Here is a 57671-nt window from a genome sequence, read left to right as displayed (position 1 = left end):
CGCCGTGCTGCGGCCCGGCGGGCATCTGCTGGTCGAAGTCACGGACCCCGACTGCGCGTTCGGCACGCTGCTCGGCAAGTGGTGGCTGCCGTACGGCCAGCCACGGCATCTGCACCTCGTGCCGCTGAGCAATCTGCTCGGCGAGCTCGACGCGCTCGGCTGCACGGTCGTCTGCGTCGACCGGTGCTCGCCGCATGTCCCGTACGACCTCACCGGAGCGGTTTCGCTGCGCCTGGCCGGCCGGTGTGCTCCTGTGCTGGCCGCTCCGTTCGCCCTGGACCATGCGCTGGCCCCGCTGCTGCGCCGCACCCGGTTCTCCAACTCGTACCGGGTGATTGTGCGGCGCTGAGTCGTGGACAGCTCCGCGGCCCCCCTCACCCCCGCAGCGGCACCGCCTGCCCCGCCACCACCAGCAACACGTGCTCGCACTCCGCCGCGAACCCCGCGTTCAACCGGCCCAGCTCATCCCGGTAACGGCGCCCGGAAGGCGTGGCGGGGACGATGCCGGAGCCCACCTCGTTGGACACGGCGACGACGGTGCGGCGGGTCTCGCGGACAGCGGCCGTCAGCTCCTCCACCCGCGCCCGCAGGGCACGTTCGCCGCCGCCCGCCCACTCGTCGTCGTCCCAGGCGGCGACGGAGTCCATCGCGTCCGTCAGCCACAGCGACAGACAGTCGATGAGCAGCGGCGGCCCGTCCTCCTTCAGAAGCGGTACGAGATCGCAGGTCTCGGCGGTACGCCAGGAACCGGGGCGCCGCTCACGATGGGCGCTCAGCCGGGCCGCCCACTCGCTGTCCCCGTCGCGGGCGCCACCGGTCGCCACGTACAGCACATCCGGGAAGGACTCCAGCCGCCGTTCCGCCTCCACCGACTTCCCGGACCGCGCCCCGCCCAGGACCAGCGTCCGGCGCGGTACGTCAGGAACGTCCTCGTACACCCCCACGGTCAGTGTCGTCCCGTCCGGCACCGCCCGCGCCCCCGCCGCCGCCAGCCGCCGCCGCAGCTCCGGACCCGGCGGCACATCGTGGTCGACATGCACCGCGATCACGTCGGTCGCGGGTCCGGCGGCCCCGGCCGCGCGCAACCGGGCCAGCGCGTCCGGCCGCCCGAGGACATCGGCGACCACCATGTCGTACGACTCGTCCGCCGCCTCGTCCCCCACTCTCGGCTTCTCCCCCGCTCTCGGCTTCGCTCGAGCGGGGGGACCCCCATGACCGGGGGGACCCCCATGACCGGGGGGAGCCCCATCGTCGAGCCCCGCGGGTGCGGCGCCCGGCGGCAGATACAGCAGCCGCTGCCCGTCGGGCCCCGTCACCGCGTACCCCGTGCCGGGTGCGTCCAGTGCCACCGCCCGCACCCGGTGCCCGGTGAGCAGCGCCAGCTCCCGCCCGTCCGGCACCCGTCCGGGCTGCGGCAGTCCCGCGGGCACCTCGACCGGGGGCCCGTCATGCGGATGCGACAACAGCACCTGCCGCACACCGGCCAGCGACCGTCCCACCCGGGCAGCCGCGAACGCCGCCCCGGGAGTGAGGTCGAGCAACAACGTGCCGTCGACGAGAACAGCGGTGGCAGCCCGCGCATCCCGCCCGAGCGCAGCCGCGCAGGCCGCACACGGGCAACCGGGGTGGGGCAGACCATCGGGAGCACCGGTCCCGAGCAGAGTGATGTCCACGGGGTTGATTTTTCCGCCTCGGTGCACCGCTTGCGCGACAGGGGCCCCTTTAGAGGCGTGTTGGAGCCGCGAACCCCGCACTTCCAGCGGAACGCCTAGTCTGGGCCGTAACCCGATCTTGCTCGGTACTTGTTCGGTACTGGTTCGGTACTTGGGAGGCGACATGGCGGCATGGACGTGGCGGTTCGAGAAGGCCGACGGGGCGGAGGTCCAGCCCGCGGTACAGCCCGAGGAGTTCACCACGCAGGGCGACGCCGAGTCCTGGATCGGTGAGCACTGGAAGGCGCTGGCCGACGGGGGAGTGGACCAGGTGCGGCTGTTCGAGGACGCCACGGAGATCTACGGCCCGATGAGCCTGCACGCCGAGGCCTCGTAGACGTACCGCAAGAGACACAGCGGTGGCCGCGACCGTACGAACGGTCGCGGCCACCACTGCTTTCCGGGGGCTCTCAGCCCCGCACCCCGCACAGGTGCAGCAACGCCGCCACGCCCCGGTACGGATCCGTTCGCCCGGCCCGCTCCTCGGCGGCCAGCAGCGCCTCCACGTCATCCGGAACGGGTGCGTCGTCCGCGGCCAGATCCGTGAAGACCCGCACCCCGTACCAGGCGTGCAACGGCGCCCCGATCCCGGCGAGTGTGCCGGTGAGTGCGTCGAGCCGGTCCGCGCGTACGTCGAGGCCGAGCCGATTCGTGTACGCGCCTGTGTCGAACGAGGCCAGGGCACCGGCCCAGTCGCCCGCGAGGCCCGGCCGCATGGCGAGGGCGTCGCCGTTCCGTACGAGCAACGAGAGCAGTCCGCCGGGGGCCAGCATCCGGGCCAGGCCCGCGACCAGGGCGTCTGGCTCCTCGACGTACATGAGCACGCCGTGGCACAGCACCACATCGAAACTGCCCGGCAGGAAGTGGACGCCGGTTTCCCGCCCGTCCCCCTCGAAGAGCCGCACCCGGCTGCGGATCCCCTCCGGCTCGGCGGCGAGCGCCTCGCGGGCCGTGGCGACCATCGTCGGGTCCTGCTCGAGCCCGGTGACCTTGTGTCCGGCCCGCGCCAGGCGGAGCGCCTGGGTGCCCTGGCCCATGCCCACGTCCAGCACCCGCAGCCGCTGCCCCACCGGGAACCGCCCGGCTATCTGCTCGTCGAGCTGCCGGGCCACCAGTTCCTGCCGTACGACGTCACGCAGTCCGCCCAGCTTGTTCAGCCAGGCATCCGCCGCACCACCCGTGAAAGCTGCGGCGCTCAGGGCCGCTCTCCGCGCTTGACCTGCGGCTTCGGCAGCCGGAGGCGACGCATCTGGAGGCTGCGCATCAGCGCGTAGGCGACGGCGCCGCGCTTGGACTCGTCCGGGAGGCGCTCGTTGAGCTGCTTCTTCAGGCGGATCGCGATGCCGATCGAGTCGACCACGATCATCACGATGACGAAGAGCCACAGCAGCAGAGCGATGTTCTGCAGCTGCGGGATCTGGACCATGCTCAGTACGAGGATGACCACGGCCATCGGCAGGAAGAACTCGGCGACGCAGAAACGCGAGTCGACGAAGTTGCGCGCGTACTTCCGCACCGGGCCCTTGTCACGGGCGGGCAGATAGCGCTCGTCGCCGCTGGCCAGCGCCTCGCGCTGTTTCGCCAGCGCACGGCGGCGGTCCTCGCGCTGTTGCTTGGCCGCCTCCTTGCGGTTCGTCGGCGTACTGGCGACGCTGCGGCGCTGGGACTGGGCCTCACTGCGCTTGGGCGTGGGGCGACCCTTGGGGGCCTGCGGGTCGCGGGGCTGCTTGGAGTCGGTCACCTGCGCCTTGTCGGCGGGGGCCTTCTCTTCCTTGGCACGGCTACGGAACACAAAACCCAAGGGTACGGGGTTTCCAGGCATGGACCACAGTCCAGAGGGGAACGATCCGGCAACACCCGTCGTCTGTAGGAGCACAGGGGGGACACAGAGAGGGCGTTGCCGACGGTTCGCCCCCAGCGCGCCTGAGGTAATCCCGAACGTGTCCCGTACCTAACCCAGGGAGGCACCTACTCCCTACGCGGGAGCGGTACCGACCACAGTCGTCCTTGGGGAGGAGCGCATCCGTCCCCGAACAGTGCGGTAATGGATGCAGAGCCCGTACCGTGGGTTCTGTTGCAGTCGCTGGAGCTGGAGTCCGTCAGAAGGGGGCGCGCGAAGCCCATGAGCGGTGTCATGAAGCGTATGGGGATGATCTTCCGCGCGAAGGCGAACAAGGCCCTTGACCGGGCCGAGGACCCTCGCGAAACCCTCGACTACTCGTACCAGAAGCAGCTGGAGCTGCTGCAGAAGGTGCGCCGCGGAGTCGCCGACGTGGCGACCTCCCGCAAGCGCCTGGAGTTGCAGCTCAACCAGCTCCAGAGCCAGTCCTCGAAGCTGGAGGACCAGGGCCGCAAGGCCCTCGCCCTCGGCCGGGAGGACCTGGCGCGTGAGGCGCTGTCGCGCCGTGCCGCGCTCCAGCAGCAGGTCACCGACCTGGAGACGCAGCACCAGACCCTCCAGGGAGAGGAGGAGAAGCTCACGCTCGCCGCCCAGCGTCTGCAGGCCAAGGTCGACGCCTTCCGTACGAAGAAGGAGACGATCAAGGCCACGTACACCGCCGCCCAGGCGCAGACCCGGATCGGCGAGGCCTTCTCCGGGATCTCCGAGGAGATGGGCGACGTCGGCCTGGCCATACAGCGCGCCGAGGACAAGACGGCGCAGCTCCAGGCCCGCGCAGGCGCCATCGACGAACTGCTCGCCTCCGGTGCCCTCGACGACCCGTCCGGCATGGCCAAGGACGACATCCAGGCCGAGCTGGACCGGCTCTCCGGCGGCACCGACGTGGAGCTGGAACTCCAGCGCATGAAGGCGGAGCTGGCCGGCCCCTCGTCGCCCCAGCAGGCGATCGAGGGCGGTACGGGTCAGACTCAGTCCCAGGACCAGTCCCAGTCAGGGGCACAGGACCAGCCGCGGGACACTCCGCGCTTCGACAAGCAGTGAGTCCCACGCCGTAGAAGTCCCACGCCTTGAGGAGGGCGTCGTGATCGTACGGATCATGGGGGAGGGACAGGTGAAGCTGGACAACGCCCACTTCACCGAACTGAACAAGCTGGACGACGAACTCCTGTCAGAAATGGAGTCCGGCGACGAGGAGGGCTTCCGCCGCACGCTGGGAGCACTCCTCGCAGCAGTGCGCAGCCTGGGCACCCCACTCCCCGACGACGCCCTGGAACCCTCGGAACTCATCCTCCCGTCCCCGGACGCAACCCTGGAGGACGTCAGGGAGATGCTGAGCGAGGACGGCCTGATTCCCGGCAAGCCGCTCTAGCTCCGGTGCAGGGGAGCGCCCATAGGGGCGCGGGGCTGTGACATATGCGGCTCCGCCGCGGGGCGCGCGAGCAACCACAGGGAAGCCGCACTCGCCAGTGATCGGAACCCACCACCCCCATAGGCGCCCCAGTTCCGCCGAACGCAGTGGCCCCGTACGGTGAACGCGTGAGCACAATCAAGCGCACCGCAACCTGGCTGCGGGCCCACCCGCTGGCAGTGGACGGTGCGCTGGCGGCAGCCGTCCTGGCATGCATGATCGTCGCCTCCTTCGCCGCCCCGGACGAGTACGACCACGGCAAGACCTGGGGCACGCAGGCACCCGACGCGCTGGGCCTCACCCTGATGACGCTGGCCGCCATCACCCTGGTCTTCCGCCGCCGCGGCCCCCTGCCGGTACTCGCCGTGACGGGCGCCCTCTCCCTCCTGGAGCTGGTCAGCGGCGACCCGCGGACCCCGGTCGTCATGTCCGCCGTGGTGGCCCTCTACACGGTGGCGTCGGCGACCGACCGGCCCACCACCTGGCGGGTCGGCCTGCTCACCATGACCGTCCTGACGGGCGTCGCGATGCTCGCCGGCTCCATGCCCTGGTACGAGCAGGAGAACCTCGGCATCTTCGCCTGGACAGGCATGGCCGCCGCCGCGGGCGACGCGGTGCGCAGCCGCCGCGCCTTCGTGCACGCCATAAAAGAGCGCGCAGAACGGGCCGAACGCACGCGTGAGGAAGAAGCCCGCCGCCGCGTCGCCGAGGAACGGCTGCGGATCGCCCGCGATCTGCACGACGTCGTCGCCCACCACATCGCGCTCGTCAACGTCCAGGCCGGAGTGGCCGCCCACGTCATGGACAAGCGCCCCGACCAGGCCAAGGAAGCCCTCGCGCACGTACGCGAGGCCAGCCGCTCCGCGCTCAACGAACTCCGCGCCACCGTCGGCCTGTTGAGGCAGTCCGGCGACCCAGAGGCGCCCACCGAACCGGCCCCGGGCCTGGACCGGCTCGACGAGCTCGTCGGCACCTTCCGCAGCGCGGGCCTGCACGTCGAGGTGGCCCGCGCCGACCATGGAACCACCCTGCCCGCGGCCGTCGACCTGGCCGCGTACCGCGTCATCCAGGAAGCCCTCACCAATGTGCGGAAGCACGCGGGTACGGAGGCGAAGGCCGAGGTCAGCGTCGTACGCGTGGGACCGAACGTGGAGATCACCGTGCTGGACAACGGACCCGGCGACGACGCGGAGGCCCGGCAGGACGAGAACGGCGGGCACGGGCTGCTCGGCATGCGCGAGCGGGTCGGAGCGCTCGGCGGCAGTTGCACCGCCGGACCCCGCTACGGAGGCGGCTTCCGCGTCCATGCGATCCTGCCGGTCAAGAGCCGCACCGGGGACACGGTCGGGGGCACTGCCTCGGCGAACGTGCCGTCGAGGCCTGCGGCAGCCAGGAGAACGGCACCCACGGGGGATCCCGCATGACCATCCGCGTCCTGCTCGCCGACGACCAGGCCCTGCTGCGGAGCGCGTTCCGTGTGCTGGTCGACTCCGAGCCCGACATGGAGATCGTCGGCGAGGCCTCGGACGGCGCCGAGGCGGTGCGGCTCGCGCGCGAGGAGCGGGCCGACGTCGTCCTGATGGACATCCGCATGCCCGGCACGGACGGTCTCGCCGCGACCCGGCTGATCAGCGCGGACCCGGGCCTCACGCACGTACGCGTGGTCATGCTGACGACCTTCGAGGTCGACGAGTACGTGGTGCAGTCCCTGCGGGCCGGCGCCTCCGGCTTCCTCGGCAAGGGGGCCGAGCCGGACGAGCTTCTCAACGCCATCCGGGTCGCGGCGAGCGGTGAGGCCTTGCTGTCGCCGGTGGCCACCAAGGGGCTGATCGCCAAGTTCCTCGCGCAGGGCGACGGGGACGACGGCCGGGACCCGGCCCGCGCCGAGCGCCTCGACGCGCTGACCGGCCGTGAACGCGAGGTTCTCGTCCAGGTCGCGGGCGGCCACTCGAACGACGAGATCGCCGAACGCCTCGAGGTCAGCCCGCTCACCGTGAAGACCCACGTCAACCGAGCCATGTCCAAGCTGGGCGCCCGCGACCGTGCCCAACTGGTCGTCATCGCCTACGAGTCGGGGCTGGTACGTCCAAGGGTGGAGTGAGCTTCGGCGGCCCGTGTTGCGCCCGCAGTATGGGCCCGCAAGGAGCGCGGGCGAAGAAGCGGGCGGCTCCGCCGTCCCAGCCGGCGGAGTCCGGGGAGCCGGAGTCGACGGGCGTCTGATGGGTTGGTGGTGCTCCGTACGTTCACGTACGGGCACCGCTCACCCCGAGCAGAAGCCCGCCTCGGGGTGAGCGGGGTCGGTCACCGGGTTACGGCAGCGCCAGCATCCGCTCCAGCGCCAGCTTCGCGAACTGCTCGGTCTCCCGGTCGACCTCGATGCGGTTCACGAGGTTGCCCTCGGCCAGGGACTCCAGCGCCCACACCAGGTGGGGGAGATCGATGCGGTTCATCGTCGAGCAGAAGCAGACCGTCTTGTCGAGGAAGACGATCTCCTTGCCCTCGGATGCGAAACGGTTCGCCAGGCGGCGGACCAGGTTCAGCTCCGTGCCGATGGCCCACTTGGAGCCCGCCGGAGCCGCCTCCAGGGTCTTGATGATGTGCTCGGTCGAACCTACGTAGTCCGCCGCGGCGACCACCTCGTGCTTGCACTCGGGGTGGACGAGGACGTTCACGCCGGGGATCCGGGCCCGTACGTCCTCGACCGACTCGAGGCTGAAGCGGCCGTGCACCGAGCAGTGGCCGCGCCACAGGATCATCTTCGCGGCCCGCAGCTGGTCGGTGGTCAGCCCGCCGTTCGGCTTGTGCGGGTTGTAGACGACGCAGTCCTCCAGAGACATGCCCATGTCCCGCACCGCGGTGTTCCGGCCCAGGTGCTGGTCGGGCAGGAAGAGTACCTTCTCGCCCTGCTCGAAGGCCCACTCCAGGGCCCGCTTGGCATTGGACGACGTACAGATCGTGCCGCCGTGCTTGCCCGTGAACGCCTTGATGTCCGCGGACGAGTTCATGTACGAGACGGGGACGACCTGCTCGGATATCCCGGCCTCGGTCAGCACGTCCCAGCACTCGGCGACCTGCTCGGCCGTCGCCATGTCGGCCATGGAGCAGCCGGCGGCGAGGTCGGGGAGGACGACTTTCTGGTCGTCGGACGTCAGGATGTCCGCGGACTCCGCCATGAAGTGCACGCCGCAGAACACGATGTACTCGGCCTCCGGGCGCGCGGCCGCGTCCCGGGCCAGCTTGAAGGAGTCCCCGGTGACATCCGCGAACTGGATGACCTCGTCGCGCTGGTAGTGGTGGCCGAGCACGAAGACCTTGTCCCCGAGCCTCTCCTTGGCCGCGCGGGCGCGCTCGACCAGGTCCGGGTCGGACGGCGAGGGCAGGTCACCGGGACACTCGACGCCGCGCTCGCTCCTCGGGTCGGCCTCGCGGCCGAGCAGCAGCAGGGCGAGGGGCGTCGGCTGTACGTCGAGCTCCTGGGTCTGGGCGGTGGTCACGAAACACGCACCCTTTCTGTTCTGCGGCTCGCTTGAATCACCTGGAACGATCAAGCGGGACAAGCCTTTTCGTCGAATTGACGTTATCTATCATAACCGCTTCACGTCAGTTTGACGATGCCCATATTGTCGATGTGACGTGAATCCCGCCGCTTTCCAGTGGGTTCCCAGCCGGTTCCGAGCCGGTGAGAGGCGGCGGAAGGACAGGTTGCGAGAAGGCGTACAGAAGGGCGTTCACCCGGCACGGCAGGGCGTAAGCGCGGGGGTGTACCGGGCTTGTCCACAGGCCTCGGGCTCGGCTCCTGGCTTGTCCACAGGACATTTTCCGCTGCCGACCGCATGTGCGAGCATGAAGGAGCAAGCGAAAGACACGCGCTCGGCCCGGAATGAATCCGCGGCCCCGCCGGTTGCAACCGTCGGCAAGCAGTCTCCGTACAACCCGGGAGAGAAGCAGATGTCCGTATCGGACGAGACCACCACCGTGAGCGACGGCATCCTCCTGTCGGACGCCGCCGCGGCCAAGGTCAAGGGCCTGCTCGAGCAGGAGGGCCGCGACGATCTGGCGCTGCGCGTCGCCGTTCAGCCCGGCGGCTGCTCCGGCCTGCGGTACCAGCTCTTCTTCGACGAGCGCTCCCTCGACGGCGATGTCGTCAAGGAGTTCGGCGGTGTGAAGGTCGTCACCGACCGTATGAGCGCTCCGTACCTGGGCGGTGCCTCCATCGACTTCGTGGACACGATCGAGAAGCAGGGCTTCACGATCGACAACCCGAACGCGACGGGTTCCTGCGCCTGCGGCGACTCCTTCAGCTGACCCGGAGCCCGGCCTCGTACGTTCCAGTGCAGAAGGCCGTGTGACGCAGAAAGGCGGCGCCCCCTCCAACGGGGCGCCGCCTTCGCGGGTTCAGGCCCTGCTCGGCAGGCCTACATCGTCTACTTCGTCAGCTTCGGCAGGTCCTTCTCCAGCGGCAGCGCCTTGCCGTCCGTGCCCACGACCTTGCGGTCGCCGAGCGGCTCCTTCAGGTCCACCGTCTTGTGGAAGGTCTTCGCGATCATGATGCAGACCTTGTCCTTCCACGGTGTCTCGGTCACCTTGACCGTCACGGTCCTGCCCGTCTCCTCGGCCGACGCCGAGTAGTCACTGCACACACCGCCCGTGAAGCGCACGGTCAGCTTTGTGTCGTCCGCGCTGTAGCCCTCGACCCTGACGTTCCGCTGGGACGGCGCGGCGCTCGGATCGTCACCGGGTTCTCCGGGCTTCGCGGTCGGAGGGGCCGGAGTGTTCCCCGGCTGGTCCGGAGAGGTCAGATACCTCGGCTCGACCGCCGGATGCGTCACCGTGTAGCTCTCCTCGGCCCCCTCGGTCCGTACCTCGAAGAGCCAGGACGGCACCAGCGCCTGCTGTCCGTCCACGAAGTGCGACGCCAGACCGAAGGTGGCGCCCTCGACTACCGCAGAGGGTGTGAACTTCAAGGTCGACGGCCCGCACGTGACATCGTCCGCCCCCTTCTCCCCGTCCTCCAGGGGTGCGGGTGTGGCGCACCCGCCGATACCCACCCGCCCGTCGCCCGCGGACCGGTTCAGCAGGTCGAGTGTCTGCTCGGCACCGAGCACCGGGTACGTGTCGCCCTTCACCGGTGCCTTCAACTGGCCGCTGCCGCCCACGACCTGACCGTCCGCGCCGATCTGGACACCGGTCGTCCAGCCGTACGTCGGCAGCCCGCCGACCTCCGGCTCGGCGTTCACCACGCGCTTCGTGCCCATGAGCTGGCTCGCGTCCAGTTTCGCGTCGTCCTGGCCGATCGCCTTCAGGACGGGCGCGGCGGCCTTCTTCGCGGCGTCCACGCTCACCGGGTCGGCCTTGGCGTCCGGGGAGGTCGCGTCGCTCTCGCACACCGTGGTGCTCTCGCAGGGGACGGTGCCGGGGACAGAGCGGCTGTACGTCCAGATGCCGGGCGCCTTCTTGTTCACCTGAAGACCCGGTCCCGAACCGTCCTTGGCGGCCCCGACCTTCCAGGCCTCGCCCTCCGCTGTCGGCTTGCCCTGCACGCCGAGGGCCTTCGCAAGGCGGGCCACCTCGGCCGCCGTGACCTCGCCCTTCGTGCGGTACACGGGCGCGGAGCCGGGGCCCTCCGGGACCTCGCCCTCGAAGCGGTACTTCGTGCCGTTCGGGTCGGGCTCGCCGGGCGCGATGCCGTTCGGGTCGCCAGTACCGCTCTCGGTGTAGCCGTCCAGGGCGAGCGGCGGCGGATCGCCGTCGCCTCCCGCCGTGCCGGATCCACCCCGGTCATCCGAGCCACCGCCACCAGACGCGCTCGTGGCGAAGTACGCCCCGCCGCCCCCGAAGACCAGCACCGCGGCTGCGACCGATGCGGCGACGACCACGGAACGCCTCCGGCGCGGCGGGCCGGGTTCGTCGCGGCCGGCTTCGTCCCGGACGACCTCGTCCTGACGGGCCTCGCCTCGGGCGGCCTCGGCCCGGACGGTTTCGTCTCGGGCGGCCTCGGCCCCGACGGTTTCGTCCCGCGCTGCCTCGTCCCCGACGTGTTCCTCCCGCGCAGCCTCGTCCTCGATGGTTTCGTCCGGGGCGGCTTTTTCCAGGGCGGTTTCGTCTCGGTCGGCCTCGGCCCGGACGGGTTCGTGCCGTGCCGCCTTGTCTCCGATGGTTTCGTCCGGGGCGGCTTTTTCCAGGACGGTTTCGTCTCGGGCGACCTCGGCCCCGACGGGTTCGTGCTGGGCAGCCTCCTCCGGGACCGTTCCATCCTGGGCGGCCTCTGCCCCGACCGCTCCGTCCTGGGCGGCCTCTGCCCCGACCGCTCCGTCCTGGGCGGCCTCTGCCCCGACCGTTTCGTCCGGGGCGTCGTCCTCCCGGACGGCATCGTCATCGGGTCGCTCGGTGTTCACCGCATCGCTCCTTCTACCGCACCGCGGTCCCATGAGACCCAGCCCTGACAGGGCAGGGCGCAGCAGGGTCGTATCCCGTCTCCCCTTTACGGGGGACAGCGATGGGACGCGGCGGGGGAGCTCATGGTTCCCTCCGGGTTCCTTCCTGAGCAGGCCTGCCGAAGTCCGGTGCGGTATCGCGCCCTTTCAGGGGCGGGGCTGTGTCAATGTGGGGACTCCACCCCGTGGGCGTGACAAGCCACAACGAACCCGCAGCTTGGAACCGCGCAACCCAGCGGAGCGTTCAGTCCCCGTAGTCCGACATCGCGTCCAGCAGTCGCGCGGACGTCGGCGGAACCGTTACCCCATGGATGAGTGACGGGGACACCGGGAGGGGAGCGATCCGGGCGGGTGCGGCCCAGTGCGGAACCATCCGGGCGCAGTCGCCGCGCAGCTCCGCGAGGCCGCCCTCGAGGTCAAGAGACCCCTCGAGGCCGAGCGGAGCGGAGCCGTGGATCTTGAGGTTCGTCATATTGGAACCGTAAGCACCGCAAGGCCTACGGCAAAAGCCCTACTATCGGGTAGTTCTGCCCGCTTCGAAGTAGCGGAGCCGACCCGATAGCGTGAACTGTCAATCTCCCTCCTCGCAGGAGTGTGTCCTAGCCGTGCGTATCGCAGTCACCGGCTCCATCGCCAACGACCACCTCATGACCTTCCCGGGGCGCTTCGCCGACCAGTTGGTCGGGGACCAGCTGCACACGGTCTCGCTCTCGTTCCTGGTCGACTCCCTCGAAGTACGCCGGGGAGGTGTGGGCGCCAACATCGCCTTCGGCATGGGCCAGCTCGGATCCTCGCCGATCCTGGTCGGAGCCGCGGGCGCCGACTTCGACGAGTACCGGGCCTGGCTGGACCGGCACGGCGTCGACACCGCGTCCGTACGCATCTCCGAGGTGCTGCACACCGCGCGCTTCGTCTGCACCACGGACGCCGACCACAACCAGATCGGCTCGTTCTACACCGGCGCCATGAGCGAGGCCCGGCTCATCGAGCTCAAGTCGGTCGCCGACCGCGTCGGCGGGCTCGACCTCGTCCTCATCGGCGCGGACGACCCCGAGGCGATGCTCCGGCACACCGAGGAGTGCCGTACTCGGGCGATCCCCTTCGCGGCCGACTTCTCCCAGCAGATCGCGCGCATGGACGGCGAGGAGATCCGCATACTGCTGGACGGCGCGACGTACCTCTTCTCGAACGAGTACGAGAAGGGGCTCATCGAGTCCAAGACCGGCTGGACGGACGCCGAGATCCTCTCCAAGGTCGGTCACCGTGTGACGACGCTCGGCGCGCGCGGCGTCCGCATCGAGGCCGTCGGCGAGGAGACCATCGAGATCGGCACCGCCGAGGAGACGGCGAAGGTCGACCCGACGGGCGTCGGCGACGCGTTCCGCGCGGGCTTCCTCTCGGGCCTGGCCTGGGGCGTGTCGCACGAGCGCGCCGCCCAGGTCGGCTGCATGCTCGCCACGCTGGTCATCGAGACCACCGGCACCCAGGAGTACGAGCTGCGCCGTACGCACTTCATGGACCGCTTCACCAAGGCGTACGGCCATGACGCGGCGGCGGAGGTCCAGGCCCACCTGGCCTGACACCCGGCCCGGCAGTCGCCCGGCTACGACGTACGGCGGACCACGTAAGCCGAACCGTGGTCCGCCGGCTCCTCCCCGACGTACTCCTGGCCCCGCATCGCGCACCACGCCGGGATGTCCAGGCGGGCCGCCTCGTCGTCCGAGAGGACGCGGATCGTGCCGCCCAGGGGTACGTCGTCGATGACCTTCGCGAGTTCGATCACCGGGATGGGACAGCGCCTCCCGAGGGCGTCCACGGTGAGGGCTTCCTCGGCTGCCGGCGCCCTCGGCGCGTGGACCGGAGCGCCCAGCTTCTCGCGGACCGTCGAGACCGCGCCCGGCAGCACTTCCAGGAAGCGGTCCGCGTCTTCCTCGGACGTACCCAGGGGCAACGACACCCGGACGTTGCCCTCCGTCAGCACCCCCATCGCCTTCAGCACATGGCTCGGCGTCAGCGTGCTGCTCGTGCAGGACGACCCGGACGACACCGAGAAGCCCTCGCGGTCGAGCTCGTGCAGCAATGTCTCTCCGTCGACATAGAGACAGGAGAAGGTGAGCAGGTGGGGGAGCCGGCGTACCGGGTCGCCCACCACCTCCACATCCGGCACCAGTTCCGGCACCCGCGCCCGGATCCGGTCCGTCAACTCCCGCAGCCGGGCCGACTCGGCGGCGGCCTCCGCGCGCACCGCACGCAGCGAGGCCGCCGCGGCGACGATGCCGGGGATGTTCTCGAAGCCGGGAGCGCGCCCCGACTCCCGCTCGTCGACGGGGCCTTGAGGCGCGTACCGCACCCCCTTGCGCACGACGAGAAGCCCGACACCCGACGGTCCGCCCCACTTGTGGGCGCTGCCCGTCAGCAACGACCAGTCACCCTCGACCGGCCCCCACACCAACGACTGCGCCGCGTCCACCAACAGCGGTACGCCCGCCGCACGACACGCGGCGGCAACCGCGGCGACCGGCTGCTCCGTACCCACCTCGTGGTTGGCCGACTGCAGACAGGCAAGCGCGGTGTCGGGCCGGAGCGCGTCGGCGTACGCCTCGGGGGAGACGGCCCCCGTACGCAGTACGGGCACTTCGGTCACCGACCCGCCCTCGCCCCGGTGAACCTCCGCCGCATGCAGCACCGAAGAGTGTTCGACAGCAGACACGATCAGGTGGCGCCCGGCACGGCGACGTCCCGCCAGCGCTCCCGCGACCCCGGAATGCACGGCCGACGTACCGGATGAGGTGAACACCAGCTCGTCCGCCCGACACCCAACGGCCTCGGCCATGGCTTCCCGCGCCGCATCGAGCAACAGCCGGGCCCGCCGCCCTTCGCGGTAGAGGCGAGCGGGATCAGCCCACCCCTCGTCGAGGGCAGCAACGAGGGCCTGCCGAGCAACGGGGTGCAGGGGGGCAGAAGAAGCGGCATCAAAATAGGGCACAGGCCAACGCTAAGCGCCCCAAAGGGGCGCGGGGAACTGCGCGAGAAACCAAAGGCAACCCGCACTCGCCTCACAAAGTCGCACGGCCGAGCTATTAGGCGCCCCAAACCCGCCGGTTAAAAGCGATCCCAAGGGCGTCCAACCCGTCGGCGTGACCCGCGGAGCGACTCGCGGCACGGAGGGGCCCCCTCCCCGCGAACCCCCGGAGGGCGTCGGCTAGGGTTTGGTCCGCATAAACATCCAAACCCCTGCCCGACGCAGGGCGGCGACCGACCACCGAGAAGGCCGCAGCCAAACACGCGCGGGCGAGACTCTCGGGAAGGCGCTACGTGAGTCCCAACGGCTCCGACCTCCCCCACGCCCCGGGGGGCGCGGGCGGTACCCCCACGCCGCGGCGCCCGCTCCGGCGGAAGCTGCTGCAGGCACTGACTGCGGGCCTGGTTCTGGCGACAGCCTCTGGTTGCTCGTACAACTGGGAAGACTTCCCCCGCCTCGGTATGCCGACCCCGACCACGGAAGAGGCTCCGCGGATCCTCTCCCTGTGGCAGGGCTCCTGGGCTGCCGCGCTCGCCACCGGCGTGCTGGTGTGGGGACTGATCCTGTGGAGCACCATCTTCCACCGGCGCAGCCGCACCAAGGTCGAGGTTCCCCCGCAGACCCGGTACAACATGCCCATCGAGGCGCTGTACACGGTTGTCCCGCTCATCATCGTCTCGGTGCTCTTCTACTTCACCGCCCGCGACGAGTCGGAGCTCCTCGACACCTCCAAGAAGCCCGACGTGACGATCAACGTCGTGGGCTACCAGTGGAGCTGGGGCTTCAACTACGTCGAGGACGTCGAAGGTTCGGACGGCGACGCGAAGACCGACGAGAACCTGGACGCGATTCCGACCCGGTTCAAGGACGACTTCCCGGCGAACGCCGGCGGCGTCTACGACGTCGGCACGCCCGGCTCGGAGAACCCGCAGACGGGCAACCCGGGCCCGACCCTCTGGCTCCCCAAGGGCAAGACGGTCCGATTCGTCCTCACCTCGCGTGACGTCATCCACTCCTTCTGGGTGGTGCCGTTCCTGATGAAGCAGGACGTCATCCCGGGCCACACCAACGCCTTCCAGGTGACCCCCAACAAGGAGGGCACCTTCCTCGGCAAGTGCGCCGAACTGTGCGGCGTCGATCACTCCCGGATGCTCTTCAACGTGAAGGTCGTCTCTCCCGAGCGTTACGAGGCCCACCTCAGGGAGCTCGCGGAGAAGGGCCAGACCGGTTACGTCCCGGCCGGTATCGAGCAGACGGACCACGAGAAGAACCGGGAGACGAACCAACTGTGAGCATCCTCAACGAACCTCAGGGTGCCGCGCCGGAAGACACGTACCAGAACGAGGTCCCGGTACGGCGGAAGCAGCCCGGCAACGTCGTCGTCAAGTGGCTCACCACCACGGACCACAAGACGATCGGCACGCTGTATCTGGTCACGTCGTTCGCGTTCTTCGTCATCGGCGGCGTGATGGCGCTGCTGATGCGCGCCGAGCTGGCCCGCCCCGGCAACCAGCTCATGTCGAACGAGCAGTTCAACCAGGCGTTCACGATGCACGGCACGATCATGCTGCTGATGTTCGCGACGCCGCTGTTCGCCGGCTTCACGAACTGGATCATGCCGCTGCAGATCGGTGCCCCCGATGTGGCGTTCCCGCGGCTGAACATGTTCGCCTACTGGCTGTACCTGTTCGGCTCGCTGATCGCGGTGGGCGGCTTCCTCACCCCGCAGGGCGCGGCCGACTTCGGCTGGTTTGCGTACTCGCCGCTGTCCGACGCGGTCCGCTCGCCGGGCATCGGCGCCGACATGTGGATCATGGGCCTGGCGTTCTCCGGCTTCGGCACCATCCTCGGCGCGGTCAACTTCATCACCACCATCATCTGCATGCGCGCACCGGGCATGACCATGTTCCGCATGCCGATCTTCGTGTGGAACGTGCTGCTCACCGCGGTGCTGGTGCTGCTCGCCTTCCCGGTGCTGGCCGCCGCGCTGTTGGCGCTGGAGGCGGACCGCAAGTTCGGCGCCCATATCTTCGACGCGGCCAACGGCGGCGCATTGCTGTGGCAACACCTCTTCTGGTTCTTCGGCCATCCAGAGGTGTACATCATCGCGCTGCCGTTCTTCGGCATCATCTCCGAGGTCATCCCGGTCTTCTCCCGCAAGCCGATGTTCGGCTACATGGGCCTGATCGGCGCGACCATCGCGATCGCCGGCCTGTCGGTCACCGTGTGGGCGCACCACATGTACGTCACCGGCGGCGTGTTGTTGCCGTTCTTCTCCTTCATGACGTTCCTGATCGCCGTGCCGACGGGCGTGAAGTTCTTCAACTGGATCGGAACGATGTGGAAGGGGTCGTTGTCGTTCGAGACCCCGATGCTGTGGGCCACCGGCTTCCTGATCACCTTCACCTTCGGTGGTCTGACCGGTGTCATCCTGGCTTCGCCGCCGATGGACTTCCACGTCTCGGACTCGTACTTCGTGGTGGCGCACTTCCACTACGTGGTGTTCGGCACGGTGGTGTTCGCGATGTTCTCCGGCTTCCACTTCTGGTGGCCGAAGATGACCGGCAAGATGCTCGACGAACGCCTCGGGAAGATCACCTTCTGGACGCTGTTCATCGGCTTCCACGGCACGTTCCTCGTCCAGCACTGGCTGGGTGCCGAGGGCATGCCACGGCGGTACGCGGACTATCTCGCGGCCGACGGCTTCACCGCGCTGAACACGGTCTCGACGATCAGTTCCTTCGTGCTCGGCCTGTCGGTCCTGCCGTTCTTCTACAACGTGTGGAAGACCGCCAAGTACGGCAAGAAGGTCGAGGTCGACGACCCGTGGGGCTACGGCCGCTCGCTGGAGTGGGCCACGTCCTGCCCGCCGCCGCGGCACAACTTCCTCACCCTGCCGCGGATCCGCAGTGAATCCCCGGCGTTCGACCTGCACCACCCGGAGATCGCCGCCATCGACCAGCTCGAGAACGTCGGTCCCGCCGAGAAGTCCCTCGCTGGTGGCAAGGAGGCCGGCAAGTGAAGATCCAAGGCAAGATGTTCATCTGGCTGGCCGTCTTCATCCTGGTCATGGCGATCGTCTATGGCGTGTGGTCGAAGGAGCCGGCCGGTACCACGGCCCTCTTCCTGGGCTTCGGCCTGAGCATCATGATCGGCTACTACCTGGCCTTCACGGCCCGGCGGGTCGACGTGGGCGCCCAGGACAACAAGGAGGCCGACGTCGCGGACGACGCCGGTGAGATCGGCTTCTTCAGCCCGCACAGCTGGCAGCCGCTCTCCCTCGGTATCGGTGGCGCGCTCGCCTTCATGGGCGTCGTCTTCGGCTGGTGGCTGCTGTACTTCTCGCTGCCGATCATCATGATCGGCCTGTGGGGCTGGGTCTTCGAGTACTACCACGGCGAGAACCGCACCCAGTAACACGCGCTCTGCGCTCTGGAGCCCGGACACTCCGTCACGGAGGGTCCGGGCTCCCTCGTTTGCCGGACAACGGATCCCCCACACGGGCCACCCGCCGCGCCACAGCGCTCACGCGTTCCTACGTTGAACGCATGAGCCTCTCACCGCGAAACCGCACCGTCACCAGCTGCGCCATACTGCTGGTCACCCTGGGCGCGGGCGTCACGGCCTGCAGCTCCGACGGCCACCCGCTCTCGGCCAGTCCGTACGACGCGACGGACCAGATCGCCTTCAACGCCCCGGTGGGCGACGGCAAGAAGGCCGACCCGGACAAGCCCCTGGAAATCACCGCCGAGGACTCCGGCGGACGCATCACCGACGTGACGGCCACCGACGCCGCCGGACGGTACGTGGCGGGCGAACTCTCCGCGGACGGCTCCCGCTGGCACAGCACCTCACCGCTCGCCGCGGGCGCCCGCTACACGGTGCGCGTGAGCACGGAGAACGAGGACGGGGCGCCCGGCCGCAAGGTCCTCGCCTTCGACACCGGCAGGCCCAGCACGAAGAAGCGGCTGGGTGTCACGTTCGGCCCCAAAGCGGGTACGTACGGCGTCGGCCAGCCCGTCACGGCCGAACTCAGCGCCCCCCTCAAGGACAAGGCTGCCCGCAAGGTCGTCGAGCGCGCCCTCAAGGTCGTCTCACAGCCCGCTGTGCAGGGCGCCTGGCACTGGGTGGACAACAAGACCCTGCACTACCGCCCCAGGGAGTACTGGCCCGCCCACGCCACCATCCGCGCGTCCAGCAACCTCGACGGCATAAAGGTCGCCGAACGGCTCTGGGGCGGCAAGGCCAAACCCCTGAAGCTCACCACGGGCGACCGCGTCGAGGCCGTCACGGACGCCGCCGCGCACTCGATGGCGGTCTACCGGAACGGCAAGGAGATCAAGCGAATCCCCGTCACCACCGGCAAGTCCGGCTTCGAGACCCGTAACGGCGTCAAGGTCGTGCTCGGCAAGGAGTACTTCGTACGGATGCGCGGCACCAGCATCGGCATCGCCGAGGGCAGCGGGGAGAACTACGACCTGCCCGTGTACTACGCCACCCGCGTCACCTGGAGCGGCGAGTACGTCCACGCCGCCCCCTGGTCCACCGGCTCCCAGGGCTCCGCCAACGTCAGCCACGGCTGCACCGGCATGAGCACCGAGAACGCCGCCTGGTTCTTCAAGACCGTCCGCCCCGGCGACCTGGTCAAGGTCGTCAACTCGGACGGCGAGATGATGCCCGCCTTCGGCAACGGCTTCGGCGAGTGGAACCTCGACTGGCAGAACTGGCAAAAGGGCAGCGCCCTGGTAGAGGGCCCAAGCCCACAGGACAGAGCACGCCTGAGCCCGATATCAGCTTGAGCGGACGTGCACGGCTGGAGCGGACGTTCAGGGGCGGCGCCCGTCAGGGGCGCGGGGCTGTATCAATTTGCGGCTCCGCCGCGTGGGCGCGACAAGCCACGAACTACCCGCAGCCGCCGTACAGCCAGCGAGACCGAGCTCTCAGGCGCTCAAGGCCTTCTGCCGCAACAAGGAAGCCAACGCCGACGCGAAGTCGACCGGCTCCACCGGCAGGATTGCCGTCGCATCCGCCCGAGACCACGTGGCCAGCCACGCATCCTGAGGCCGCCCGATCAGCAACAGCACAGGCGGGCAGTTGAACACCTCATCCTTGATCTGGCGGCACATCCCCATGCCGCCCATGGGCACGGCCTCACCGTCCAGCACACAGACGTCGATCCCACCCCGGTCCAGCTCCTTCAGAACCGCCGCAGGAGTCGCACACTCGATGAACTCGACCTGAGGAACATCACTCGCCGGCCGGCGCCCCGTGGCGAGCCGCACCTGCTCCCGCGTATTGGAGTCGTCGCTGTAGACCAGCACCGTGGCGGTCGCCTGCATTGTTCCTCCGTGACTTCGGGACTCGCGTCGTAAGAACGTCGTACGGACATGGTTCATACGGTCATGGACCGATGCGCGGATGCTACTCCCTCGGACACCTGCTACACACCGGTCCGTAGCCCCTTCCCCGAGTCATCCGAGCAGCGCACAGCGGACAGACACTCCGAACGGCACCCCCCGGGGTGAGGGCGGGATAAGCGACCGACATAATGTCGGTCGTGGCGACAGCAACGACAGTAGAAACCGGGCACGCGCACCCGTCGGTCAATCGGCCGAACCTCACCAGCGTCGGAACCATCATCTGGCTGAGTTCCGAGCTGATGTTCTTCGCGGCCCTCTTCGCGATGTACTTCACCCTGCGATCGGTGACCGGTCCGGATCACTGGAAGGAGATGGCGGACACCCTCAACTTCCCGTTCTCGGCGGTCAACACCACGATCCTGGTGCTCTCCTCCCTCACCTGCCAGCTCGGCGTTTTCGCCGCCGAGCGCGGGGATGTGAAGAAGCTCCGGATGTGGTTCATCGTCACCTTCATCATGGGTGCGATCTTCATCGGCGGTCAGGTCTTCGAGTACACGGAGCTGGTCAAGCACGAGGGCCTCTCGCTCTCGTCCGACCCGTACGGCTCGGTGTTCTACCTGACGACCGGCTTCCACGGCCTGCACGTGACGGGTGGTCTCGTCGCCTTCCTGCTGGTCCTGGGGCGTACGTACGCGGCCCACAGGTTCACGCACGAGCAGGCAACCGCCGCCATCGTCGTGTCCTACTACTGGCACTTCGTCGATGTCGTCTGGATCGGCCTCTTCGCCACGATCTACATGATCAAGTAGCCGGGCCCGCTCCCGAGCGCCCCACAGGCGCACATCCCAGAAGCATCGACGCAGAAGATCCTGACACCGGGGTAATCCGTGAAAAAGCTCTCCGCACGACGACGCCATCCGCTGGCGGCGGTCGTCGTCCTACTCATCGCGCTGGCGGCCACCGGGGGGATCTACACCCTGGTCGCGCCCCCGGACAAGGCCGTGGCCGATGAGACCGCCCAGACCCTCACCATCGAGGAGGGCCAGAAGCTCTACGCCGTCGGCTGCGCCAGTTGCCACGGCACCGGCGGTAAGGGCACCACCGACGGGCCGAGCCTGGTGGGTGTGGGCGCCGCTGCCGTGGACTTCCAGGTCGCGACCGGCCGTATGCCGGCGCAGCAGCCCGGCGCTCAGGTGCCGCAGAAGAAGAACATCTACTCGCAGGCCGAGATCGACCAGCTCGCGGCGTACATCGCCTCGCTGGGTGCCGGTCCCTCCGTGCCGACCGAGAACCAGTACAGCCCGGAGGGCGCGGACATCGCCAAGGGCGGTGAGCTCTTCCGTACCAACTGCGCGCAGTGCCACAACTTCACCGGCAAGGGCGGCGCGTTGACGAACGGCAAGTACGCCCCGACGCTGGAAGACGTCGATCCGAAGCACATCTACGAGGCCATGCAGACCGGCCCGCAGAACATGCCGTCCTTCCCCGACACCACGCTGACGGAGAAGAACAAGAAGGACATCATCGCGTACCTGGACGAGGTCAACAGCGACAAGTCGGAGAGCCCCGGCGGACTGGAACTGGGCGGCCTCGGGCCGGTCAGCGAGGGCCTGTTCGGCTGGATCTTCGGTCTCGGTGGACTGATCGCCGTCGCCGTGTGGGTCGCCGCCCGGACCGCAAAGGCCAAGAAGTCATGAGTAGCCAAGAAACTCCAGAAGAGAACCTGCCCGCTGAGCAGGCCGCCGACAACGGCGGGGTAGCCGTCGCCGACGAGAAGCACCCGTTCGCGGACCCGGGACTGCCGCCCCACGAGCACCGCATCCAGGACATCGACGAGCGGGCCGCCAAGCGGTCCGAACGTACGGTCGCCCTGCTGTTCACGGTGTCGATGCTGTCCACGGTCGCCTTCATCGCCGCGTTCGTGGCGATTCCGGTCGACAAGTCGATCTACGTCTGGCCGCTCGGCCACATCAGCGCGCTGAACTTCGCGCTGGGCATGACCCTCGGCAGCGCGCTGTTCTGCATCGGTGCGGGCGCGGTCCACTGGGCCCGCACCCTGATGTCCGACGTGGAACTCGTCGACGAGCGGCACGCGATCGAGGCCACGCCCGAGGTCAAGGCCAAGGTCATGGAGGACTTCCGGCAGGGTGCCAAGGAGTCCGCGCTCGGCCGCCGCAAGCTGATCCGCAACACGATGCTCGGCGCGCTGACCCTGTTCCCGCTGTCCGCCGTCGTCCTGCTGCGCGACCTCGGTCCGCTGCCGGAGGACAAGCTGCGGCACACGCTGTGGGCCAAGGGCAAGCTGCTCGTCAACATGAACACGAACGAGCCGCTGCGTCCCTCCGACATCGCGGTCGGTTCACTGACCTTCGCCAAGCCCGAGGGCCTGGAGGAGCACGACCACGATTTCCAGAACGAGATCGCCAAGGCGGCCCTGATGATCGTCCGGCTGCAGCCGGACGACATCAAGGACAAGCGCGAGCTCGAGTGGTCCCACGAGGGCACCGTGGCGTACTCGAAGATCTGCACCCACGTCGGCTGCCCGATCTCCCTGTACGAGCAGCAGACGCACCACGTCCTCTGCCCCTGTCACCAGTCCACCTTCGACCTCTCCGACGGTGCCCGAGTGATCTTCGGCCCCGCTGGTCACGCCCTGCCGCAGCTGCGCATCGGCGTGAACGACGAGGGCTACCTTCAGGCGCTTGGCGACTTCGAAGAGCCCGTCGGTCCTGCTTTCTGGGAGCGCGGATGAGCACTTCAACTGACGATCGCCGCAAGGCACCCGCGGGCGAGCGGGTCGCCGACTGGGCTGATGGCCGCCTCGGCATCTACGGCCTGGCCAAGGCCAACATGCGCAAGATCTTCCCGGACCACTGGTCCTTCATGCTGGGTGAGATCTGCCTCTACAGCTTCATCATCATCATCCTCACGGGTGTGTATCTGACGCTGTTCTTCCACCCGTCGATGAACGAGATCGAGTACCACGGCAGTTATGTGCCGATGCAGGGCCAGCTGATGTCGGAGGCGTACGCCTCCACGCTGGACATCAGCTTCGACGTCCGCGGCGGTCTGCTGATCCGGCAGATCCACCACTGGGCGGCGATCATCTTCCTGGCCGGCATGTTCGTGCACATGATGCGCGTCTTCTTCACCGGCGCCTTCCGCAAGCCGCGTGAGATCAACTGGCTGTTCGGCTTCCTGCTGTTCGTGCTGGGCATGTTCACCGGTTTCACCGGCTACTCGCTCCCGGACGACCTGCTCTCCGGCACCGGTGTCCGCTTCACCCAGGGCGCGATCCTGGCCACGCCGATCGTGGGCACGTACATCTCGATGTTCCTGTTCGGCGGGGAGTTCCCGGGCGGCGACTTCGTCGCGCGGTTCTACTCGATCCACATCCTGCTGTTGCCCGGCATCATGCTCGGGCTCGTGGTCGGCCACCTGATCCTGGTCTTCTACCACAAGCACACGCAGTTCGCGGGTGCCGGCCGGAGCGACAAGAACGTCGTCGGGATGCCGCTGCTGCCGGTCTACATGGCCAAGGCCGGAGGCTTCTTCTTCCTGGTCTTCGGGTTCATCTCCGCCCTCGCCGCGGTCGCGTCCATCAACCCGATCTGGAATCTGGGTCCGTATCGCGCGGACCAAGTGTCCACGGGCGCCCAGCCCGACTGGTACATGGGCTTCGCCGAGGGACTGATCCGCGCCATGCCCGGCTGGGAGATCAATTTCGCCGGCCATACGCTCGTCCTGGGCGTGTTCATCCCACTGGTGCTCTTCGGTCTCTTCCTCGGAGTGATCGCGCTCTATCCCTTCATCGAGTCCTGGATCACCGGGGACAAACGCGAGCACCACATCCTGGACCGGCCGCGCAACGCCCCGACCCGGACGGCCTTCGGTGTCGCGTGGATCACCGCGTACATGATCATGCTGATCGGCGGTGGCAACGACATCGTCGCCACGCACTTCCATCTGTCGATCAACGCGGTCACCTGGTTCGTCCGGATCGGGTTCTTCGCCGGGCCGGTCGTCGCGTTCATCGCCACCAAGCGGATCTGTCTCGGCCTCCAGCGCCGCGACAAGGACAAGGTGCTGCACGGCCGCGAGTCGGGCATCATCAAGCGCCTGCCGCACGGTGAGTTCATCGAGGTCCACGAGCCGCTCAGCCAGGAGCAGATGCATGTGCTCACGGCGCACGAGCAGTACAAGCCGGCCGAGATCGGCCCGACGGTCGACGAGAACGGCGTCGAGCGCAAGGTGAAGGCTCCGCAGAAGCTGAGGTCCAAGCTGAGCAAGGCGTACTACGGCGAGGACAGCCAGATTCCCAAGCCGACCGCCGAGGAGTACCGAGAGATCACGAGCGGCCACGGCCACCACTGATCTCTGATCGTTCGCCACGGTAAGAGCCCCGTCCATTGCCTGGACGGGGCTCTTTGCCGTCCCCGGGGCTGGATAGGGTGGGTGCCAACCTTTCGGGACGTACGACGACCAGGAGCGGCTGATGAACGCTGTGACCCCCGCTGGAGGCGACACCGCGGCGGGCCGTTCCTGGCCCGCGCTGCTGAACGGACTGCTGGACGGGCGCGATCTGAGCGCGGACGACACCGCCTGGGCCATGGACCTGATCATGCGCGGCGAGGCGACCGACGCCCAGATCGCCGGGTTCGCGGTGGCGCTGCGGGCCAAGGGGGAGACCGTCGGCGAGATCACCGGGTGCGTTCGGGCGATGTACGAGCACGCGAACGTCATCCAGGTACCGGGGGAGACCGTCGACATCGTCGGTACGGGTGGCGACGGGGCCAGGACGGTCAACATCTCCACCATGTCCGCGATCGTCATCGCCGGTACCGGCGCGAAGGTCGTCAAGCACGGCAACCGGGCGGCGTCGTCTGCCTCCGGGGCCTCGGACGTACTGGAGAAGCTGGGCGTCAACCTGGAGCTGACGCCGAAGCGGGTCGCGGAGGTGGCCGAGGAAGCCGGGATCACTTTTTGCTTCGCGGCGAAGTTCCACCCGGCGATGCGGCACGTGGGCGCCGCGCGGGGGCAGCTGGGTATCCGGACGATCTTCAACTTCCTCGGGCCGTTGACGAATCCCGCCCGGGTGAAGGCGCAGGCCGTCGGAGTCGCCGACGCGCGGATGGCGCCCATCATGGCCGGAGTGTTCGCCGAGCGCGGCAACTCGTCCCTGGTCTTCCGCGGCGACGACGGTCTCGACGAGCTGACCACCACGTCCACGTCGCGCGTCTGGGTGGTACAGGACGCAAAGGTCCACGAGGAGACGTTCGATCCGCGGGATGTGGGCATCGAGTTGGTCCCGGTGGAGGCGTTGCGAGGCGCTGACGCCTCGTACAACGCGGACGTGGCGCTGCGCTTGCTGAACGGGGAGACCGGGCCTGTGCGGGACGCTGTGCTGCTGAACTCGGCGGCGGCGTTGGTGGCGCTGACACCGGGTTCCGGTCCGCTCGCGGACCAGCTTCGTGAGGGGATGGCCAAGGCGGGGGAGGCCATTGACTCCGGGGCGGCGAAGCGGACCCTGGACCGCTGGGTGGCGGTCAGTAACGGCTGACGCTGGGTTGTTTGTCGGGTGCGGGTGCGGGTGCGGGTGCGGGTGCGGGTGCGGGTGTGTGGGTGGGTGCGGGGCCGTGGGCCGGTGCGTCAGCCCGTCGCAGGCCGGGCATACGACGCACCGGCCCACGTCCCCTCCCGCCGGTGGGAAGCTGCGGGCAGTTGGGGATGCGGGTTTGCCTGGGGCGCGTGCTTTCTCCGGGCGCGGTGAGCCGCAGGCTTTGGCTTTCAGGGGCGCGGGGCTGTGACATCAGCGGCTCCGCCGCGGGGCGCGAGCAGCCACAACGCACCCGCAGCCGCGACACGCGGTGTCACTCCCACCCCCTGGCGGGGGACCTGGGGCGCAGCCCCCAGTTTCGGGAAGGGGCGGGGCCGGGGAAAGAAACCCCCGGTCCGGGATCCGGACCCGAGTTGCATCCCGTCGAACAGGTTGCGTATGTTCGACGACAGGTCATGAGTGACAGCCAAAAGGCCCCGGCCGGCTGTCCGGCAACCCTCCGTCCGTGGCGGGGTGCCCCGGGTGAAGACCAGGTCGTAGGCAGCAAGGCCTGCGACAAGCGCGGACCCCTCGCACAGACCAGGGGTCCTGGTCTTGAGGGAGTGTCATGTCTGTCTCCACCGCTGTCGCCGAGCAATCCGTCGCCGAGCCGCTGCCCGTTCTGGGACGGGACGTCACCGTCCCGCTCGTCACCGGTGGCGAGGTCACATACGCCGCACTCGACTACGCCGCCAGCGCCCCGGCACTCCAGCGGGTCTGGGACGACGTGGCCGCGTACGCGCCGTACTACGGGAGCGTGCACCGTGGGGCCGGGTACCTGTCCCAGCTGTCCACCGACCTGTTCGAGAACGCCCGGAAGGCCGTCGCCGAGTTCCTCGACTGCCGGGACGAGGACCAGGTCGTCTTCACCCGGTCCACCACCGACTCGCTGAACCTGCTCGCCGCTGCCCTCCCCGCCGACTGCCACGTCCACGTCTTCGAGACCGAGCACCACGCCTCACTGCTGCCCTGGCGGGAGGCCCGCGTCACGTATCTCGACGCGCCGCGCACGCCCGCGCAGGCCGTCGCCACCCTCGAGCGCGCCCTCGCCGAACGCGACCCCCAGGGACCCGCCCTCGTCTGCGTCACCGGTGCCTCGAACGTCACCGGCGAGCTGTGGCCCGTACGCGAACTCGCCGCCGCCGCGCACGCGCACGGTGCGCGGATCGTCCTCGACGCCGCCCAGCTCGCGCCCCATCACCCCGTGTCCGTAAGGGAGTTGGACGTCGACTGGGTCGCCTTTTCGGGGCACAAGCTGTACGCGCCCTTCGGAGCGGGTGTGCTCGCCGGGCGTTCCGACTGGCTGCGCGCCGCCGAGCCGTACCTCGCGGGTGGCGGTGCGAGCCGGAAGGTGTCGCGGCGCGGCGACGGGGGCGTGGACGTCGAGTGGCACGACAGCGCCGCACGGCACGAGGCCGGGTCGCCCAACGTCATCGGCGCCTACGCCGTCGCCTCCGCCTGCAAGGCCCTCACCGAGGCGGGGTTCGACGCGCTTGTGGCCCGGGAGCAGTACCTGATCGACACCGTCCGGGCCGGACTCGCCGAAGTTCCGGAGGTCCGTGTCCTGTCCCTCTTCGGGGACGACGCGGCCCGCGTCGGCGTCATCTCCTTCGTCGTCGACGGGTGGAACAGCTCACACTTCGCCGCCGCGCTCTCCGCCGAGTACGGCATCGGCGTGCGCGACGGGCTCTTCTGCGCCCACCCCCTCCTGCGTACCCTCCTCGGCAGCGATCCGCAGAGCCAGGGCGAGTGCGGCGCCCCCGATGCCGCGCCCGGCGAGAAGTCCCTCAACGCGATCCGGGTGAGCTTCGGGGCGGGGACACCGGACGAGCATGTGGAGCGGTTCGTGGTCGCGGTCAAGGACCTGGTGAGGGACGGCGCGCGATGGAACTACCGTACGGAGGACGGGCGTTGCGTCCCGGACACCTCCGCCGGCACGTCTGCCGGAACCTCCGCGTGAACCGGTAGCCGGGCTCCCAGCAGGATCATCCGCAGAGCCCGCTCGGTCGCGTCCGTGAGGAGTTCGCTGCTGCGGACCAGTGCCTCGGCGAGGGCCATCGGGGCGGGCAGGATGCCGGTGAAGGCGTCCACGCCGGCACGGTGTGCGCGCCTTCGCCGAGCGTGCCCGCGAGGGCGAGGACCGGGCGGCCGTGCAGTTTGGCGCGGCGGGCCACCTCCGCGGGTACCTTGCCGCGCGGTGTCTGGCGGTCCAGGGCGCCCTCGGCGGTGAGGACCAGGTCGGCGCGGGCCAGGCGGGCGTCCAGGTCGAGGTGGTCGAGGAGGACCTCGAAGCGGGGGAGGAGGCGGGCGCCGAGGGCGGCCAGGCCCGCGCCCAGGCCTCCGGAGGCGCCGGTTCCGGGACCGCCGCACAGGTCGGAGGTGACCGCGAGGTCCCGCTTGAGGACGTACGCCCAGTTCTGCAGGGCCGCCGACAGCTCCTCGACCTGCGCGGGGGTCGCGCCCTTCTGCGGGCCGAAGACCCGCGCCACGCTGCGCTCGCCGCACAGCACGTTGTACGGGTTGCAGGCGACGAGCAGCTCCACCCGGGAGAGGCGGGGGTCGAGTCCGGAAGGGTCGATCCGGTGGAGGCGGTTCAACTCCCGCCCGCCATGCGGAAGTTCGAAGCCGTCCGCGTCGAGCAGCCGGGCGCCGAGTGCCTGGAGCGCGCCGGCGCCCCGTCCGACGTACCGGAATCGCCGCAGCCCACGAGGATCCGTCGTACGCCCGTGTCGAGGGCGGCGGAGATCAGTTCGCCGACGCCGTACGTGGTCGTGGCGCCCGGGTCGCGCATGGCTCAGATCCTGCGGGCGGAATCCGTCACGGAGGATGAGTCCAAGATGAGGAACTCTTCATCCAGTGGCTGGACGAGAGCGGCCGTACGATCCTCAGCTGTCCAGGCCGATGGCGAACGCGGCCTCCAGGTCATGCTGGGAGTACGTACGGAACGCCACATGCGTGTCCGTGCCCTCCACCCCCGGAATCTTGCTGATCTGCCCGGGGATGATGTCCGCCAGATCGTCATGGGCCTTCACCCGGACCATGGCGATCAGATCGTACGTACCGGTCACGGAGAAGACCTCACTGACGGAGTCCAGCGCCGCGATCGACTCGGCGATCTCAGGAATCCGGTCCACGCTGGTCTTGATGAGCACGATCGCGGTGATCACGGCTGGTTTTCTCCCTCGGTGGCCGTCGCTGGGGATTTCACTTTAGCCGTCCAGCGGTAGCGCACCCACGCATAGCCGAAGCCGAACGAGAACCCCAGCAGGTGGGCCAGATAGGCGACCCCCGGCCCCCGGGTCTCACGGGTCGCCGCCAGCCACTGGAGAGACACCCAGAACGGCAGGACCACCCAGGCCGGGAACCGCAGCGGCAGGAAGAACAAGAACGGGAAGAGACTGGTCACCCGGGCTTTGGGGAACAGGTAAAGGAACGCGCCGAGGACCGCGGAGATCGCCCCGGAGGCGCCGACCAGGGTCTGTCCGGAGTCGGCGTGGGCGGCCGCGTAGCCGAGCAGGGCGAGGCAGCCGCAGCCCAGGTAGAAGAGGGCGTACGCGAGGTGGCCCATCCGTTCCTCGGCCATCGCACCGAAGACGAAGAGGAAGAGCATGTTGCCGAGGAGATGCAGCCAGCTGCCGTGCACGAAGAGCGCCGTGGCCGGGGTGAGGGCGGCGCGCGGCGCCCCGCTGAACAGCTCTACGGGCACGACACCCCAGCGCGCGAAATAGGCCCGCTGCGCGGAGAGGAGCTCGTCACCGGTGCCGTACACGGGGTTGAGACCCGAGGCCGGGCCGACCAGGAAGATCAGACAGCACAGGGTGATCAGTGAGTGAGTCACCGGTGCGGACTGATTCCGGGCCGCCCGGACGAGGGCCGTACCCCAGGTGCCGATCATGGTCAGATCATGACGTAACCGGACCAGACGGCACAGAGTGCCTCGCCGTCCCCCGCTGACGGGCGTCGACTACACGCCAGGCCGTAGGGTTACGAGCCAACAAGCTCCGGGGCTGCCCGGCGCGGCACGAAAACTTGAGGAAAGCGAGCGACTGCGACGATGACGGTTCCCCTGCCGACCGCCGAGACCCGGTGGCGCTGCACGCTCTGCGGCAATCTCACGCGCTTCGACGTGACCCGTTCGTCGAAGGTCGTGGAGTACGTGCACCTCGATCTGGCCGGTGAGCCGAAGGTCGAGGAGCGGGAGGTGGTCAGTGAGACCATCGAGTCGGTGCGCTGCCGCTGGTGCAATGCGGTGGATCAGGTGGAACTGGTGGACAGGCCGGGCGCCGGCTCCTGAGGGAGCGGGCCCCGTCGAGGTATTGGGGTGACCGATGGTGGAGACCACAGGCGGGGAGCCGGCCGACGGCGCCGCTGAGGTGCTCGACCGTCCGATGCCCGACGGAGTGCGCCGCAAGGTCGTACAGATCGTCTCGGACGGCTTCGGCGGGCTGACGGTCGCCGAGCTGCCCGCCCAGCTGCGGCAGTACGCCCGCTTCACCCCGACCCGCCGCGCCAAGTTCGCGGGGAACGCCATGGCGGCGGCCCTGGAGACCGATCCGCTCTTCCGGCAGCGGATCGGCGAGCGGCTCAGAGAGGCCCAGCCGGAGCTCTGCGGCGCCCTCGACTCGGGTTCGCCGCCCCCGGCCGCGGACCCGCTCGATGTGGCGGCTGCGGCCTATGTGCTCCGGCCCACGGGCTGGGTGAAGCTGGTGACCGCCGCGGGCGAGGAGGCCCAGCGGGCGGACGCCGAGCGCGCCGACGAGGAGAACCGCGCCGAGCTGGAGCGGCTGCGCCAGGAACTCGCCGAGGCCCGCGGCCAGACCCGGGCCGAGACCGAACGGCTGCGCACGGAGCTGGAGTCGGCGAAGAAAGAGGCCGAGTCGCTGCATCGCAAGCTGCGCTCTGCCCTCAGCGACGTCAAGCGCGGCGAGGCCGCCCTGCGGAAGCTACGGGGCGAGATCGAGTCCGTACGGGCCGAGGGGCAGGCCCAGGTGTCGGCCGCCGAGAGCGAGAGCCGGCGGCTCAAGGCGCGGCTCGGAGAGACCGAGGCCGCCCTGGAGGCCGCCCGCAGAGCGGCGCGGGAGGGCCGCAGCGTCGAGGACATGCGCGTACGGCTGCTGCTCGACACCGTGCTCGACGCGGCACAGGGGCTGCGGCGCGAGCTGGCCCTGCCGCCCGTGTCGGTACGGCCCGCGGAGACGGTCGACGCGGTCGAACCGGGACGGATGACCCCGAAGGACATCGCGGCCCGCGCGCTGTCCGAAAACGATCCCGCGATCCTCGACCAGTTGCTCGCGCTGCCGCAGGCGCATCTGGTCGTCGACGGCTACAACGTCACCAAGACCGGCTATCCCCAAATGCCGCTGGAAAAGCAGCGGTTGCGACTCCTCGGCCAGCTCTCGCAGCTCGCCGCGCAGACCGGCGCCGAGGTCACCTGCGTCTTCGACGGGGCCGAACTGGCCGCGCCGGTACTGCTCGCGCCACCGCGGGGTGTGCGGGTGCTGTTCTCCAAAGCGGGCGTCACCGCCGATGAGTTGATCCGCCAGCTGGTGCGCGCCGAGCCGCCCGGGCGGCCCGTCATCGTCGCCTCGACCGACCGCGAGGTGGCCGACGGAGTGGCCAAGGCGGGCGCGCGACCGGTGGCTTCCGCTGTGCTCCTCAAGCGATTCTCGCGGGGTTGAGCCGGGCCCGTTCGGGCAGGCGACCCGGCCGTCTCCAGCACGGCAGAGCTTCTGCGGCGTACGTCCCATGAAGACCATAGATCCCAATCGCAACCTCTGTACTGCTTGCCTGAATTGGCATGGCCTTCACGCAACGTAATGTCAAGCATGCATTACCGCATGTGAGTTCGGGGTAAAGAAAACGCCCGGTAGCCGAGATTTTTCCTGCAAGGATTTGATCTGATCACAGGAGGATCACTAGGGTCTGGCCTCGAACCCCCACTCGGGCGATCACTCATTGGGAGTGACGGTGGAGGGGCACCGCCAACCGGTGTTCTCGGTGGCGGCTGAGGTAATGAAGGAGCTCGCCCACGTGGCGTCCCACCGTCGACCTAAGCAGCCGAGCCGCACCCGCGTGACCGTGCTCACCACCGCTGCCGCTGCTGCCGTGGCCCTCACTTCGCAGGCGGCCAACGCCGCGCCCGGCGAGAAGCCGAGCAAGGACGAGGTCAAGTCCAAGGTCGACAAGCTCTACCACGACTCGGAGCTGGCCACCGACAAGTACAACGGGGCCAAGGAGAAGCAGGACAAGCTCGAGAAGGAGATCAGCGATCTCCAGGACCAGGTCGCACGCGGCCAGGGCGATCTCAACGAACTCCGGGACGGCCTCGGCCTGATGGCCAGCTCCCAGTACCGCTCGGGCGGCATCGACCCCTCCGTGCAGCTGTTCCTCTCCTCCGACCCGGACGACTACCTCGACAAGGCGTCCGCGATGGACCAGCTGAGCTCTCAGCAGGTCGAGACGCTGAAGAAGGTCCAGGAGAAGCAGCGCACGCTCGCCCAGCAGCGCAAGGAAGCCGCCGAGAAGCTCAAGGACCTCGCCGACACTCGCAAGACCCTGGGCGAGAAGAAGAAGGAGATCCAGGGCAAGCTCGCCGACGCCCAGAAGCTCCTCAACACCCTGACCGCCCAGGAGAAGGCGGATCTGGCCGCCGAGGAGCAGCGTGCCAGCCGCTCCGCCGGGGACCGCGTCGACCTCGGCAACGAGAAGCCGGCCTCCGGCCGTGGTGCCGCCGCCCTCGCCGCCGCCGAGACCCAGCTCGGCAAGCCGTACGTCTCCGGTGGCAGCGGCCCCAACTCCTACGACTGCTCCGGGCTGACCCAGTGGGCCTACGCCCAGGCCGGGGTGTCGATCACCCGGACCACGTACACGCAGGAGAACGACGGCACGAAGATCGGCCGCGGCGAGCTCGCGCCGGGCGACCTGGTGTTCTTCAATAACCTCGGGCACGTCGGCCTGTACGCGGGCAACAACACGATCATTCACGCCCCGAAGCCGGGCACCGTCGTCCGCTTCGAGTCGATGAACACCATCGGCACCTTCCAGTTCGGCGTACGCGTCTGATCCCCTCGCGCTCGGGCGATACTGGGCCGCATGCGGATGCTGGGCACGGCCCGTGCCGCCGCAGGGCTGGCACTGGCCCTGGTGGCGGCGGTCGGCTGCACCGGAAGCGATGACGGCGACGAGGCCGGGCGTACGAATCCACCGGCGTCGACCCGCGCGGCGAGCGAGGCCCCCAGTGCGACGCCCAGCCCGAGTCCTTCGCCGGCGAACCCCGTGTCGATCCCGGGCCTGATCGCGCGCAAGCACCAGGGCTCCGATCTCCGGCTCGGCGAAGTACGCGCCCGGACCGGTGCCTACACCAGCTACACGGTCACGTACGAGGCGAACGGGCTCACCATCTCGGGCCTGATGAACATCCCCCGAGGCAAGGGCCCGTTCCCGGCGCTGGTGCTGGCCCACGGCTACGTCGACCCGGCCGTCTACACCACCGGGCGCGGCCTTGCGCGGGAACAGGACCTGCTGGCCCGTAACGGCTACGTGGTGCTGCATACCGACTACCGCAACCACGCGGGCTCGGACAAGGACGCCGACAACGACGTGAACCTCCGCCTCGGCTACACCGAGGACGTCATCGGTGCCGTCATGGCGCTGCGTTCGTCCGGCCGGCCGGAGATCGACGGGGAGCGGATCGGCCTGCTCGGACGGTCGATGGGCGGCGGCGTCGTCTACAACACGATGGTGGTGGCACCCGGCCTCGTCGACGCCGCGGTGGTCTTCGCGCCCGTGAGCTCACGTCCGGCCGAGAACCTCGACCACTTCCAGCGCCGTAACGGCGACCCGATCGTCGCCGAGATCGAGGAGAAGCACGGAACCCCCGAGGAGAACCCGGAGTTCTGGGAACAGGTCTCGCCGCTCACCTACGTCGACCGGGTGACCGAGCCGCTGCTGCTGCACCACGGCACCGCCGACGACACCTGCCCGATCGCCTGGTCGGAGCGGACGGTCGCCGACTTCGAGGCGGCGGGCAAGAGCGTCGAGTTCGTGAAGTACGCCGGTGAAGGGCACACGTTCGCGCCCCGGTGGCAGGACTCGATGGACCGGACGATGGCGTTCTTCGAGCGGCACCTGCACTGAGCGCTCCGCTGGAAGTGCAGTGATGAGGCTGCGGGCCGGTGGGGGCTGGTCGCGCAGTTCCCCGCGCCCCTTATGGGGCGCGGTAACCGCACCGGACGTCACCAAGGCTTCTGAGGTCGGGGCGCCACCCGTCCGAACGGGGGAATTCCGCCGCCCCCCACCGACCGTACGTCCCGCCGATGACCTGCGTCTGAGGCGGGCCGTCACGGTGCGTGCACGCCGAGGGCTTTGTTCGTTGTGTAGTCGCGCGGCTACTGTCTGGCGCGCTTCCCCCAACTCAGGGGGTTCCGTCAGCGGAAGGGAGAGCGGCTTCCCGTGGGGTCACATCGCCGTCCCGCACCATCCGGTCTCGACCGGGGCGCCCGCAGCGCCACCCTTTGCGTACTGTCTGCCGCGGCAGCGGCCGTCGGCCTCGTTCCCGCCGGTGCCGCACCGTCCGCACCGTCTGCGCCGCAGGACGACGCACGCGCCGAGGTGGACCGGCTGTACGCGGAGGCCGAGCGGGCCACCGAAGCGCACAACAAGGCCGGCGAGCGCGCGGACACCCTGCGCGAGAAGGTGACCACGGCCCAGGACCGGCTCGCCCGCCAGCAGGAACGCATCAACACCATGCGGGACGCGCTCGGTTCGCTCGCCGGGGCCCAGTACCGCTCCGGCGGTCTGGACCCCACCCTGGCGCTGATGTTTTCCGGCGACCCCGACGACTACCTCGACAAGGCGGCCGTACTCGACCGCATCGGCGCCCGCCAGGCCGGAGCGCTCAGAGACCTCCGCACCGCCATGAGGCAGCTCTCCCAGGAACGCCAGGAAGCCACCCGCGACCTCACCGAGCTGGAGAAGAGCCGCGTGGCCGTGGCCCGCCACAAGCGCACCGTCGAGCAGAAGCTTGCCAAAGCGCGGCAGCTCCTCAACGCGCTGCCGGACGAGGAGCGCGCCGCCTACGACCGGGCTTCCCGTTCCGGCCGCGTCCCCGACCTCGGCGGCGCCGTCCCGCCCTCCGCACGCGCGGCAGCCGCCGTCGCCGCGGCCCGCTCGGCCGTCGGCCGCCCGTACGTCTGGGGCGCCAACGGGCCCACCGGCTTCGACTGTTCGGGCCTGATGCAGTGGTCGTACGCGCAGGCCGGCGTCGGTCTGCCGCGCACCTCACAGGCCCAGGCGTACGCGGGACGCCGGGTGCCGCTCTCGCAGGCGCAGCCCGGCGACCTGGTCACGTACCGCAGCGACGCCAGCCATATCGGGATGTACATGGGCAACGGACAGGTGGTCCACGCGCCCCACCCGGGCGCTCCCGTGCGCTACGACCCCGTCGGCATGATGCCGATCTCGTCCGTGACGCGCCCCTGACCGCGCGGCGCCAGGCCCGTACGATCGGGACTTGTGGCTGGTCGTGGGCGTGCGCCGTGGTGGATGATCGGGCTGTTGCTGGCCGGTCTCGTGGCCTGCGGTTCCACGGGCTCCGACCCCGCTGCCACGGACGTCCAGTGGCTGCTCGACCGGCGGGCGAGGGCGGTGCTCGACGGCGACGGCAGCGCGTACGTCACGACGTGGGTGCCGAGCGGTCAACGGGCCGCCGCCCGCACCGAGTTCGAGCGGCTGCAAGCCCTGCCGCTGGAGTCCTGGTCCTACCGGGTGACCGGCTTCCACCGCTCCGGCGACCGCGCCACGGCCGAAGCGGACCTCCGCTACCGCATAGCCGGCTACGACAGGGCGCCCCTGGTCGCCGCCCGCACCCTGAGCCTGAGACGCGCCGACGGCCACTGGTACGTCGCCTCCGACCGGCCCGCCGAGGACGCCAGCGAGCAGCTGTGGGAGCAGGGGGCCGTCGAGGTCGTACGCGGGCAACACAGCCTCGTCCTCGGCGTGGGGCAGACGGCCGAGGCCCTGCGCGGGTACACCGAACTGGCCGACCGAGCGGTGCCGTCAGTCCGGGAGGCGTGGGGCGAGGAGTGGTCGGAGCGGGTCGTCGTCCTCGTACCGAAGTCGCTGGAGGAGATGGCGGAGCTGCTCGGGGCGCCCGCGTCCGGATACCGGGGGATAGCGGCGGTCACCACCGGCGAGGCGGGCGGCGCGGCGAAGGCGCCCGCGGACCGGATCGTGGTCAATCCCGACGCGTACGCCGTCCTCGGTGCCTTCGGCCGGCAGGTCGTCCTCACCCATGAGACCACCCATGTCGCGACCCGCACACAGACCACGGCGGCCACCCCCCTGTGGCTCTCCGAGGGCTACGCGGACTGGGTCGGCTACCGCGGTACCGGCCGCACCCCGGCACAGGTCGCCCCCGAACTGCGCAGCGCGGTGCGCGAAGGGCGGATTCCCGGCGGGCTCCCGACCGACAGGGATTTCGAGTTCGGCGGTGAGCCGGGCGAGCTGGCGCAGGCGTACGAGGCCGGCTGGATGGCCTGCCGACTGATCGCGGAACGGTGGGGCGAGGTCCGCCTCGGCGAGTTCTACCGTGCGGTGGGTGCGCACGGGACGCGCGAGGGTGCGGTGGGGGCCGCGATGCGGGACGTGCTGGATACGACCCCGGAGAAGTTCACCGAACAGTGGCGGGCGTACCTCAGCTCTCAACTCGGCTGAATCAGCTGCTCGGTACGGGGCGGGGGCGCCTGGCCGGGCTCCGGAGCCGGGGTCGCGTGGGGCACCGTGTCGCGCCAGAGGCGTATCGCCGCGACGGCCGTCGCGGCGAGCAGCAGGCCGTTGCGTGCGAAGAGGAGAGCGATGCCCAGGGCATCGCTGGCCACGACGTTTGCGAACCAGAGAGGGAACTCCAGGACCGTCAGGAAGGCCGCCGCGAGGAGCAGGACGGTCGGCAGCGGCATCCGGCTGTCGCGGCAGACCAGGCAGACGGCGGCGAGGCCGATCAGCCACACCAGGTACTGAGGGCTGATCACCCGGCTGGTGACCGTGAACAGGAGCACGGCCACGAACGCGGCGTCCGCGAGCGTGTGAGGTGCGAATCGCCTGGCGCGCAGCCGCCACAGCAGGAGCCAGCCGAAGGCGAGCACGGTCAGCATGAGAGCCGCGGTGCTCACGACGCCGACGTACGGGCCGACGAACTCCACGGAGCCGTAGTTGAGCAGCACCTCGCCCTCCCAGCCGAAGTGCCGGGCGACGTGGAAGACGAGGGCACCGAGGGACTCGACCTCGGTGCCCCGGTCGCGCTGTGCGGTCATGAACGCGAAGGCGCCGGGCATGGTCATCGTGAACACCAGCGTGATCGCCACGGCCGTCACCGCCGCAGCGCCCCAGGGTTTGCGTTTCGTGGTGCCCACCAGCAGCAGCACCGGCCACACCTTCAGGAGCGCGCCAAACGCCGCGAGCGCACCCAACAGCCGCGGCCGCCGCAGCCCGGCGACCAACGCCGCTACGGCGACGGCCGTCACCATCACGTCATAGCGGGCGTACACCGTCGGACCGAGCAGGGGCACACCCAGCGTCCACACCCAGGCGCCGCGCGGGCTCTGGCCGGGGCGCCGGCCCGCGTAGTGGAGCAGAGCGAGGACGCACAGGTCGGCGAGGCAGACGAGGACGAAGAACGCCGAGGCGTAGTCGAGGAAGGGCAGCAGCGCGGGGGAGAGGATCGGGAGTGCGGCGGCGGGCGGGTACTGCCAGGCCACGTCGCTCAGCGGAAAGGTGCCGTCGCGCAGGGTGTGATACCAGCCCTGGTAGATCCCCGAGACGTCGCTGGTGACGTCCGGACCCGGGAACACGACCATCTTGAAGACGAAGAGGAGCAGCAGCAGTCTGGTCAGGCACCAGGCCGCGAGCAGCCCGTACGGAATCCTTGTCGCCCTTGCGCCTGCCATGGCCACCCAGTTCTCTTCGTGCGGATCCCGTGCATGGCCATGATGACGTGTTTTCGGCTGCGGGTACGCGGGGGCTGGTGGGAGGGGTTTCTTTCCCCAAGCCCGCCCCTTCCCGGAACTGGGGGCTGCGCCCCCAGGCCCCCGCCCAGGGGTGGGTGGTGACACGCCGTGTCGCGGCTGTCAGTTCGTCGTGGCTGGTCGCGCAGTTCCCCGCGCCCCTGAAAAACCAAAGCCTGCGGCTCGCCGCGCCCGGAGAAAGCACGCGCCCCGGGCAAACCCGCACCCCCAACTTCCCGCAGCTTCCCACCGGCCCACGGCCCCGCACCCACCACGAACCCAGGGGCGCGGGGACTGCGCGAGCAACCACGACGCACCGGCAGTCGCCCATGAACCGAACCCGCCACCCCCCGTAGGCGCCCCGCCCAACGGCCGGAGGCAACCCGCTACTGTCAATCCCGATGCACAAGACCCTCATCGTGACCAACGACTTCCCGCCCAGACCCGGCGGCATCCAGGCCTTCCTGCACAACATGGCCCTGCGCCTGGATCCCGACCAGCTCGTCGTCTACGCGTCCACGTGGAAACGTGGACGCGCCGGCATCGAGGCAACCGCCGCCTTCGACGCCGAGCAGCCCTTCACCGTCGTACGCGACCGCACGACGATGCTGCTGCCGACGCCGGCCGTCACCCGGCGGGCCGCAGGGCTGCTGCGGGGACACGGCTGTACGTCGGTGTGGTTCGGCGCGGCGGCTCCGCTCGGCCTGATGGCGCCCGCACTGCGCAAGGCCGGTGCCGAGCGCCTTGTGGCCACCACGCACGGCCACGAGGCGGGCTGGGCCCAGCTGCCCGCCTCGCGCCAACTCCTGCGCCGTATCGGCCAGTCCACGGACACGATCACCTACCTCGGCGAGTACACCCGTTCACGGATCGCCACCGCGCTGACGCCCGAGGCGGCGGACCGTATGGTCCAACTGCCGCCCGGCGTCGACGAGAAGACCTTCCACTCCGGTTCGGGCGGCGACGCCGTACGGGCCCGCCTCGGCCTCACCGACCGCCCGGTCGTCGTCTGCGTCTCGCGCCTCGTCCCGCGCAAGGGCCAGGACACGCTCATCCTCGCGATGCCGCGCATCCTCGCGAACGAGCCGGAGGCCGTCCTGCTGATCGTCGGCGGCGGACCGTACGAGAAGGAGCTGCGCAAGCTCGCGTACGAGACCGGGGTCGCCGACTCCGTGCACTTCACCGGCGCCGTGCCCTGGTCCGAACTCCCCGCCCACTACGGCGCGGGCGACGTCTTCGCCATGCCCTGCCGGACCCGCCGGGGCGGGCTCGACGTGGAGGGCCTGGGCATCGTCTACCTGGAGGCCTCCGCGACGGGCCTGCCGGTCGTCGCCGGCGACTCCGGCGGCGCGCCGGACGCGGTGCTGGACGGCGAGACCGGCTGGGTCGTCCGCGGCGGCTCCCCCGAGGCGGCAGCCGACCGCATCACCACCCTCCTCGGCGACGCGGAACTCCGTCGCCGGATGGGGGAGCGGGGGCGGCAGTGGGTCGAGGAGACGTGGCGCTGGGATCTGCTGGCGGAGAAATTGAGGACGTTGCTGTAGCGGGAGCCCTAGGCGGAACGGAAAAATCCGCACATGCTGCGCACATGACAGTAAAACTGATGCAGCATCAGCTGACAAGACGTCAGGTCCTGGGGATGGTGGCTCTCCAGACCGCCGCCGCCTCCGGTCTCACCCGCATTGGTCTGCAGTCGGCCTCGGCCGCCGAACCGGCCGCCGTCGACCACGCTCCCGCCATCGTGATCGGCTCGGGCTACGGCGGTGCTGTCGCCGCCCTCCGCCTCGGTCAGGCAGGCATCCGCACGATCGTCCTCGAGATGGGCCGGCTGTGGAACACGCCGGGCTCCGACGGCAAGGTCTTCTGCTCCACGGCCGCCCCCGACCAGCGGTCCATGTGGTTCCGCACGCGCACCGAGGCGCCGCTCGCCACCTTCCTGTGGCTGGACGTCGTCAACAGGGACATCAGCCGGTACCCCGGGGTCCTGGACCGCGTGCGCTTCGCCAACATGTCCGTGTTCGTCGGCCGGGGCGTCGGGGGCGGTTCGCTCGTCAACGGCGGCATGGCGGTCACCCCGCGCCAGTCGTACTTCGCCGAGCAGTTCCCCACCGTGGACGTGAACGAGATGTACGGCACGTACTTCCCGCGCGCCCGGTCCGTGCTCGGCGTCAACTCCGTCGACCCCGCCTGGTTCGAGTCGACGGAGTGGTACCAGTTCACGCGTGTGTCCCGTAAGCACGCTCAGAACACCGGCCTGCGGACCACCTTCGTGCCGAGCGTCTACGACTTCGGCCACATGCAGCGCGAGGCGGCCGGTACGGCGACGAAGTCGGCGCTCGCCCAGGAGGTGATCTACGGCAACAACCACGGCAAGCGCAGCCTGGACAAGACGTATCTGGCATCGGCGCTCGGCACCGGGAACGTCACCATCCACACCATGGAGAAGGTGAGGGCCATCAGCCGGGCGAGCGACGGCACGTACGTCCTGACCGCCGACCGCATCGACGCCACCGGCACGGTCGTCGAGACCAAGCAGTACGGCTGCACGTACCTCTTCCTCGGCGGCGGCAGCCTCGGCACCACCGAACTCCTCGTCCGCGCGCGGGAGACAGGGACGCTTCCCGTCCTGGACGCGAGCGTCGGCAGCGGCTGGGGGACCAACGGGAACGTGATGCTCGGGCGGGCCAACCATCTGTGGGACACCGTCGGGGCCAACCAGTCCACCATGCCCGTCATGGGCATCGACGACTGGGCCAACACCGCCAACCCCGTCTTCGCCGAGATAGCCCCGCTGCCCACGGGCCTCGAGCACTGGGTCAGCCTCTATCTGGCGATCACCAAGAACCCGCAGCGGGCGTCGTTCTCGTACGACAGCGGCACCGGCGGGGTGAGGCTCGGCTGGACGGCCGCCCAGAGCGCGGTCTCCGTCTCCATGGCCAAGAAGCTGTTCGACCGGATCAACTCCGCGAACTCGACGATCTACCGGTACGACCTGTTCGGCTCGTCCAGCAAGGTCTTCGCCGACGACTTCACGTACCACCCGCTCGGCGGCTGCGTGCTGGGCAGGGCGACCGACAACTACGGCCGGGTGAAGGGGTACTCGAAGCTGTACGTCACCGACGGCTCGCTCGTGCCCGGGTCGATCGGAGTGAACCCGTTCGTGACGATCACCGCGCTCGCCGAACGGACCATGGCGCGGGTCCTCGCCGAGGACACCGCGCCATGAGCCGTCGTACGACCGGGGTTGGCTACTTCTGGTAGAGCGCCTCGATCTCGTCCGCGTAGTCCTTCGCCACCACGTTCCGCTTGAGCTTCAGGGACGGCGTCAGGTGGCCCGACTCCTCCGTGAACTGGGAGGACAGAATGCGGAACTTCCGCACCGATTCCGCCTTCGACACCGCGGCGTTGCCGTCGTCGACCGCCGACTGGATCGTGGCCAGCAGGTCCGCGTCCTCGTGCAGTGACGCCGCGGTGGAACCCGCCGGCTTGCCGTGCTCGTCGGCCCAGCGGCCCAGGAACTCATCGTCCAGGGTGATCAGCGCGCCCACGAACGGCCGCCCGTCGCCCACCACCATGCATTCCGCGACCAGCGCATGCGCGCGGATACGGTCCTCGATCACGGCCGGAGCGACGTTCTTGCCGCCCGCGGTGACGATGATCTCCTTCTTGCGGCCGGTGATCCTCAGGTACCCGTCCTCGTCGAGCGTGCCGATGTCCCCGGTGTGGAACCAGCCGTCGGCCAGTGCCTCCTCGGTCGCGCCCTCGTTGTTCCAGTACTCCTTGAACAGGTGCTCGCCGTGCAGCAGCACCTCACCGTCGTCCGCGATGCGGATCACGGAGCCGGGCAGCGGCTGACCGACCGTACCGATCTTCTGCCGGTCCCAGGGGTTGAAGGCCGTGGCCGCGCAGGACTCGGTCAGTCCGTAGCCCTCCAGGACCGTGAAGCCGATGCCGCGGAAGAAGTGTCCGAGCCGTTCGCCCAGCGGGGCGCCGCCGGAGATCGCGTATTCGCCCTTGCCGCCGAGTACCGCGCGCAGCTTGCTGTAGACGAGTTTGTCGAACGTTTTGTGCTTGATCTTCAGACCGAGCGACGGGCCCGACGGGGTGTCCAGGGCCTTGCTGTACGCGATCGCCGTGTCCGCCGCCTTGTCGAAGATCTTGCCCTTGCCGTCCGCCTGCGCCTTGGCCCGCGCCGAGTTGTAGACCTTCTCGAAGACCCGCGGCACACCGAGGATCAACGTCGGCCGGAACGAGGCCAGTTCGTCGGTGAGGTTCTTGATGTCCGGGACGGTGCCCAGCTTGATCGGCGCCATCATCGGCGCGACTTGCACGAGCCGCCCGAAGACATGGGCGAGCGGCAGGAAGAGGAGGACCGAGCACTCGCCCGTACGGAACAGGGGCCGCAGCCGCTCCACGATGTTGCCGCACTCGGCGAAGAAGCTGCGGTGGGTGAGCACGCAGCCCTTGGGGCGGCCGGTGGTTCCGGAGGTGTAGACAATCGTCGCAGGGTCGTCAGCCTTGGCCCGCGAACTGCGCTCCTCGACCGTCTCGTCGGCGACGGCCTTGCCCGCGCGGCCCAACTCCTCGATGCCGCCCGCCTCGATCTGCCAGACGTGTTTCAGCTCGGGCAGCCGGTCGCGCACCGACTCGACGGACGCGGCGTGGGAGTCCAGCTCCACGATGCAGGCGGTAGCGCCGGAGTCACCGAGGATCCACTGCACCTGTTCCGGCGAACTCGTCTCGTACACCGGCACGGTGACCGCGCCCGCGCTCCAGATCGCGAAGTCCAGCAGCGTCCACTCGTAGCGCGTACGGGACATCAGGCCGACCCGGTCGCCGGGCTGCACCCCCGACGCGATCAGGCCTTTGGCGGCGGCCTGCACCTCGGCGAGGAACACGGTCGCTGTGACATCCGTCCAACTGCCGCCCACCTTGCGGGCGATGACCGCGACATCCGGATGCTGCGCGGCGTTTCTGCGGACGATGTCGGTCAGATTGCCGTCCGCAGGGACCTCGTACAAAGCCGGAAGGCTGAACTCGCGCAAGACTGCTGCTCCTCATAGGGCGCCGACGCCACGACCTCGTGTGTTGCGACGGAGCGGTCCAAGGCTCGGGCGGGTACTCGGGGAATCAGTTGTTGAAACCCTGAGCACACTGGACTGCCCGGACGTTACCCGCCAGTACCACCTCTACGACAGGGGGGTCCGGGGAGATGTTCCCTGCGTCACAACGGTGTCACGCGTTCGGACGTTCTCCGACGAGCGTAGTCCAGTCTGCGCCGGCCCACGAAGTCACCGCAGGTCCGACCACGTCTACACACGTTTGCTTCACACGCTTACCCTTGATCGCCATGGCAGGCACACAAGGCGGCACCCCCAGGACGCGGATCCACGTCGTCAGCGACATCCATGGAAACGCCCGTGACCTGGCAAGAGCCGGCACCGGCGCCGACGCCCTGATCTGCCTCGGCGACCTCGTCCTCTTCCTCGACTACGCCGACCACTCGCGCGGCATCTTCCCCGACCTGTTCGGCACCGAGAACGCGGACCGCATCGTCGAGTTGCGCACCGCCCGCCGCTACGAGGAGGCGCGGGAGTTCGGCAGCCGGCTCTGGGCGGGCGTCGACCGCGGCTCGGCCATCGAGAAGGCCGTACGCAAGCAGTACGCCGAGTTGTTCGCCGCGTTCCCCACGCCGACGTACGCCACGTACGGCAACGTCGATATGCCGGCCCTGTGGCCCGAGTACGCCGGACACGGAACCACCGTGCTCGACGGCCAGCGTGTCGAGATCGGCGGCTGGACCTTCGGCTTCGTCGGCGGCGGCCTTCGCTCGCCGATGCGGACGCCGTACGAGATCAGCGACGAGGAGTACGCTGCCAAGATCGAGGCCCTCGGCGAGGTCGACGTCCTGTGCACACACATCCCGCCGGAGGTCCCCGAGCTCGTCTACGACACGGTGGCGCGGCGCTTCGAACGGGGCAGCCGGGCACTGCTGGACGCCATCCGGCGGACCCGGCCGCGGTACTCCCTCTTCGGGCACGTCCACCAGCCGCTGGTGCGGCGGATGCGGCTCGGGACGACCGAGTGCGTCAACGTCGGGCACTTCGCGGGATCGGGGAAGCCGTGGGTTCTGGAGTGGTGAGGGCTCCCGGCGACGGGTGGCCTGCCGGCACGCGGTAGCCTTCACGCTGCATACGCAGGTAAGCACCTTGAGCACCGAGAAACACCCCTCTTGTCCGGACCGCAACTGGAGGAGCCACGGCGATGGCGGAACACACCAGCTCGAGTATCACGATCGAGGCGGCACCGGCCGACGTCATGGGAGTGATCGCCGACTTCGCGCGCTACCCGGACTGGACCGGCGAGGTGAAGGAGGCGGAGGTGCTCGCCAGCGACGAGCAGGGCCGCGCCGAGCAGGTACGCCTCGTCATGGACGCCGGCGCCATCAAGGACGACCAGGTACTGGCCTACACCTGGACCGGCCCCCACGAGGTCTCCTGGACCCTCGTCAAGTCCCAGATGCTGAGGTCCCTCGACGGCTCGTACATCCTGAAGCCGGCCGGCTCGGGAGCCACCGAGGTCACGTACAAACTGACGGTAGACGTCAAGATCCCCATGCTCGGCATGATCAAGCGCAAGGCAGAAAAGGTCATCATCGACAGGGCACTGGCGGGCCTGAAGAAGAGGGTGGAGACGGGTGAGTAGCCCGGCTGTGGGCAATCGTTCCGCAGGGCGATGGGGGTCCCCCCGCTCGAGCGAGGCCCAGAGTGGGGGAGGGTGGGCACAGCCCACAAGTACCGGGTGCCGCCATAAGCAAGGCCGCACACCAAGCACCCCCGAGCGGAGCGCATGCGCACAGTCCTGATCACCGGCCCCGGCGGCTCCGGCCGCACAACGGTCGCCGCAGCCACGGCACTGCAAGCCGCCCACCAGGGCACGAGAACCCTGCTCCTGAGCGCAGACCGCACAGACACCCCCGGCGCCGCCCTGGGCAAACCCACCGGCCCAGCCCCCGCGGATGCGGACCCGCACCTGACGGCCTGGCGTCCCGACGCCGGGGAGGACTTCCGCGAAGACCTCCTCGCCTTCCAGGAGAGGGCCGCCTCCGCCCTGGACCTGCTGGGCGCCACCCGCTTGGAAGCGGAGGAACTCACCCCGCTCCCCGGCGCCGAGGAACTCGCCCTCCTGCGTGCCCTGCGCGACGCGGCGACGGCAGACACGTACGACCTGCTGATCGTCGACCTGCCGCCCACCCCGCACGCACTCGCCCTCCTCGCGCTCCCGGAGCAACTGCGCCGCTACCTCAGCCGCCTGCTCCCCGCGGAGCGTCAGGCGGCGCGCGCCCTGCGCCCCGTACTCGGCCGTCTCGCCGGCGTCCCGATGCCCACGGACCGGCTGTACGACACGGCCGCCCGCTGGGACATCGAACTCGCCGCCGTGGAGGCGGTGTTGGCGGACCGGGCGACGACCGTACGCCTGGTCGCCGAGCCCGGCCCGGCCGGCACCGACGCCGTACGCAACGCCACCACCGGCCTCGCCCTGCGCGGACTGCGCCCCGACGCCCTGATCGCGAACCGCGTCCTGCCCGACGCGTCCCCCGACACCTGGCTGGCGGCCCTCGGAGCCCAGCAGCGCAAGGCGTTGGACGAGTGGCGGGGCACGTACGAGGTGTGTGAAGTGCCGCACCTCGGCCGCGATCCGCGCGGCACCGACGACCTCACGGCGCTGACCGTGCCCGGCGCGGGCCAGGCCCCGCGCCCGGTCGAGTGGACGATGACCGACCGCCTCTCCGCAGACGGCGTGATCGTCTGGCACATCCCGCTGCCCGGTGCGGTACGGGACGACCTCGAGCTCATTCGGCGCGGCGACGAACTCGTCGTCACAGTCGGCCCGTTCCACCGCATCGTCCCGCTCCCGTCGGCCCTCCGCCGCTGCACCGTGCACGGCGCCGCCCTGCGCGACGGCGAGCTGCGCATCCGTTTCGCACCGGACCCGGAGCTGTGGCCGCGGGGAACCTGACGGTGACCCCGGTACGTTGGCCGAGTTGGCCGAGTACTTGCCCGTCCCCGGGATTCTGTGGCGCCGGAGACGGTGAACGGCACATCCGCGTTCGGGTAACGTCGAGAGACACAGAGCCAATGCTTGGAGTCCGCCATGAGCGATGAGCGCCCCACGTCCGAGTCCGCGGAGGACGCGCTCGAAAAGGCGCACGGCAACGAGGTGCGAGCGACCGACGCCGACGCCTGGGCGACGGCGTGCGCGGAGGACCTGGCCGCGGAGAAGGCCCGCCGTCGTGCCCAGTACGGTCCGCCTCCGGGCTCGGCCGGCGAGGAGCTGCGCAAGTTCTTCGACACTGTCACCGACCGGCTGTCCGGACTGCAGTCGCCGCTGCTCGGTGCCGTGGCCGGCGGTGCCGCCCAGCAGATGGTGAACCAGGTCGTGCAGCAGGCCAAGGCCGCCGTCGAGCCGGTGATCGAGCGCAACCCCGACTTCTTCGACCACCTGGCCGCGGCCGGCAACGAGCTGCTCGCCGCGTACCGCTCCGCCGTCGAGTCGCAGGAGCGCCGCTGGACCCAGGACCGGCCCCCGAACCGGCCCGACGAGGACTCCGGTCCCGGGGAACACATCGACCTGGACTGAAGGCCCCTGAGGCCCTGCCGTCGGCTTCCCGCCTGCCCGGCGAGGCCTGGCACGCACATCTGCGGCGTTGTCGTCACTCGCCGACGCTCCGCGTCGACTCCCTCCTCCGCCTTGCAGCTGCACGCACCAGGCCTCGCCGGGCCCGCCCTCCGGGCGGACGACGGGAAGCCGACGGCAGGGCCTCGGGTACGGTTGGCCGTAGCGGGGCTCGACCGAAACTGAGGGATTCATGGGACTCACCATCGGCGTCGACATCGGCGGCACGAAGATCGCGGCCGGCGTGGTCGACGAGGAAGGCAACATCCTCTCGACCCACAAGGTGCCGACTCCGGGCACGCCCGAGGCCATCGTGGACGCCATCGCCTCCGCCGTCGAGGGCGCCCGTGCCGGACACGAGATCGTCGGCGTGGGCATCGGCGCCGCAGGGTACGTCAACCGGCAGCGTTCCACGGTCTATTTCGCGCCGAACATCGACTGGCGCCAGGAGCCGCTGAAGGAGAAGGTCGAGGCACGCGTCAAGCTGCCGGTCGTCGTGGAGAACGACGCGAACGCGGCGGCCTGGGGCGAGTACAAGTTCGGCGCGGGCAAGGGCCATCGCAACGTCATCTGCATCACGCTCGGCACCGGCCTGGGCGGCGGCATCATCATCGGCAACAAGCTCCGCCGCGGCCACTTCGGCGTCGCCGCCGAGTTCGGCCACATCCGGATGGTCCCCGACGGCATCCTCTGCGGCTGCGGCAGCCAGGGCTGCTGGGAGCAGTACGCCTCCGGCCGCGCCCTGGTCCGGTACGCGAAGCAGCGGGCCAACGCCACCCCCGAGAACGCGGAGATCCTCCTCTCGCTGGGCGACGGAACCCCCGAGGGAATCGAGGGCAAGCACATCTCGATGGCGGCAAGACAAGGCGACCTGGTAGCCGTGGACTCCTACCGCGAACTGGCCCGCTGGGCAGGCGCAGGCCTGGCGGACCTGGCCTCACTCTTCGACCCCTCGGCCTTCATCGTGGGCGGCGGCCTCTCGGACGAGGGTGAGCTGGTCCTCGACCCCATCCGCAAGTCGTACAAGCGCTGGCTCGTGGGCGGCAACTGGCGCCCCGTGGCCGACGTAATCGCCGCACAGCTCGGCAACGAGGCGGGTCTGGTGGGCGCGGCGGACCTGGCGAGGGAGCCGGACCCGATCATGTAGCGTCCGGGGGCCTGCCCCGTAAGGGGCGCGAGGTCTGTGTCGATATGCGGCTCCGCCGTGTGGGCCGCGACAAGCCACGCACACCTTGCACGCAAAATTCGCGCCCAGCCCCGCAAGGGGCGCGGGGAACTGCGCGACCAGCCACGAACAACCGTTGGTCGCCCACAACCCTCGCGCCCCGAGCTATTAGGCGCCCCGACCCGCGGTCCCTACGTAAATTGACCGCATGACAACGCCGCTCCCAACCTCCCGTACCGAGCCGGACGGTTCGGCAGTCATCCGAGTCCTCAGCTACAACATCCGCTCCATGCGCGACGACACCGAGGCGCTGGCCCGGGTCATCCGCGCCTGCGCCCCCGACCTCGTACTCGTGCAAGAAGCCCCCCGCTTCTTCCGCTGGCGCAAAAAGCTGGCCCGCCTGGCCGCCGCATCGGGCCAGGTGATCCTCTCCGGCGGGGCCACCGCTTCCGGCCCCGCCCTCCTCTCCTCGCTCCGGGCAACGGTGGAGCACGCCCAGGACGTACTCCTGCCGCTCACACCCGGCCTTCACCGACGCGGCTTTGCCACCGCGGTCGTACGGTTCGGGCGTGCCCGGCTAGGCGTGCTGAGCTGCCACCTCTCGCTGCAGAAGGACGAGCGGTACGAGCAGGGCGGCATGCTGCTCGACCGCCTGGCCGCGCTCGGGACGCCGTACGCGATCGCGGGCGGCGACCTGAACGAACGCCCCGGCGGCCGTACGTTCAAGCGTCTCGCCACCGAGCTCCAGGACTGCTGGACGGTCGCTCCCTGGGGCGGCGAGTACACCTCCACGCCCGTCGAGCCGCATCAGCGGATCGACGCCCTCTTCGCCACCGAGGGCATCCAAGTCCTGGGCTGCGGCGTGCCCTTGGGGCTGCCGGGCATCACGGAACCAGACTTGAGGGCGGCCACGGACCATCTGCCCGTACTGGCCGCCCTCAGGGTTCCCGCCGTCTAGGAGTGCGGGGCCGCGGGTCACACCACCGCGCCGCGCCCCGGATCTTCGTCGTCCTCGTCGTCCGGACGCATCCGCAGCACCAGCGTGCCGAAGCCGCCCACGAAGCCGCCGATGCCGAGCGTGGCCAGCCACCAGGTCATGTGCCAGCCGAGCAGAACGGCGAGCAGCAGCAGAAGCGGGCCGCCGAGCACGGCGAGCCAGGCGAACTTGGCCGTGGTGTCCGCTGCGGGCAGCGGGGGCGGCTCGGGCGGTACGAAGTGGCCCTCGTCGTCCGCGTCGAAGTCCTCCTCGGAGGGTTCCGGCGCCTTGTAGTCGCGTGGGCCGCCGACGCCGGGCGGGAAGGTGACGGAGCTGCCGAGCGGCTTCTCGGCGGCGGGCTTGTCGCCCACCTTCCTGTCGTCTCCCCCGTCGTGGGCCTTCTCGTCGTCGGCCTTCTTGCCGTCGGCCTTCTTGTCGGCCGCCGTATCGCCCTCGGAGCCCCTGGGCTTCTCCTTGGTGTCCCCGGGCCGCTCGGAATCGGCGTCGTTCGCGCCGTTCGTCTCCGACTCCAGGAGTGCCAGGTCCTCGACCGACTTGAAGGGCTTGGCGCCGGGCGGGTCCGGCGGTTCCTCGCCGTATCCGGCGACGATCGCAGCCCAGGCCGCGGCCTCGTCGAACGACGGGCCCTGTTCCTCGCCGGGCGGCGCGTCCTTCTCCTCGGGCTCGCGGTCCGCGTCGTGCTCAGCCACCAGTGGCCGTCCCTTCCTGCTGACCCACCTGACCTGCCTGACCTGTCTGGTCCATGCGAACCGCGTCGGTCTCCTTGCCGGCTTCGGGCGCCAGCCGCTCGACGAAGGCGAAGCTCTCCTCGAAAATACGGTCCGCGTCGTGGTCCAACGTCGCGACGTGGTAGCTCTGTTCCAGCACGATCTCCTGTACGTCCGTGGACGACACCCGGCTCAGCACCCGCGCCGAGTCGGCCGGCGGCACCACATGGTCCTGGACGCTGTGCAGGAGCAGCAGAGGCTGCGTGACCTGCGGAAGCTCGCCGTCGACCAGCCGGAAGAATTTCCGCAGCGAATGCGCCGCGTGCAGCGGGACCTTGTCGTAGCCGATCTCGACGCTGCCCTCCTTGGCGATGTCGCTGGCGATTCCCTTCGTCGTACGGACGACGTGGCGGGCCAGGGGAAGGGCGTACGCGGACAGACCGTGCACCTTGTTCGCCGGGTTGACGACGACGATGCCGCTCACCGCGTCCCCGTGTTTCGCGGCCAGCCTGAGGGCCAGCGCGCCGCCCATGGAAAGGCCGCAGACGAAGACCCGTGAGCAGCGCTCACGCAGGGCGCGCAGCTCACGGTCCACCTCCGCGTACCAGTCCTGCCAGCCGGTGAGCTGCATGTCCTCCCACCGTGTGCCGTGGCCGGGCAGCAGGGGCAGCGAGACGGTCAGACCGCGCTCGGCGAGATACTCCGCCCAGGGGCGCAGCGACTGCGGGGAACCCGTGAAGCCATGGCAGAGGAGGACACCGGCCTCTCCGCCCTCGTGGCGGTACGGCTCGGCTCCAGGAAGGACCGGCACCTTCGGTCTCCTGTTCGTCTGAAGGGGCGTACAAAGGGACATACAAAAGGGCGTCTAAAAGGGGCGTTCATCCCACAGGGCAACAAGACGATCACCCCGGGACTTCGAGGTGTACTTCACCGTACGCGACGGCACTGACACCGACCAGGGCCGTCGGGTCCTTTGACGGTGCTCCGGGTTAGGGTCTGATCCCACGGACACAGGAGGCACTCGGGTGATCTACGGCGCGATGAAGTTTTCCATCGGAGGGCCCCTGAAGCTCGCTTTCAGGCCCTGGGTGGAAGGCCTCGAGCACGTTCCCGCCGACGGGCCCGCGATCCTGGCGAGCAATCACCTGTCGTTCTCCGACTCCTTCTTCCTGCCCGCCGTCCTCGACCGCAAGGTGACCTTCATCGCGAAGGCCGAGTACTTCACGACGCCCGGCATCAAGGGCCGTATGACAGCCGCCTTCTTCAAGGGCGTCGGCCAGCTTCCGGTGGACCGTTCCGGAGCCCGTGGCGCGGGCGAGGCGGCCATCAAGAGCGGCCTCGACGTTCTCGGGCGCGGTGAGCTGTTCGGCCTCTATCCCGAGGGCACGCGCTCGCCCGACGGCCGCCTCTACCGGGGCAAGCCCGGCGGCCTCGCGCGCGTGGCGCTCGCCAGCGGGGCGCCGGTCATCCCGGTCGCCATGATCGACACCGAGAAGATCCAGCCGCCCGGCAAGGTCGTCCCGAAGCTGATGCGCCCGGGGATCCGCATCGGGAAGCCGCTGGACTTCAGCCGGTACCAGGGCATGGAACACGACCGGTTCGTGCTGCGTGCCCTGACCGACGAGGTCATGTACGAAATCATGAAGCTCTCCGGCCAGGAGTACGTCGACATCTACGCGACCGCCGCCAAACGGCAGCTCGCGGAGGCGGCCAAAGCGGAGAAACAGGCGCAGAAGCAGGCCGACCAGGCGCGCAGGGAAGCCGAGAAGACGGCCGAACGGCAAGCCGCCGAGCACGAAGCGGAGAAGGCGGCCAGGAAGGAACGATCCGGCCCCTAGGAGCGTCCGTCTGGGGTGGGGTGATCGTCAAAGGTGGGGGCGGGGGACATGGCCAAGCGCGAGAGAGTCATGAGGATGTCGGTCGAGCAGCCGCTGTGGCGCGCGCTCTCGGCCTACCGCGTACTGACGATGTTCTACGCGATCGGGCTCTTCGTCACCGCGTACGACGAGTTCCCCCGGCCGGAGGTGGCCATCGCCTTCCTCTCCGTGCTCTTCGTGTGGACGCTGGTGACGCTGCCCAAGGTGGCCGGCGAGGCGAACTGCACCAAGCGGTTCCTGGCCGCCGACCTGGCCGTCGCTCTCACCGGCATCCTGCTCACCCCGGTCGCGAACTCCCATGACCGGATCGTGGCCGGCGGGCCGACGCTGCCGTCGATATGGACCGCGGGCTCCGTCCTGGCGTTCGCGGTCAAGGGCGGCTGGCGCTGGGCGGCCTTCGCGTCGACGCTCGTCGGCATCGCGAACGTCATCCAGCGCGGAACGCTCAGCCAGGACACGCTCCACAACGTGCTGCTCGTCTGGGTCGCCTCCATCGCCATCGGATACGTCGTCGAGGTCGCCCGCGCCTCCGAGCGCACCCTCGCGCGTGCCCTGGAGATCGAGGCCACGACGCGGGAGCGTGAGCGGCTGGCCCGCGACATCCACGACAGCGTCCTCCAGGTCCTCGCGATGGTGCAACGCCGCGGCTCCACGCTCGGCGGCGAGGCGGCGGAACTCGGCCGTATGGCGGGCGAGCAGGAAGTCGCACTGCGCACGCTGGTCTCGGGCGGCCTGCCGGCGTCCCGAGTCTCGGAGGACGCGACGCAGGGAGCCCTGGTACGCGCGGTGGACGAACCCGACGAGACCGACGGGTCCGGCGAGGACGACCCCCGCGACCTCCGCGCGCTGCTCACCCCGTACGCCACCGCGAAGGTCACCTTCTCCGAGCCCGGCACCCCCGTCCTCCTGGCCCCCTCCGCGGCGAAGGAACTGGCAGCGGCCGTAGGCGCCGCCCTGGACAACGTCCACCGCCACGCAGGCGAGAACGCCCGAGCCTGGATCCTCGTCGAGGACGACCCGGACGCGGTGATCGTCACCGTCCGGGACGACGGCCCCGGCATCCCCGAGGGCCGCCTGGCCCAGGCCGAGGGCGAAGGCCGCATGGGCGTGGCCCTCTCGATCCGAGGCCGCCTACGCGACATAGGCGGCACGGCAGAGGTGATCTCGATCGCGGGCCAGGGCACGGAGGTAGAACTGAGGGTGTCGAAGGCGGGTCGGAGATGACGGAGTCCCACACGGAGGCGCCCTTCAGGGGCGCGGGGCTGTATGAATTTGCGGCTCCGCCGCGCGGGCGCGACCAGCCACATACGGCCCGCAGCCGAGATGCGACCCAGTGGGGGTCTGGGGGCGCCGCCCCCAGTTTCGGGAAGGGGCGGGGCTGGGGAAAAACAAGGGCCACGGCGAAGGCGGAGCGACGATGAGTGAGCAGCAGGACCCGATCAAGGTCATGGTCGTCGACGACCACCCCATGTGGCGGGACGCCGTCGCCCGCGACCTGACCGAGGCCGGCTTCAACGTGATCGCCACGGCAGGCGACGGCGACCAGGCGGTACGCCGTGCCCACGCCACCGCCCCCGACGTACTCGTACTGGACCTGAACCTCCCCGCCAAACCCGGCGTCCAGGTCTGCAAGGAGCTGGTCGGAGCCAACCCGGCCCTGCGCGTCCTGGTCCTCTCCGCAAGCGGCGAACACGCCGACGTCCTGGAGGCGGTCAAGTCCGGAGCCACCGGCTACCTCCTGAAGTCGGCCTCCACGGAGGAGCTGATCGACGCGGTGCGCCGCACAGCCGTGGGCGACCCCGTCTTCACACCCGGCCTCGCGGGCCTGGTCCTCGGCGAATACCGCAGACTCGCCTCCGAGCCCGCCCCCGCCCCGGGCGCCGACGAACCCAAGGCCCCGCAGCTCACCGACCGCGAGACCGAGGTCCTGCGCCTGGTGGCCAAGGGCCTGAGCTACAAGCAGATCGCCGAACGCCTCGTCATCTCCCACCGCACCGTGCAGAACCACGTCCAGAACACCCTGGGCAAGCTCCAGCTCCACAACCGCGTGGAACTCGTCCGCTACGCGATAGAGCGCGGTCTCGACGACGAGTAGCCCGCAACCAACCGGAACCGAGTCAACCCAACAGTCGGCGACACACCTTCGAGTGAATCCCGATGATCAAGCTCCCCGCAATTCACCGGAATTGACCGTTCGCACCATGCCTAAGTGACCTGGATCACTATTAGCGTGACCTTCATCAGGCAACCGCGGCGAAGGGACATTTCCAATGCGGGTCGGAGTACTGACCGGAGGCGGCGACTGCCCCGGGCTCAACGCCGTCATCCGGGGCATCGTCCGCAAGGGCGTGCAGGAGTACGGCTACGACTTCACCGGTTTCCGGGACGGCTGGCGCGGTCCGCTGGAAGGCGACACCATCCAGCTCGACATCCCCGCCGTACGCGGCATCCTGCCCCGTGGCGGCACCATTCTCGGCTCCTCGCGAACCAACCCCCTCAAGGTGGACAACGGCATTCGCCGGATCAAGGAGAACCTCGAAAAGGAGGAGGTCGACGCGCTGATCGCGATCGGCGGAGAGGACACCCTGGGTGTCGCCGCCACCCTCTCCGACGACTACGGCGTCCCGTGCGTCGGCGTACCCAAGACCATCGACAACGACCTCTCGGCCACCGACTACACCTTCGGCTTCGACACGGCCGTCAACATCGCCACGGAGGCCATCGACCGCCTCCACACCACCGCCGAGTCGCACATGCGCGTCCTCGTCGTCGAGGTCATGGGCCGGCACGCGGGCTGGATCGCCATCCACTCCGGACTCGCCGGCGGGGCCAACGTCATCCTCATCCCCGAGCAGCCCTTCGACGTCGACCAGGTCTGCGCCTGGGTCACCTCCCGCTTCAAGGCCTCCTACGCCCCGATCGTCGTCGTCTCCGAGGGTGCGAAGCCCAAGGACGGCGACATGGTGCTCAAGGACGGTTCGCTGGACGAGTTCGGGCATGTCCGGCTCTCCGGCGTCGGCGAATGGCTCTCCAAGGAGATCGAGAGGCGCACCGGCAAGGAGGCCCGTACGACGGTCCTCGGCCACGTCCAGCGCGGCGGCACCCCCAGCGCCTTCGACCGCTGGCTCGCCACCCGCTTCGGCCTGCACGCCATCGACGCGGTCCGCGAGGGCGACTTCGGCAAGATGGTCGCCCTGCGCGGCACCGACATCGTTCGCGTCCCGATCGCTCAGGCCACGGCCAAGCTGAAGACGGTGGACCCGAAGCTGTACAAGGAGGTCGGCGTGTTCTTCGGCTGAGGCCGCGTAACCGCACGTTAGCGACCTAAACGGCGGGGCGCCGCTCGGAGACCGTGCCGGTGCCCCGCAGCTGACGGATCAACTCCCGTACGACAGCGGTGCCGTTGAGCGACAGCACCGACTCCGGGTGGAACTGCACCCCGGCGAACCCTCTCGCGCGCAGCCCGTGCACCTCCCCGGTGTCACTCCGGCTCACCTCGACGCCGTGCGCCGCCAGCTCCGCCGCACGCTCGTCGTCGCAGTGCGCCACGAAGCTGTTGTAGAAGCCGACGGTCTCCGTCCGCCCGAAGAGGTCGATCTCCGTCTGCGCGCCTTGGTAGGGGACTTCCTTCCGTACGATCTCCAGGCCCAGCTCCGCCGCGATCAGCTCATGCCCGAGACAGACACCGAGCACACCGTGCCGGTGACCGCCGATCACCTCTGCGGTGAGCCCGCGCAGGAACGCCATCTTGGGGTCGGCGGTGTCCGAGGGATCGCCCGGTCCGGGGCCCAGGACCAGCGGCCCCCCGTGCGCCAGAACCGCCTCCCGCAGGCCCGGCTCGTCGTACCGCCGCACGGACACCTCGAGACCGGACGAACGCAGCAGATGCGCGAGCATCGCCGTGAAGGTGTCCTCCCCGTCGACGACCAGCGCATGGCCCTCCAAGTCAGCGGAACGCTCCTGCATCCGCAGCCAGAACGGCGCCAGCGAGGACCGCCGCCCGTCGAGCGCGGCCCGCACCCGCGGGTCCTCGGCCAGTCCCGGCCGTACGCGCTCCTCGGGCCGCCTTCCGGGCCGTACTCCCAGCGCGGCCAGCACCCCCGCCGCCTTCGCATGCGTCTCGGCGACCTCGCTCGCCGGATCGGAGCCGCGTACGAGCGTGGCGCCGACCGGCACCCGCAGCCGTCCGAGGGCGTCGATGTCCGCGGTACGGATCAGAATGGGGGAGTCGAGTGTCTGGGCGCCGCCGGAATCACGGCCGACGAGCGCCAACGCCCCGGCGTAGTACCCACGGCCACCCACCTCGTGCCGCTCGATCACGCGGCAGGCGTTCTGCACCGGCGACCCGGTGACGGTCGCCGCGAACATGGTCTCGCGCAGGACGGCGCGCACATCGAGCGACGACCGGCCCCGCAACTCGTACTCCGTGTGTGCGAGATGGGCCATCTCCTTCAGCCGCGGCCCGATCACGACCCCGCCCATGTCGCCGACCGTGCACATCATCTTGAGCTCCTCGTCGACGACCATCGACAGCTCCTCGATCTCCTTGCCGTCGGCGAGGAAGTCCAGGAGATCCTCGGGAGTGGGCCCCTCGGCCGGATAGCGATACGTCCCGCTGATCGGATTCATGACGACGGTCCCGCCGGACATGCGGACGTGCACCTCCGGGCTCGCCCCGACAAGCGTCCGCGTTCCCGTATGCACGACGAAGGTCCAGTACGCGCCCCGCTCCCCGACGAGCAGCCGCCGGAACAGCGCGAGCGCGTCGGCTCTGCCGAAGCCGGGGATCTCCCCCTCGTACGTACGCCGGATGACGAAGTTCGCGCCCTCGCCCTGCCCGATCTCCTCTCGCAGCACGCGCCCGACGATCTCCGCGTACTCCTCGTCGTCGACGTCGAAGCCACCGCCCGTCACGTTCACATCGTGTGCGGGCAGCTGCGACAGGGCCTGGTCCAGAGGGATTTCGTACGCCTCCTCGGGGGTCAGCACCGCGAGCGGCGTACCGTCGTCGCGGACGTCGAAGCCGCGCTCGCGGATCTGGCGGAAGGGGACGAGGGCCAGGCCCTCGTCGGGGATGTCGGCGAGCCGGTCGTACGTGGTGACCGGGCCGAGCAGGACTTCTACGGTGTCGTGGTCGTGTCCGGGGGTACGGCGACGCAGCAGTGCGAACGGGCGGTCGTCGTGCAGGAGCCGGGCCAGGTGCATGGGTTCCTCTTCCTCGTGATCGTCGGCGATCGGGAGGAACGGCCCTGGTCGTGAAAACACTGAAGGCCGCCCCTCGGGCGGCCTTCGCGAAGTCTTGCGTACGCGCAGTCAGTGGGCCGCCGGGTAAGCGGTCCACCACCAGTTCTGCTTCTGGGTCGAGTGCGCGAACATGTGCGGCACCTTATCCCATGCCGAGGGCCGGTCGCGGGCGTACTCCACCCGTCTGATCCGTCTCATCAGTCGAGCGGGACGAAAATCAGTCGACACGACCCCGTAATGTTTACGAGGTGACCGTGAACGCTGATACCCGAGCCGTCGCTGCACAGGCGACCTGGCGAGACCTGCCCGCGGCGCAGCAGCCCGACTACCCCGATGCCGAGGCCCTGCGCGAAGTGATCGCCGAGCTGGCGAGCTATCCGCCCCTCGTCTTCGCGGGCGAGTGCGACCAGTTGCGCGCCCGGATGGGAGCCGTCGCCAGGGGCGAGGCGTTCCTCCTTCAGGGCGGCGACTGCGCGGAGAGCTTCGACGCCGTTGGCGCCGAGCACATCCGGGCCAAGCTGAAGACGCTTCTCCAGATGGGCGCCGTCCTCACGTACGCGGCCTCTGTGCCCGTCGTGAAGGTGGGCCGCATCGCCGGCCAGTACTCCAAGCCGCGCTCCAAGCCGACCGAGACCCGCGACGGCGTGACCCTGCCGACCTACCGCGGCGACTCGGTCAACGGCTTCGAGTTCACCGAGGCCGCCCGCATCCCGGACCCCGAGCGCCTGAAGCGGATGTACCACGCCTCCGCCTCGACACTGAACCTGGTGCGCGCCTTCACCACCGGTGGCTACGCCGACCTGCGCCAGGTGCACGCCTGGAACCAGGACTTCGTGAAGTCGTCCCCCTCCGGGCAGCGCTACGAGCAGCTGGCGCGCGAGATCGACCAGGCACTGAACTTCATGCACGCCTGCGGGACCGACCCGGAGGAGTTCAAGACCGTTGAGTTCTACTCCTCGCACGAGGCGCTGCTGCTCGACTACGAATCGGCGCTGACCAGGGTCGATTCACGTACGGGGCATCTGTACGACGTCTCCGGGCACATGGTGTGGATCGGTGAGCGCACCCGTCAGCTGGACGGCGCGCACATCGAGTTCGCCTCGAAGATCCGCAACCCGCTCGGGATCAAGCTGGGCCCGACGACGACGGCCGAGGACGCGCTGCAGTACATCGAGCGCCTCGACCCGGACCGTGAGCCGGGCCGGCTGACCTTCATCGTCCGCATGGGCGCCGACAAGGTCCGGGACAAGCTGCCCGAGCTGGTCGAGAAGGTCACCGCCTCCGGCGCGACCGTCGCCTGGATCACCGACCCGATGCACGGCAACACCTACGAGGCGGCCTCCGGTCACAAGACCCGACGCTTCGACGACGTGCTGGACGAGGTCAAGGGCTTCTTCGAGGTCCACAAGGAGCTGGGCACGCACCCGGGCGGCATCCACGTGGAGCTCACCGGTGACGATGTCACCGAGTGCGTGGGCGGCGGCGACGAGATCTTCGTCGACGATCTGCACCAGCGTTACGAGACGGCCTGCGACCCGCGCCTGAACCGTAGCCAGTCCCTGGATCTGGCGTTC

The 57671-nt window shown here is 69.6% G+C and carries 53 protein-coding genes, 1 pseudogene and 1 riboswitch (2 of these 55 only partly in view); of the genes and pseudogenes, 37 read left to right on the top strand and 17 right to left on the bottom strand.

Features of this window, described 5'->3' with window-relative positions:
* Positions 1-349: the end of a class I SAM-dependent methyltransferase gene (locus ABD357_RS22620; protein ID WP_344392425.1), read on the top strand. It extends 617 nt beyond the left edge of the window; 349 of the gene's 966 nt are visible here — the last part of the coding sequence; the start codon falls outside the window, past its left edge; its stop codon occupies positions 347-349.
* A gap of 25 nt (positions 350-374) precedes the next feature.
* Here ABD357_RS22620 and ABD357_RS22615 read toward each other — a convergent pair whose 3' ends face one another.
* Positions 375-1673, bottom strand: coding sequence for a bifunctional adenosylcobinamide kinase/adenosylcobinamide-phosphate guanylyltransferase (locus tag ABD357_RS22615; protein ID WP_344392423.1), 1299 nt, complete (start codon positions 1671-1673; stop codon positions 375-377).
* Positions 1674-1836: 163 nt separating this feature from the next.
* On the opposite strand from ABD357_RS22615, the gene ABD357_RS22610 reads away from it, so the two are divergent.
* The gene (locus ABD357_RS22610; RefSeq protein WP_344392422.1) at positions 1837-2049 is read left to right on the top strand and encodes a hypothetical protein; all 213 of its coding nucleotides are present in this window, start codon (positions 1837-1839) and stop codon (positions 2047-2049) included.
* Between the two features lie 73 nt (positions 2050-2122).
* On the opposite strand, the gene ABD357_RS22605 is transcribed toward ABD357_RS22610, so the two are convergent.
* Both ABD357_RS22605 and ABD357_RS22600 read right to left on the bottom strand, forming a co-directional pair.
* A complete protein-coding gene (locus tag ABD357_RS22605) occupies positions 2123-2824 on the bottom strand; it encodes a class I SAM-dependent methyltransferase (RefSeq protein ID WP_344392420.1) in 702 nt (233 codons plus the stop codon).
* Positions 2825-2907: 83 nt separating this feature from the next.
* The gene (locus ABD357_RS22600) at positions 2908-3534 is read right to left on the bottom strand and encodes a DUF3043 domain-containing protein (protein ID WP_344392419.1); all 627 of its coding nucleotides are present in this window, start codon (positions 3532-3534) and stop codon (positions 2908-2910) included.
* 300 nt (positions 3535-3834) lie between these two features.
* Here ABD357_RS22600 and ABD357_RS22595 point away from each other — a divergent pair, with 300 nt between their 5' ends.
* The 4 genes from ABD357_RS22595 (at position 3835) to ABD357_RS22580 (ending at position 7121) form a co-directional block, all read left to right on the top strand.
* Positions 3835-4653, top strand: a complete 819-nt coding sequence (locus ABD357_RS22595; protein WP_344392417.1) for a PspA/IM30 family protein — start codon at positions 3835-3837, stop codon at positions 4651-4653.
* Between the two features lie 40 nt (positions 4654-4693).
* The gene (gene pspAA / locus ABD357_RS22590; RefSeq protein ID WP_344392416.1) at positions 4694-4981 is read left to right on the top strand and encodes a PspA-associated protein PspAA; all 288 of its coding nucleotides are present in this window, start codon (positions 4694-4696) and stop codon (positions 4979-4981) included.
* 167 nt (positions 4982-5148) lie between these two features.
* A complete protein-coding gene (locus tag ABD357_RS22585; protein WP_344392414.1) occupies positions 5149-6444 on the top strand; it encodes a sensor histidine kinase in 1296 nt (431 codons plus the stop codon).
* Positions 6441-7121: a response regulator gene (locus ABD357_RS22580; protein WP_344392413.1), complete on the top strand. Its 681-nt coding sequence runs from the start codon at positions 6441-6443 to the stop codon at positions 7119-7121. The genes ABD357_RS22585 and ABD357_RS22580 overlap by 4 nt, the downstream gene beginning before the upstream one ends.
* 208 nt (positions 7122-7329) lie before the next feature.
* On the opposite strand, the gene nadA is transcribed toward ABD357_RS22580, so the two are convergent.
* A complete protein-coding gene (nadA, locus tag ABD357_RS22575) occupies positions 7330-8514 on the bottom strand; it encodes a quinolinate synthase NadA (protein ID WP_344392412.1) in 1185 nt (394 codons plus the stop codon).
* 454 nt (positions 8515-8968) lie between these two features.
* Here nadA and ABD357_RS22570 point away from each other — a divergent pair, with 454 nt between their 5' ends.
* Positions 8969-9325, top strand: a complete 357-nt coding sequence (locus ABD357_RS22570; protein WP_165262550.1) for a HesB/IscA family protein — start codon at positions 8969-8971, stop codon at positions 9323-9325.
* A gap of 119 nt (positions 9326-9444) precedes the next feature.
* Here the strand turns inward: ABD357_RS22570 and ABD357_RS22565 are convergent, their stop codons facing one another.
* Together ABD357_RS22565 and ABD357_RS22560 are read right to left on the bottom strand one after the other, a co-directional pair.
* Positions 9445-11415: a hypothetical protein gene (locus tag ABD357_RS22565; RefSeq protein WP_344392410.1), complete on the bottom strand. Its 1971-nt coding sequence runs from the start codon at positions 11413-11415 to the stop codon at positions 9445-9447.
* A gap of 283 nt (positions 11416-11698) precedes the next feature.
* Positions 11699-11926, bottom strand: coding sequence for a hypothetical protein (locus ABD357_RS22560; protein WP_344392408.1), 228 nt, complete (start codon positions 11924-11926; stop codon positions 11699-11701).
* Between the two features lie 133 nt (positions 11927-12059).
* Between ABD357_RS22560 and ABD357_RS22555 the strand changes: the two genes are divergently transcribed.
* Entirely contained in the window at positions 12060-13034 is a 975-nt protein-coding gene (locus ABD357_RS22555) for a carbohydrate kinase family protein (RefSeq protein ID WP_344392406.1), read from the top strand.
* Positions 13035-13057: 23 nt separating this feature from the next.
* Here ABD357_RS22555 and ABD357_RS22550 read toward each other — a convergent pair whose 3' ends face one another.
* Positions 13058-14440 carry a cysteine desulfurase/sulfurtransferase TusA family protein gene (locus ABD357_RS22550; protein WP_344392404.1) on the bottom strand — a complete coding sequence of 461 codons (1383 nt, stop codon included), beginning with the start codon at positions 14438-14440 and terminating at the stop codon, positions 13058-13060.
* A 329-nt stretch (positions 14441-14769) separates the two neighbouring features.
* Here ABD357_RS22550 and ctaC point away from each other — a divergent pair, with 329 nt between their 5' ends.
* From ctaC to ABD357_RS22530, 4 genes are all read left to right on the top strand, one after another.
* Positions 14770-15768 carry an aa3-type cytochrome oxidase subunit II gene (ctaC, locus tag ABD357_RS22545; RefSeq protein ID WP_344392401.1) on the top strand — a complete coding sequence of 333 codons (999 nt, stop codon included), beginning with the start codon at positions 14770-14772 and terminating at the stop codon, positions 15766-15768.
* Positions 15765-17498, top strand: a complete 1734-nt coding sequence (ctaD, locus tag ABD357_RS22540; RefSeq protein ID WP_344392400.1) for an aa3-type cytochrome oxidase subunit I — start codon at positions 15765-15767, stop codon at positions 17496-17498. Before ctaC ends, ctaD begins: the two co-directional genes overlap by 4 nt.
* Positions 17495-17893 (top strand): cytochrome c oxidase subunit 4, encoded by a 399-nt coding sequence (locus ABD357_RS22535; RefSeq protein WP_344392398.1) that lies wholly within the window; start codon positions 17495-17497, stop codon positions 17891-17893. Before ctaD ends, ABD357_RS22535 begins: the two co-directional genes overlap by 4 nt.
* A gap of 131 nt (positions 17894-18024) precedes the next feature.
* Positions 18025-19275: a L,D-transpeptidase gene (locus ABD357_RS22530; protein ID WP_344392397.1), complete on the top strand. Its 1251-nt coding sequence runs from the start codon at positions 18025-18027 to the stop codon at positions 19273-19275.
* Between the two features lie 141 nt (positions 19276-19416).
* Here the strand turns inward: ABD357_RS22530 and ABD357_RS22525 are convergent, their stop codons facing one another.
* Positions 19417-19815: a response regulator gene (locus ABD357_RS22525; protein ID WP_344392396.1), complete on the bottom strand. Its 399-nt coding sequence runs from the start codon at positions 19813-19815 to the stop codon at positions 19417-19419.
* Positions 19816-20024: 209 nt separating this feature from the next.
* Between ABD357_RS22525 and ctaE the strand changes: the two genes are divergently transcribed.
* The 6 genes from ctaE to ABD357_RS22495 all read left to right on the top strand — a co-directional run bounded on the left by ctaE (position 20025) and on the right by ABD357_RS22495 (position 27392).
* Positions 20025-20645: an aa3-type cytochrome oxidase subunit III gene (gene ctaE, locus ABD357_RS22520; protein WP_344392395.1), complete on the top strand. Its 621-nt coding sequence runs from the start codon at positions 20025-20027 to the stop codon at positions 20643-20645.
* A 78-nt stretch (positions 20646-20723) separates the two neighbouring features.
* Positions 20724-21533: a cytochrome bc1 complex diheme cytochrome c subunit gene (qcrC, locus tag ABD357_RS22515; protein WP_344392394.1), complete on the top strand. Its 810-nt coding sequence runs from the start codon at positions 20724-20726 to the stop codon at positions 21531-21533.
* Entirely contained in the window at positions 21530-22588 is a 1059-nt protein-coding gene (gene qcrA, locus ABD357_RS22510; protein ID WP_344392392.1) for a cytochrome bc1 complex Rieske iron-sulfur subunit, read from the top strand. The genes qcrC and qcrA overlap by 4 nt, the downstream gene beginning before the upstream one ends.
* A complete protein-coding gene (qcrB, locus tag ABD357_RS22505) occupies positions 22585-24210 on the top strand; it encodes a cytochrome bc1 complex cytochrome b subunit (protein ID WP_344392390.1) in 1626 nt (541 codons plus the stop codon). Before qcrA ends, qcrB begins: the two co-directional genes overlap by 4 nt.
* Positions 24211-24331: 121 nt before the next feature.
* Complete coding sequence (gene trpD / locus ABD357_RS22500) at positions 24332-25396, top strand: anthranilate phosphoribosyltransferase (protein WP_344392388.1); 1065 nt, start codon at positions 24332-24334, stop codon at positions 25394-25396.
* Positions 25397-25844: 448 nt separating this feature from the next.
* Positions 25845-25961, top strand: a riboswitch (SAM riboswitch).
* Between the two features lie 39 nt (positions 25962-26000).
* Positions 26001-27392 (top strand): aminotransferase class V-fold PLP-dependent enzyme, encoded by a 1392-nt coding sequence (locus tag ABD357_RS22495; protein WP_344392387.1) that lies wholly within the window; start codon positions 26001-26003, stop codon positions 27390-27392.
* Here the strand turns inward: ABD357_RS22495 and ABD357_RS22490 are convergent.
* The 3 genes and pseudogenes from ABD357_RS22490 to ABD357_RS22480 form a co-directional block, all read right to left on the bottom strand.
* Positions 27323-28220: pseudogene (locus ABD357_RS22490) on the bottom strand (glycerate kinase); the annotation flags it as partial. The gene ABD357_RS22495 and the pseudogene ABD357_RS22490 sit on opposite strands and share 70 nt — an antisense overlap.
* 97 nt (positions 28221-28317) lie before the next feature.
* Positions 28318-28599 (bottom strand): Lrp/AsnC family transcriptional regulator, encoded by a 282-nt coding sequence (locus ABD357_RS22485; protein ID WP_165266566.1) that lies wholly within the window; start codon positions 28597-28599, stop codon positions 28318-28320.
* Positions 28596-29327: a rhomboid family intramembrane serine protease gene (locus ABD357_RS22480; protein WP_344392385.1), complete on the bottom strand. Its 732-nt coding sequence runs from the start codon at positions 29325-29327 to the stop codon at positions 28596-28598. Before ABD357_RS22480 ends, ABD357_RS22485 begins: the two co-directional genes overlap by 4 nt.
* Before the next feature lie 159 nt (positions 29328-29486).
* Between ABD357_RS22480 and ABD357_RS22475 the strand changes: the two genes are divergently transcribed.
* The 6 genes from ABD357_RS22475 (at position 29487) to ABD357_RS22450 (ending at position 36145) form a co-directional block, all read left to right on the top strand.
* The gene (locus ABD357_RS22475) at positions 29487-29726 is read left to right on the top strand and encodes a hypothetical protein (protein ID WP_033327390.1); all 240 of its coding nucleotides are present in this window, start codon (positions 29487-29489) and stop codon (positions 29724-29726) included.
* Positions 29727-29760: 34 nt separating this feature from the next.
* Positions 29761-31110: an NYN domain-containing protein gene (locus ABD357_RS22470; RefSeq protein ID WP_344392383.1), complete on the top strand. Its 1350-nt coding sequence runs from the start codon at positions 29761-29763 to the stop codon at positions 31108-31110.
* A 352-nt stretch (positions 31111-31462) separates the two neighbouring features.
* Positions 31463-32494 (top strand): C40 family peptidase, encoded by a 1032-nt coding sequence (locus ABD357_RS22465; RefSeq protein ID WP_344392382.1) that lies wholly within the window; start codon positions 31463-31465, stop codon positions 32492-32494.
* A gap of 30 nt (positions 32495-32524) precedes the next feature.
* The gene (locus tag ABD357_RS22460; RefSeq protein WP_344392381.1) at positions 32525-33568 is read left to right on the top strand and encodes an alpha/beta hydrolase family protein; all 1044 of its coding nucleotides are present in this window, start codon (positions 32525-32527) and stop codon (positions 33566-33568) included.
* A 315-nt stretch (positions 33569-33883) separates the two neighbouring features.
* Positions 33884-34912 carry a C40 family peptidase gene (locus ABD357_RS22455; protein WP_344392378.1) on the top strand — a complete coding sequence of 343 codons (1029 nt, stop codon included), beginning with the start codon at positions 33884-33886 and terminating at the stop codon, positions 34910-34912.
* A 63-nt stretch (positions 34913-34975) separates the two neighbouring features.
* The gene (locus tag ABD357_RS22450) at positions 34976-36145 is read left to right on the top strand and encodes a hypothetical protein (RefSeq protein WP_344392441.1); all 1170 of its coding nucleotides are present in this window, start codon (positions 34976-34978) and stop codon (positions 36143-36145) included.
* Here the strand turns inward: ABD357_RS22450 and ABD357_RS22445 are convergent.
* A complete protein-coding gene (locus ABD357_RS22445; protein ID WP_344392377.1) occupies positions 36133-37374 on the bottom strand; it encodes a glycosyltransferase 87 family protein in 1242 nt (413 codons plus the stop codon). The two genes, ABD357_RS22450 and ABD357_RS22445, sit on opposite strands and share 13 nt — an antisense overlap.
* A 458-nt stretch (positions 37375-37832) precedes the next feature.
* On the opposite strand from ABD357_RS22445, the gene ABD357_RS22440 reads away from it, so the two are divergent.
* Positions 37833-38975 carry a glycosyltransferase family 4 protein gene (locus tag ABD357_RS22440; RefSeq protein WP_344392375.1) on the top strand — a complete coding sequence of 381 codons (1143 nt, stop codon included), beginning with the start codon at positions 37833-37835 and terminating at the stop codon, positions 38973-38975.
* A gap of 59 nt (positions 38976-39034) precedes the next feature.
* Positions 39035-40657, top strand: coding sequence for a GMC oxidoreductase (locus ABD357_RS22435; protein ID WP_486389226.1), 1623 nt, complete (start codon positions 39035-39037; stop codon positions 40655-40657).
* 22 nt (positions 40658-40679) lie between these two features.
* On the opposite strand, the gene ABD357_RS22430 is transcribed toward ABD357_RS22435, so the two are convergent.
* Complete coding sequence (locus tag ABD357_RS22430) at positions 40680-42476, bottom strand: AMP-dependent synthetase/ligase (RefSeq protein WP_344392372.1); 1797 nt, start codon at positions 42474-42476, stop codon at positions 40680-40682.
* Positions 42477-42781: 305 nt separating this feature from the next.
* Between ABD357_RS22430 and ABD357_RS22425 the strand changes: the two genes are divergently transcribed.
* The 6 genes from ABD357_RS22425 to ABD357_RS22400 all read left to right on the top strand — a co-directional run bounded on the left by ABD357_RS22425 (position 42782) and on the right by ABD357_RS22400 (position 48230).
* The gene (locus tag ABD357_RS22425) at positions 42782-43573 is read left to right on the top strand and encodes a metallophosphoesterase family protein (RefSeq protein ID WP_344392371.1); all 792 of its coding nucleotides are present in this window, start codon (positions 42782-42784) and stop codon (positions 43571-43573) included.
* Positions 43574-43695: 122 nt separating this feature from the next.
* Complete coding sequence (locus ABD357_RS22420) at positions 43696-44136, top strand: SRPBCC family protein (protein WP_344392368.1); 441 nt, start codon at positions 43696-43698, stop codon at positions 44134-44136.
* Between the two features lie 144 nt (positions 44137-44280).
* On the top strand, positions 44281-45450 hold the full coding sequence (locus ABD357_RS22415) for an ArsA family ATPase (protein ID WP_344392367.1): 1170 nt from the start codon (positions 44281-44283) through the stop codon (positions 45448-45450).
* A 135-nt stretch (positions 45451-45585) separates the two neighbouring features.
* Positions 45586-46071, top strand: a complete 486-nt coding sequence (locus ABD357_RS22410) for a DUF5304 domain-containing protein (protein ID WP_344392365.1) — start codon at positions 45586-45588, stop codon at positions 46069-46071.
* A 229-nt stretch (positions 46072-46300) separates the two neighbouring features.
* Entirely contained in the window at positions 46301-47254 is a 954-nt protein-coding gene (locus ABD357_RS22405; protein ID WP_344392363.1) for an ROK family glucokinase, read from the top strand.
* Positions 47255-47480: 226 nt separating this feature from the next.
* Positions 47481-48230 (top strand): endonuclease/exonuclease/phosphatase family protein, encoded by a 750-nt coding sequence (locus ABD357_RS22400; protein WP_344392361.1) that lies wholly within the window; start codon positions 47481-47483, stop codon positions 48228-48230.
* 17 nt (positions 48231-48247) lie between these two features.
* Here ABD357_RS22400 and ABD357_RS22395 read toward each other — a convergent pair whose 3' ends face one another.
* Positions 48248-48958 carry a hypothetical protein gene (locus ABD357_RS22395; RefSeq protein ID WP_344392359.1) on the bottom strand — a complete coding sequence of 237 codons (711 nt, stop codon included), beginning with the start codon at positions 48956-48958 and terminating at the stop codon, positions 48248-48250.
* Positions 48951-49787 carry an alpha/beta hydrolase gene (locus ABD357_RS22390; RefSeq protein ID WP_344392357.1) on the bottom strand — a complete coding sequence of 279 codons (837 nt, stop codon included), beginning with the start codon at positions 49785-49787 and terminating at the stop codon, positions 48951-48953. The genes ABD357_RS22395 and ABD357_RS22390 overlap by 8 nt, the downstream gene beginning before the upstream one ends.
* 229 nt (positions 49788-50016) lie before the next feature.
* Here ABD357_RS22390 and ABD357_RS22385 point away from each other — a divergent pair, with 229 nt between their 5' ends.
* From ABD357_RS22385 to ABD357_RS22370, 4 genes are all read left to right on the top strand, one after another.
* Complete coding sequence (locus ABD357_RS22385) at positions 50017-50814, top strand: lysophospholipid acyltransferase family protein (protein WP_344392355.1); 798 nt, start codon at positions 50017-50019, stop codon at positions 50812-50814.
* Between the two features lie 48 nt (positions 50815-50862).
* Positions 50863-52077, top strand: a complete 1215-nt coding sequence (macS, locus tag ABD357_RS22380) for a MacS family sensor histidine kinase (protein ID WP_344392353.1) — start codon at positions 50863-50865, stop codon at positions 52075-52077.
* Between the two features lie 193 nt (positions 52078-52270).
* Positions 52271-52948, top strand: coding sequence for a response regulator (locus ABD357_RS22375; protein WP_344392352.1), 678 nt, complete (start codon positions 52271-52273; stop codon positions 52946-52948).
* 175 nt (positions 52949-53123) lie between these two features.
* A complete protein-coding gene (locus ABD357_RS22370; RefSeq protein ID WP_344392351.1) occupies positions 53124-54152 on the top strand; it encodes a 6-phosphofructokinase in 1029 nt (342 codons plus the stop codon).
* 25 nt (positions 54153-54177) lie between these two features.
* On the opposite strand, the gene ABD357_RS22365 is transcribed toward ABD357_RS22370, so the two are convergent.
* Both ABD357_RS22365 and ABD357_RS22360 read right to left on the bottom strand, forming a co-directional pair.
* Entirely contained in the window at positions 54178-56058 is a 1881-nt protein-coding gene (locus tag ABD357_RS22365; protein ID WP_344392438.1) for an anthranilate synthase family protein, read from the bottom strand.
* A 108-nt stretch (positions 56059-56166) separates the two neighbouring features.
* Positions 56167-56295: a trp operon leader peptide gene (locus tag ABD357_RS22360; RefSeq protein WP_344392349.1), complete on the bottom strand. Its 129-nt coding sequence runs from the start codon at positions 56293-56295 to the stop codon at positions 56167-56169.
* Positions 56296-56345: 50 nt separating this feature from the next.
* Here ABD357_RS22360 and ABD357_RS22355 point away from each other — a divergent pair, with 50 nt between their 5' ends.
* Positions 56346-57671, top strand: partial view of a class II 3-deoxy-7-phosphoheptulonate synthase gene (locus ABD357_RS22355; protein WP_344392347.1) — the 5' portion only. Its footprint extends 30 nt past the window's final position; 1326 of the gene's 1356 nt are visible here — the first part of the coding sequence; its start codon is at positions 56346-56348; its stop codon lies beyond the right edge, outside the window.

It is taken from the genome of Streptomyces vastus (genome assembly GCF_039532825.1).
Lineage (GTDB): Bacteria > Actinomycetota > Actinomycetes > Streptomycetales > Streptomycetaceae > Streptomyces > Streptomyces vastus.
Note: the sequence above shows the minus strand (reverse complement) of the source record. Positions and strands in the feature narration are given on the sequence as shown.

Coding starts and splice junctions, on each gene's coding strand:
- ABD357_RS22360 (WP_344392349.1), bottom strand. CDS start 56,295: ATGAGACGGATCAGACGGGTGGAGTACGCCCGCGACCGGCCCTCGGCA.
- ABD357_RS22400 (WP_344392361.1), top strand. CDS start 47,481: ATGACAACGCCGCTCCCAACCTCCCGTACCGAGCCGGACGGTTCGGCA.
- qcrA (WP_344392392.1), top strand. CDS start 21,530: ATGAGTAGCCAAGAAACTCCAGAAGAGAACCTGCCCGCTGAGCAGGCC.
- ABD357_RS22595 (WP_344392417.1), top strand. CDS start 3,835: ATGAGCGGTGTCATGAAGCGTATGGGGATGATCTTCCGCGCGAAGGCG.
- ABD357_RS22435 (WP_486389226.1), top strand. CDS start 39,035: ATGCAGCATCAGCTGACAAGACGTCAGGTCCTGGGGATGGTGGCTCTC.
- ABD357_RS22375 (WP_344392352.1), top strand. CDS start 52,271: ATGAGTGAGCAGCAGGACCCGATCAAGGTCATGGTCGTCGACGACCAC.
- ABD357_RS22450 (WP_344392441.1), top strand. CDS start 34,976: ATGATCGGGCTGTTGCTGGCCGGTCTCGTGGCCTGCGGTTCCACGGGC.
- ABD357_RS22495 (WP_344392387.1), top strand. CDS start 26,001: ATGTCTGTCTCCACCGCTGTCGCCGAGCAATCCGTCGCCGAGCCGCTG.
- ABD357_RS22405 (WP_344392363.1), top strand. CDS start 46,301: ATGGGACTCACCATCGGCGTCGACATCGGCGGCACGAAGATCGCGGCC.
- ABD357_RS22570 (WP_165262550.1), top strand. CDS start 8,969: ATGTCCGTATCGGACGAGACCACCACCGTGAGCGACGGCATCCTCCTG.
- ABD357_RS22445 (WP_344392377.1), bottom strand. CDS start 37,374: ATGGCAGGCGCAAGGGCGACAAGGATTCCGTACGGGCTGCTCGCGGCC.
- ABD357_RS22560 (WP_344392408.1), bottom strand. CDS start 11,926: ATGACGAACCTCAAGATCCACGGCTCCGCTCCGCTCGGCCTCGAGGGG.
- ABD357_RS22525 (WP_344392396.1), bottom strand. CDS start 19,815: ATGCAGGCGACCGCCACGGTGCTGGTCTACAGCGACGACTCCAATACG.
- ABD357_RS22370 (WP_344392351.1), top strand. CDS start 53,124: ATGCGGGTCGGAGTACTGACCGGAGGCGGCGACTGCCCCGGGCTCAAC.
- ABD357_RS22440 (WP_344392375.1), top strand. CDS start 37,833: ATGCACAAGACCCTCATCGTGACCAACGACTTCCCGCCCAGACCCGGC.
- ctaE (WP_344392395.1), top strand. CDS start 20,025: ATGTCGGTCGTGGCGACAGCAACGACAGTAGAAACCGGGCACGCGCAC.
- macS (WP_344392353.1), top strand. CDS start 50,863: ATGGCCAAGCGCGAGAGAGTCATGAGGATGTCGGTCGAGCAGCCGCTG.
- ABD357_RS22365 (WP_344392438.1), bottom strand. CDS start 56,058: ATGCACCTGGCCCGGCTCCTGCACGACGACCGCCCGTTCGCACTGCTG.
- ABD357_RS22470 (WP_344392383.1), top strand. CDS start 29,761: ATGGTGGAGACCACAGGCGGGGAGCCGGCCGACGGCGCCGCTGAGGTG.
- ABD357_RS22460 (WP_344392381.1), top strand. CDS start 32,525: ATGCGGATGCTGGGCACGGCCCGTGCCGCCGCAGGGCTGGCACTGGCC.
- ABD357_RS22410 (WP_344392365.1), top strand. CDS start 45,586: ATGAGCGATGAGCGCCCCACGTCCGAGTCCGCGGAGGACGCGCTCGAA.
- qcrB (WP_344392390.1), top strand. CDS start 22,585: ATGAGCACTTCAACTGACGATCGCCGCAAGGCACCCGCGGGCGAGCGG.
- ABD357_RS22425 (WP_344392371.1), top strand. CDS start 42,782: ATGGCAGGCACACAAGGCGGCACCCCCAGGACGCGGATCCACGTCGTC.
- ABD357_RS22420 (WP_344392368.1), top strand. CDS start 43,696: ATGGCGGAACACACCAGCTCGAGTATCACGATCGAGGCGGCACCGGCC.
- ABD357_RS22530 (WP_344392397.1), top strand. CDS start 18,025: ATGAGCCTCTCACCGCGAAACCGCACCGTCACCAGCTGCGCCATACTG.
- ABD357_RS22480 (WP_344392385.1), bottom strand. CDS start 29,327: ATGATCGGCACCTGGGGTACGGCCCTCGTCCGGGCGGCCCGGAATCAG.
- ABD357_RS22600 (WP_344392419.1), bottom strand. CDS start 3,534: ATGCCTGGAAACCCCGTACCCTTGGGTTTTGTGTTCCGTAGCCGTGCC.
- ABD357_RS22580 (WP_344392413.1), top strand. CDS start 6,441: ATGACCATCCGCGTCCTGCTCGCCGACGACCAGGCCCTGCTGCGGAGC.
- ABD357_RS22475 (WP_033327390.1), top strand. CDS start 29,487: ATGACGGTTCCCCTGCCGACCGCCGAGACCCGGTGGCGCTGCACGCTC.
- ABD357_RS22415 (WP_344392367.1), top strand. CDS start 44,281: ATGCGCACAGTCCTGATCACCGGCCCCGGCGGCTCCGGCCGCACAACG.
- ABD357_RS22385 (WP_344392355.1), top strand. CDS start 50,017: ATGAAGTTTTCCATCGGAGGGCCCCTGAAGCTCGCTTTCAGGCCCTGG.
- trpD (WP_344392388.1), top strand. CDS start 24,332: ATGAACGCTGTGACCCCCGCTGGAGGCGACACCGCGGCGGGCCGTTCC.
- ABD357_RS22610 (WP_344392422.1), top strand. CDS start 1,837: ATGGCGGCATGGACGTGGCGGTTCGAGAAGGCCGACGGGGCGGAGGTC.